The sequence below is a fragment of the Micromonospora sp. NPDC048843 genome, from assembly GCF_040649965.1.
Classification (GTDB): Bacteria; Actinomycetota; Actinomycetes; order Mycobacteriales; family Micromonosporaceae; genus Micromonospora; species Micromonospora hortensis.
The window spans coordinates 1-57,671 of the sequence record NZ_JBEZGJ010000010.1; the positions used below are offsets into that span (position 1 = coordinate 1).

Annotated in this window: 39 protein-coding genes (1 of these 39 running past the window's edge); 23 read left to right on the forward strand and 16 right to left on the reverse strand. The window is 66.0% G+C overall.

What is annotated here, in order from left to right; genetic code table 11:
- Positions 1–837, reverse strand: an 837-nt coding sequence (locus tag AB0C20_RS04320) for a tyrosine-type recombinase/integrase (RefSeq protein ID WP_357567303.1), incomplete at its 3' end; no start/stop codon positions are given.
- An 849-nt stretch (positions 838–1,686) separates the two neighbouring features.
- Here AB0C20_RS04320 and AB0C20_RS04325 point away from each other — a divergent pair.
- Positions 1,687–1,971, forward strand: a complete 285-nt coding sequence (locus AB0C20_RS04325) for a hypothetical protein (RefSeq protein ID WP_357567304.1) — start codon at positions 1,687–1,689, stop codon at positions 1,969–1,971.
- Here the strand turns inward: AB0C20_RS04325 and AB0C20_RS04330 are convergent.
- From AB0C20_RS04330 to AB0C20_RS04340, 3 genes are all read right to left on the reverse strand, one after another.
- On the reverse strand, positions 1,961–2,860 hold the full coding sequence (locus AB0C20_RS04330; RefSeq protein ID WP_357567305.1) for a hypothetical protein: 900 nt from the start codon (positions 2,858–2,860) through the stop codon (positions 1,961–1,963). The two genes, AB0C20_RS04325 and AB0C20_RS04330, sit on opposite strands and share 11 nt — an antisense overlap.
- A 74-nt stretch (positions 2,861–2,934) precedes the next feature.
- The gene (locus AB0C20_RS04335) at positions 2,935–9,279 is read right to left on the reverse strand and encodes an RHS repeat-associated core domain-containing protein (protein ID WP_357567306.1); all 6,345 of its coding nucleotides are present in this window, start codon (positions 9,277–9,279) and stop codon (positions 2,935–2,937) included.
- A gap of 23 nt (positions 9,280–9,302) precedes the next feature.
- On the reverse strand, positions 9,303–15,590 hold the full coding sequence (locus AB0C20_RS04340; protein ID WP_357567307.1) for a carboxypeptidase regulatory-like domain-containing protein: 6,288 nt from the start codon (positions 15,588–15,590) through the stop codon (positions 9,303–9,305).
- 468 nt (positions 15,591–16,058) lie between these two features.
- Here AB0C20_RS04340 and AB0C20_RS04345 point away from each other — a divergent pair, with 468 nt between their 5' ends.
- Entirely contained in the window at positions 16,059–16,235 is a 177-nt protein-coding gene (locus tag AB0C20_RS04345) for a hypothetical protein (RefSeq protein ID WP_357567308.1), read from the forward strand.
- 1,463 nt (positions 16,236–17,698) lie between these two features.
- Here AB0C20_RS04345 and AB0C20_RS04350 read toward each other — a convergent pair.
- Together AB0C20_RS04350 and AB0C20_RS04355 are read right to left on the reverse strand one after the other, a co-directional pair.
- Entirely contained in the window at positions 17,699–18,625 is a 927-nt protein-coding gene (locus AB0C20_RS04350) for a hypothetical protein (protein WP_357567309.1), read from the reverse strand.
- A 341-nt stretch (positions 18,626–18,966) separates the two neighbouring features.
- A complete protein-coding gene (locus AB0C20_RS04355) occupies positions 18,967–19,668 on the reverse strand; it encodes a hypothetical protein (protein WP_357567310.1) in 702 nt (233 codons plus the stop codon).
- A gap of 430 nt (positions 19,669–20,098) precedes the next feature.
- On the opposite strand from AB0C20_RS04355, the gene AB0C20_RS04360 reads away from it, so the two are divergent.
- From AB0C20_RS04360 to AB0C20_RS04370, 3 genes are all read left to right on the forward strand, one after another.
- Positions 20,099–20,989, forward strand: a complete 891-nt coding sequence (locus AB0C20_RS04360) for an alpha/beta hydrolase (RefSeq protein ID WP_357567311.1) — start codon at positions 20,099–20,101, stop codon at positions 20,987–20,989.
- A complete protein-coding gene (locus AB0C20_RS04365; RefSeq protein ID WP_357567312.1) occupies positions 20,982–22,658 on the forward strand; it encodes a tetratricopeptide repeat protein in 1,677 nt (558 codons plus the stop codon). Before AB0C20_RS04360 ends, AB0C20_RS04365 begins: the two co-directional genes overlap by 8 nt.
- A gap of 296 nt (positions 22,659–22,954) precedes the next feature.
- Positions 22,955–23,578 (forward strand): hypothetical protein, encoded by a 624-nt coding sequence (locus AB0C20_RS04370; RefSeq protein ID WP_210819221.1) that lies wholly within the window; start codon positions 22,955–22,957, stop codon positions 23,576–23,578.
- Positions 23,579–24,003: 425 nt separating this feature from the next.
- Here AB0C20_RS04370 and AB0C20_RS04375 read toward each other — a convergent pair whose 3' ends face one another.
- On the reverse strand, positions 24,004–24,138 hold the full coding sequence (locus AB0C20_RS04375) for a hypothetical protein (RefSeq protein ID WP_357567313.1): 135 nt from the start codon (positions 24,136–24,138) through the stop codon (positions 24,004–24,006).
- A gap of 657 nt (positions 24,139–24,795) precedes the next feature.
- On the opposite strand from AB0C20_RS04375, the gene AB0C20_RS04380 reads away from it, so the two are divergent.
- The 11 genes from AB0C20_RS04380 to AB0C20_RS04430 all read left to right on the forward strand — a co-directional run bounded on the left by AB0C20_RS04380 (position 24,796) and on the right by AB0C20_RS04430 (position 33,570).
- Positions 24,796–26,340 carry an ATP-binding protein gene (locus tag AB0C20_RS04380; protein WP_357567314.1) on the forward strand — a complete coding sequence of 515 codons (1,545 nt, stop codon included), beginning with the start codon at positions 24,796–24,798 and terminating at the stop codon, positions 26,338–26,340.
- Between the two features lie 262 nt (positions 26,341–26,602).
- Positions 26,603–27,406 carry a DUF6308 family protein gene (locus tag AB0C20_RS04385; RefSeq protein WP_357567315.1) on the forward strand — a complete coding sequence of 268 codons (804 nt, stop codon included), beginning with the start codon at positions 26,603–26,605 and terminating at the stop codon, positions 27,404–27,406.
- A gap of 425 nt (positions 27,407–27,831) precedes the next feature.
- Positions 27,832–28,116, forward strand: coding sequence for a hypothetical protein (locus AB0C20_RS04390; RefSeq protein ID WP_357567316.1), 285 nt, complete (start codon positions 27,832–27,834; stop codon positions 28,114–28,116).
- Positions 28,117–28,229: 113 nt separating this feature from the next.
- On the forward strand, positions 28,230–29,348 hold the full coding sequence (locus AB0C20_RS04395) for a hypothetical protein (RefSeq protein WP_357567317.1): 1,119 nt from the start codon (positions 28,230–28,232) through the stop codon (positions 29,346–29,348).
- A 98-nt stretch (positions 29,349–29,446) separates the two neighbouring features.
- Positions 29,447–29,788, forward strand: a complete 342-nt coding sequence (locus AB0C20_RS04400; protein WP_357567318.1) for a hypothetical protein — start codon at positions 29,447–29,449, stop codon at positions 29,786–29,788.
- Positions 29,779–30,246: a hypothetical protein gene (locus AB0C20_RS04405; protein ID WP_357567319.1), complete on the forward strand. Its 468-nt coding sequence runs from the start codon at positions 29,779–29,781 to the stop codon at positions 30,244–30,246. Before AB0C20_RS04400 ends, AB0C20_RS04405 begins: the two co-directional genes overlap by 10 nt.
- Positions 30,247–30,936: 690 nt before the next feature.
- Positions 30,937–32,109 carry a hypothetical protein gene (locus tag AB0C20_RS04410; protein WP_357567320.1) on the forward strand — a complete coding sequence of 391 codons (1,173 nt, stop codon included), beginning with the start codon at positions 30,937–30,939 and terminating at the stop codon, positions 32,107–32,109.
- A gap of 173 nt (positions 32,110–32,282) precedes the next feature.
- Complete coding sequence (locus tag AB0C20_RS04415) at positions 32,283–32,693, forward strand: hypothetical protein (protein WP_357567321.1); 411 nt, start codon at positions 32,283–32,285, stop codon at positions 32,691–32,693.
- A gap of 107 nt (positions 32,694–32,800) precedes the next feature.
- Positions 32,801–32,959 (forward strand): hypothetical protein, encoded by a 159-nt coding sequence (locus AB0C20_RS04420; RefSeq protein WP_357567322.1) that lies wholly within the window; start codon positions 32,801–32,803, stop codon positions 32,957–32,959.
- Positions 32,959–33,192, forward strand: a complete 234-nt coding sequence (locus AB0C20_RS04425) for a hypothetical protein (protein ID WP_357567323.1) — start codon at positions 32,959–32,961, stop codon at positions 33,190–33,192. The genes AB0C20_RS04420 and AB0C20_RS04425 overlap by 1 nt, the downstream gene beginning before the upstream one ends.
- A 129-nt stretch (positions 33,193–33,321) precedes the next feature.
- A complete protein-coding gene (locus tag AB0C20_RS04430) occupies positions 33,322–33,570 on the forward strand; it encodes a hypothetical protein (protein WP_357567324.1) in 249 nt (82 codons plus the stop codon).
- A gap of 58 nt (positions 33,571–33,628) precedes the next feature.
- Here AB0C20_RS04430 and AB0C20_RS04435 read toward each other — a convergent pair whose 3' ends face one another.
- On the reverse strand, positions 33,629–34,294 hold the full coding sequence (locus AB0C20_RS04435) for an HNH endonuclease family protein (RefSeq protein WP_357567325.1): 666 nt from the start codon (positions 34,292–34,294) through the stop codon (positions 33,629–33,631).
- 554 nt (positions 34,295–34,848) lie between these two features.
- On the opposite strand from AB0C20_RS04435, the gene AB0C20_RS04440 reads away from it, so the two are divergent.
- Positions 34,849–35,238, forward strand: coding sequence for a hypothetical protein (locus AB0C20_RS04440; RefSeq protein WP_357567326.1), 390 nt, complete (start codon positions 34,849–34,851; stop codon positions 35,236–35,238).
- Here the strand turns inward: AB0C20_RS04440 and AB0C20_RS04445 are convergent.
- Positions 35,235–36,062: a helix-turn-helix transcriptional regulator gene (locus AB0C20_RS04445; protein WP_357567327.1), complete on the reverse strand. Its 828-nt coding sequence runs from the start codon at positions 36,060–36,062 to the stop codon at positions 35,235–35,237. The two genes, AB0C20_RS04440 and AB0C20_RS04445, sit on opposite strands and share 4 nt — an antisense overlap.
- 403 nt (positions 36,063–36,465) lie before the next feature.
- Between AB0C20_RS04445 and AB0C20_RS04450 the strand changes: the two genes are divergently transcribed.
- The 5 genes from AB0C20_RS04450 (at position 36,466) to AB0C20_RS04470 (ending at position 45,390) form a co-directional block, all read left to right on the forward strand.
- Entirely contained in the window at positions 36,466–36,675 is a 210-nt protein-coding gene (locus AB0C20_RS04450) for a DUF397 domain-containing protein (RefSeq protein WP_151496570.1), read from the forward strand.
- A gap of 1,112 nt (positions 36,676–37,787) precedes the next feature.
- Complete coding sequence (locus tag AB0C20_RS04455) at positions 37,788–38,693, forward strand: META domain-containing protein (protein ID WP_357567328.1); 906 nt, start codon at positions 37,788–37,790, stop codon at positions 38,691–38,693.
- 300 nt (positions 38,694–38,993) lie between these two features.
- The gene (locus tag AB0C20_RS04460; RefSeq protein ID WP_357567329.1) at positions 38,994–39,410 is read left to right on the forward strand and encodes a hypothetical protein; all 417 of its coding nucleotides are present in this window, start codon (positions 38,994–38,996) and stop codon (positions 39,408–39,410) included.
- A 179-nt stretch (positions 39,411–39,589) separates the two neighbouring features.
- A complete protein-coding gene (locus tag AB0C20_RS04465; RefSeq protein ID WP_357567330.1) occupies positions 39,590–43,870 on the forward strand; it encodes a hypothetical protein in 4,281 nt (1,426 codons plus the stop codon).
- A complete protein-coding gene (locus tag AB0C20_RS04470) occupies positions 43,870–45,390 on the forward strand; it encodes a hypothetical protein (protein WP_357567331.1) in 1,521 nt (506 codons plus the stop codon). The genes AB0C20_RS04465 and AB0C20_RS04470 overlap by 1 nt, the downstream gene beginning before the upstream one ends.
- Positions 45,391–45,936: 546 nt before the next feature.
- Here AB0C20_RS04470 and AB0C20_RS04475 read toward each other — a convergent pair.
- The 7 genes from AB0C20_RS04475 to fxlM all read right to left on the reverse strand — a co-directional run bounded on the left by AB0C20_RS04475 (position 45,937) and on the right by fxlM (position 56,933).
- Positions 45,937–48,447 carry a DEAD/DEAH box helicase family protein gene (locus tag AB0C20_RS04475; protein ID WP_357567332.1) on the reverse strand — a complete coding sequence of 837 codons (2,511 nt, stop codon included), beginning with the start codon at positions 48,445–48,447 and terminating at the stop codon, positions 45,937–45,939.
- Entirely contained in the window at positions 48,444–50,453 is a 2,010-nt protein-coding gene (locus AB0C20_RS04480; protein ID WP_357567333.1) for a site-specific DNA-methyltransferase, read from the reverse strand. The genes AB0C20_RS04475 and AB0C20_RS04480 overlap by 4 nt, the downstream gene beginning before the upstream one ends.
- A 337-nt stretch (positions 50,454–50,790) precedes the next feature.
- Positions 50,791–51,558: a thiopeptide-type bacteriocin biosynthesis protein gene (locus AB0C20_RS04485; RefSeq protein WP_357567334.1), complete on the reverse strand. Its 768-nt coding sequence runs from the start codon at positions 51,556–51,558 to the stop codon at positions 50,791–50,793.
- A 27-nt stretch (positions 51,559–51,585) separates the two neighbouring features.
- Positions 51,586–52,662, reverse strand: coding sequence for a lanthionine synthetase C family protein (locus AB0C20_RS04490; protein ID WP_357567335.1), 1,077 nt, complete (start codon positions 52,660–52,662; stop codon positions 51,586–51,588).
- Positions 52,659–55,421 carry a lantibiotic dehydratase gene (locus tag AB0C20_RS04495; RefSeq protein ID WP_357567336.1) on the reverse strand — a complete coding sequence of 921 codons (2,763 nt, stop codon included), beginning with the start codon at positions 55,419–55,421 and terminating at the stop codon, positions 52,659–52,661. Before AB0C20_RS04495 ends, AB0C20_RS04490 begins: the two co-directional genes overlap by 4 nt.
- Before the next feature lie 91 nt (positions 55,422–55,512).
- Entirely contained in the window at positions 55,513–55,677 is a 165-nt protein-coding gene (locus AB0C20_RS04500; RefSeq protein ID WP_355033256.1) for an FxLD family lanthipeptide, read from the reverse strand.
- A complete protein-coding gene (gene fxlM / locus AB0C20_RS04505) occupies positions 55,677–56,933 on the reverse strand; it encodes a methyltransferase, FxLD system (RefSeq protein ID WP_357567337.1) in 1,257 nt (418 codons plus the stop codon). The genes AB0C20_RS04500 and fxlM overlap by 1 nt, the downstream gene beginning before the upstream one ends.
- A gap of 329 nt (positions 56,934–57,262) precedes the next feature.
- On the opposite strand from fxlM, the gene AB0C20_RS04510 reads away from it, so the two are divergent.
- Positions 57,263–57,671: the beginning of a helix-turn-helix transcriptional regulator gene (locus tag AB0C20_RS04510; protein ID WP_357567338.1), read on the forward strand. The gene runs 968 nt beyond the window's last position; only the first 409 of its 1,377 coding nucleotides appear in the window; its start codon is at positions 57,263–57,265; its stop codon lies beyond the right edge, outside the window.

The window sequence follows — 57,671 nt, forward strand, 5'->3', positions numbered from 1 at the left end:
GCCGGTATTTCCGCCGGCACGCTTCCACTCGTGGGCGAAGTTGTGCCGCCAGCGGTGGGCGTGCACATTCGCCACACCAGCGGCGAGACCCAACCGCTTCAGGCGAATCTTGATGCCGTTGGCCGCCAACCTCCGGCCGCCGCGGTCGGCGAGCCACAGATCCGGCAGCTCCGAACCCTTGTGTTTGCCGCGCGCCCGGAGGTACCGGCTGATGGCCCGGGCCGTCTTCGGCCCGAACCGCACCCGGCGGTCCTTGGCACCCTTGCCGTGGTAATGCACCGACTCCGTATTCAGGTCGACGTCGTCGAGCAGGAGATTGCCGACCTCCGACAGACGCGCTCCGGTGTTGTAGTACAGGCGGATGATCGCCTCGTCACGCAGGTGCGGGAAGGTCTTGCCCTTGCAGGCGTCGAGGAGCTTCTTCGTGTCCTCGTCCCGGATGATCGGGATCAGCTTCTGTGGTGTCTTGGGCTGTCGGACCCGGTCCATTGGAGCGCGGTCGATGTCCTCCTCAGCCAGCAACCACTTGAAGAATTGCTGTAGACCTTTGTGCTTGTTCAGCGCGGTCGACGCGGACCGGGTCTCGATCATCCACGCCTGGAACGCCTCCGCATGCCCCCGGGTCACCTCGGTGGGGTCCTCCGCGGCGTCGGCGGCATCAGGGTCGGGCGAATGCTCGGCCAGGTAGCGGGCCAACTGCGCGGCGGCGAGGAGGTAGTTGTACCGCGTCGTCTCCGGGTAGTTGCCCGCCCGCAGCGTCCGGTCCCAGTCGCGCAGGTATCCCGCCCAGGTCGAGGACAGGTCGGTCGTGAGCTTGGTGAGGTCCAGTAGAGCCATGTCGGTCACCCGTCGAGTCAAGGGGTCGATAAGCGGCGTGCTCGACCTCGACGAACCACCATGAACACGAAAAAGAGGGTTCCCACAGGCTCTGACCTGTGGAAACCCTCTCGCTGTCGGGACGGCCGGATTCGAACCGACGACCCCTTGTTACCAACAGTAACCGAACCAAGCTTGTCATTGCTTGCCGAAAGTGGTCACTGAGCTGGAGAGACACCGCCAGGGGCTTATCGCCCCTTGTCACCCTTCGTCAACGATTAGGCGGGGTTTTCGGGGAGTAAACGGGGGCCCCACACAGAACCCCGCCTGGTCTGATCGCCCCCCCGATGGCCCCTGCCACCGTGCCGCGCCCGCCTCACAGCATGCGTACTGACTGACCCTGTGCCAGCCCCTCCTCGGCCAGTACAACCGTCACCGGAACCCTCGGGCAGCCGGGCCGCACGCAATGCACCGGCGGCAGGTTGCCACGATCGACGAATGCCAACGCTGCGGAACCGCCGGCTCGAACAGCCTCGGTGGGGCCGATCGACGAAACGCTGACCTATGCGCGCAGGTCAAAGGGCCAGCCCGGCCACCAGGGAAACCCGGACCAGGATTTCAAGCGCGACACATACACGGGCGGGCGACCGGGACCGGAGGGCCCTCTGAGGCGACGCGGTGCTCTGGCCAACGCCAACGAGGGAATCCCGATCCCCGGCATGGATGTGGACGGCAAGGGCCGCGCCACCGACAGCCTGGTCGATTGCTCGGGCGACCACAGATGACAGCGGGGCCAGTGCGACCTTGCCGCTCACACGGGTCAAAGCCTCGCCGACGTCAGTGCGGAGGTCCGACGGAAGAGTCAGGGTGATGCGGTCGACTGACTCGCCGACGCCCCACATCAATGCCGACAGGCCGGACGTGCAGTCGTCAGCGCGCCATTCTGTGGTCGAGGTTGACGAGGACGGCTTCAACCTCGCCGCGGAGCCCGACTTCGCCAAGCTCTTTCCGCTGTACACCTGCAGTGGCGATGACTGTGATGCCTGCGCAGGATTCCAGCCCACACTGCGGACCGCGGCGGCGCTCCGGACGATCGCGCCGGTTCTCGCCGACCAAGCCTTCGACGACATTCGACTGCGGGAACTCAGCCGGTGATTTCCCGTGGGTCGCGTTCGGCCACCACGTTCGGCAGTGTCACCAGAACCGGTGGATCCGCGATCGTCGGGAACCGCCTTTGCGTCATCTCCGGCCGGCCCGCCGGCAGCACCGGCGCGAGGAGCTCGAAGAGGCGGTTCGCCTGCTCCGGGCCGTACTCGTCCCAGGTTTCCGTCGCCTGGAGCCACCAGCCACCCGCAGCGAGCGGCTCCACCTCGACGAACGCGCCCGACGCGCTTAGGCGATCCGCACCGCCGACCCGCTCGGCCATCTCGTCGCTGAGCACGGTCAGCCACCCATAGTTGCGCAGCACCTCAGCGGGACGCTTACGATAGTCAGTCGGGGATCGGCTGAGCGCCACCTCCAGCGGCGTATCCGTCAGCGAACCCCGCACCGCGACGGCAACCGCCAGCGGAGCGGCCAACTCCGCCACCTCGCGGACAGTCGCCAGAAGCGCCCGCTCCCCGCCAGGATCACCGGCCACCGCGTCGTCGATGGTGCTGACGAGATCAACGTAGCCCCCGCCGCTGACCGAACTCACGAGAAAACTCGGCCGGTTCAACCGTCCCTGCTCATCCCAAGTCTTCGCCTCGAACGAGGCCACGTCCGGAAGATCGCCGAGGCGACGCAGCAGTTCGTCCCACGACCCCGGCGAGTAGACCTGGGTCCACTCGCGGGGCTCCCGGTGAAGATCATCGAACACGGCGGTACCCACCGAGGCGTACACCGTACCGGGTGGCGACTCGGGCGAATCAAGGTCACCCGGCGGCATCGCCCGCACGGCGGCGCCGAACGCGCCGTGCAGTCGGTGCGGGCACAGCTCGAACCAGCGCCGGGCCGCCCGGACCACACGCTCGCGCTCCGGGCCCACCGGCACGGTCAACATCACCGTGCAACGCTCCCGTCGTCCACCGGCCATGCTCACTTCCGTTCTCCCGTCTCCTGTTACTCCGCCGCCGCCCGTCAGCGGGCGAGTGCGAAGTCCGCCTGGGTCAGAACCACCGCGGCTGCCCCACCGCTGACGACTGCCCAGCCGCCGAAGGCCACGACAAGACCAATACCACCGGCGATGGCCCATCCCGAGACCGGGTCATCCTTGACGCCGGTGTCCTGTGCCTTCGTGATGTGGCGCTCGGTGTCCCGATCCGAGTCGTCAGTCGCGTCGAAGGCGTCCTCGGTGTTCTTCCGTAGCTGGTGACCTCGCGGAACCTTCTCCTTGAAGTCGTTGGTGCGGTAGTACTCGATGCCGGTCGGGTCTTCTTCGGTCGATCCCGGATCGGAGTAGACGGTCACCACCTGGCTCACCTTCTGGTTGTTGACACCGGAGCTCGGCGTGGGGAACGGTGGGCCCTGGGCGACTCTTTTCGGACCACTGGCGGTCCAGCCCCGAAGAATATGGTTTCGAGCCCATTTCATGCCGTGTTCCATGCTCTTGTTGGCCGTGCTCAAACTCTGTCTCTGCGCCTTGATCTCCCAGACCCAGACCTCTTGTTCGGCACCTTCGCTCTTGATCGCGGCACAGTTCCAGCAGACCAGGTCCGCTCCGGCGGAATTACCGAGATTTGTGGTGATCCAGGCCTTGCCTTCGAACTGCCGTTGCAGGTCGAGGACCCGCAGCGCAATTGCCGTGTCATGTGCCGAGGTGCGGCCCTTACCCACCGTGCTCTCCCCGATTTCTTCCGCCAGACGTGCCGCAGCTTCGGGGTCGCCGCCAACCGGCGGGCCCGGGTTCGACGGAGTCGGTGCGGCGGGGACGCTGCAGTCACGGTTCGGGCAGTCCTCCGGGGGAATCCGGGTGCCGGAGGGGTCGGAGAACGTCACCGGGCTGCTGTTTGCGTAGCTGTATCCGTTCCACTGCTGCGGATCTTTCATATCCTGGATCGGGTCGACCGAGATGAATCGGCCCAGGGTGGGATCGTACTCACGCGAGCCGAGGTGGGTCAGTCCGGTGGCGTCGGCGTCGCCACCGATGAATCCCTTGCCGTTCGGCCAGGTGATGGCGGCTCCTCGCGAACTGCCGAACGGGGTCTGCCGACGCACCTGGGTAGCCTGGGTTACCGGGTTGATCGCCACCTGGCTCGTGCCCTTCGCGTCGGCCGTCAGCCAGGTGAAGCCGGCCGTCACGCGCGAGGCGATTACGTTGCCGGCGAACGAGTAGTAGCGGGTGGCCGTACGGGCGGAGGTGGCCGCCGTGAAGCGGATCTCCATGTTCGGCAGGTAGAGCGTCCTGCCCTTCGCATCCCGGCTAATTAAGCGGTTCCCCTGAGCGTCGTACAGGTATGTGGTGGTGCCCGCGGTGTCGGTGCTGCTGGTCAGCCGTCCCTCGCTGTCCCAGTCCATCGTCTGCGCGCCACCGGCTCCCGGCCGGGTGGTCATCTCACCGGTCTGGTTATAGAAGTAGGCAGCCGTCGTAGCGGCCCCAGCACCGACCGTCGTGGTCGTGGACTGAAGGGCGTGCGGCTGCTTCGCCTTGGCAGCCGGGTACTTGTAATCGGTCGTCCGGGTGGCTCCGGCGGTGCTCTGGTCCATCTCCTTGGTCCGGTTGCCGACCGTGTCGTACTGCCAGGACAGCCAGTACTTCGCGGGACCGCCGAGCGTGCTGACACTCGGCGTGGCCTGGCATTCGTTGCTCGCCGGCGTCCAGGCCTGGCTCATGCGGCGCAGGTAGTCGTACGTGAAGCATTGGGTGTCGGTGCTGCCTGCCGCCGCCACGTCCTTGACCTGCGTGACGTCACCCGCCGCGTTATAGGAGTACTGCACGTCGGAGACGGTGTACGGCGACACGAGCTCTCGGTCGGTGCGGATCCCCGTCAGCCGGCCCGTCTCCAGCTCCCGGCTGAACGTCTGTTTAACGTGGCTGCCGGTTTTCGAGTAGAGGCCGGTGTAGAAGTCGTACTTATCCACCTGCCCGAGTGCGTTGTAGTCGGTGTCCGCCACGTAACTGAATTCGCTTGTGCCGTAGACGGTCGTCATGCGGTTGCCCAGGCCGAGCGTCTCGTCGTACTTGAAGCTGACCGTCTCGGCGGACAGGCCGCCCTTTGCCGGGTAGCTGGAGGCGAGTACCGTGCCGTCGATGCCGTATGTCGTGTCGAAGTGGTAGGTGTCGTTGAGCCCGGTTTCGGTGCTCGGGATGGTGATGTCCTGCCCGGTCGGCTGGTATCGGTCGCTGTAGCCGGTGATCTTGATGGTGTACGCGGCTGTTCCGGAGTAGCGGACACTCTGGGTTAGTTGCCCCTTGGCCACCGTGTCGTACGTCCACCGGGCCCGGGCCTGGGCCTGAATCTTGTCGTCGTACAGCCCGATCTTCCGGCCGAGGACGTCGTACTGGTACGCGAGTACCTTGCCGCGCTGGTCGGTCGTCGTCAGCAGACGATCGGCGTTGTCGTAGGTCGACTTGGTCTCGCCCCGGTCGGGGTCGACGCTGGAGATCTTGCGGCCAAGTAGATCGTAGGTGTACTTCCACTCGTTGCCCAGGTTGTCGGTGATCAGGTCCTGCTGACCCTTGCTGTCGTAGTGGAACGTCGTTTGCTCGTACGCGCCGGTGGGCGTGCCACCCTTGTACTGCCGGACGCTGCGGTCACGCCCCTGCGCGTCGGTGTAGGTCGAGTTGGCGGTACCGCCGAGGGGCGGTGTGACGTCGGTGTGGTCGCCGCCGTACGCGACGGTCGTGCGCCACTTCTCCTTGTTGTAGGGCTGGAAGATGGTGGCGACACCACGGCCGGCCCCGTCATAGACCACCCGGGTCTGGTTGGGTGGATAGGTCCGGTCCGTGGCGGTGACCAGCGTCGTCCCCGGCTCGCCGCTGTTGTAGTAGCGGTCGTAGTCCTTGACCTTTCGGCCTGCGGTGTCGTAGAACGTGTCGGTCAGCAGCCGGCCGCCCGACGGTGACGGCGCCTGCGTCTGCCGGGCACGCAGTAGGCCGTCGTACATCGCGTAGGTGGTGACGTAGTCGCCGTTGACGTTCAGCGACGCGGTCGACACGACGTTCACCGCGTTCGTGCGCATCTGGTACGAGTAGATGATCGACGCGGTCTGCGTGTCCTTGTCCCGGCCGGGCTGCCAGACTTTGACGGTACGGCCGAGACCGTCGTACTCGAAGTCGGTGCGCTTGAGGTTCGGGTCGAGCTGACTGAGCGGCTGGCCCCAGGCCGGATCGACGGTCGCCACGGCGACGTGGTCGAGGGTGTTTGTCACGGTCGTCTGCGTGACCGGACCGTCGGTGACCGGCTGGTAGTCCGTGGTGGTCACCTTGTCGTACGGGTCGTACTGATGCCGGACCCTGCCGTGCTCGTCGTAGTCGGCGCGCGACATCTGTAGATAGCTGGGTGATCCGTTGTTCCAGGCGGACATCCGTTCCGTCTTGGTGATCGCGCCGACGGTCGGCGTGGCACCGAAGACGTGCCCGTCGAAGCTGACCCGCTCGTCGGTGATTACCTGGCTCTCGGACAGCGACGACGGGTTGGCCGCTTGAGCGCAGGTGACCGCGAAGGTCTGCTTCCGGTTGTAGGCGTTCAGCAGCCAGCCATCGGTGTTGCGCGGTTCGAAACTGGTTTTCGTGCACGACTCGTCACCGGTCACTCCTAGATCGCCGGCGTCGTCCACGGCCACGACCATGCCACGGTTGTCGAAGACGTTGCGGGAGCCGCTGACCCGCGTCCCCCGACCGCCGTCGAGCGCGACCCGGTTATACGTGGCCAAAATACTGACGAAACGGGCCTCGACAGTGTCGTTGTTGATGGTTCGGGCGGCGGTCACCGCCGACTGCCACGGCTCGACCACCGTGCGGGAGACCTCGGCCCCGCCCGGCCCGTTATTGACGATGGTCTCCCGGACGGTGCCCGAGAACGCGTCCTCGTCGTTGACCGTCGGCACTCCGGCCCCGGTGATGGTGACGGTCCGTTTGCCGGAGGGCAGCTTGTCGCCGTGCATGCCTTGGAAGTACCGGGTCGTGGTCGAGCTCTGCTCGCCCGGGTCACCGTCGACTACGGTGACGGCACGGTAGCCACGCCAGTCGGACCAGGTTTTGTCCTTCGGGTCAATCAGTCCGTCGTCGTCGTCGTAGTGCCAGGCGGGGTCCTCGTAGGTGTAGTTGTGCACGACGCGGGGGCTGCCATTGGGCGGAACTCCGCCGGTCTGGTCAATTTCGTAGACGGTCTTCACGACGTACTTGTGGAAGTAGTCGATGATCGGGTCCTTGAGCCCTTCCGGAGTCCAACGCACCGGGTAGCACCGAAGCGTGTTCGCCGACGGCTCGGTCGGAACCTTGGTGCCGGCGACGCACTCAGGGTCGGAGTAGTCGACGTTTATCGTGCCACCGGCCTCTGTGCGGATCTTGGTTAGACGCATCCAGTTCATCGCCGGTGAGTCGTCGATGGTGTCGACCCGGTTGCTCAGCTGGACCCAGCTGAGCTCGACGTCCGGCATGGGCTCGAGGTCCGGCTTGGTGGGGGTGCCCTTGGCCAGGCCGACGTGCGAGATCCGTTCGAGCCACATGCCGGCCCGCGTCGTGTCCCCCGGGTCGGGGAAGGAGTGGCTAAGCGTCCAGCGCTCCACATCGCGGTATCCGCTTCCGTTGCGGACCTGGGTGGTCACCGTGGAGAGCCGCTTTTCTGACCAGAACGTCGGCTGGTAGTGCGTACAGGGTGACTTGGTGCACTCCTGGTCCCATGGGGTGTCCGGCCAATGCGCGGCGTCGTGCGTAGAACAAGAGGACAGGCACCGGTTGTCGACGCCGATCGTGATCTGCTGAGGGGAGTTGGCGGTGAAGATGTTGTCCTTACCGCTGATCTGCCGGGTGCCGTAGTTGATGCGCGTCAGGTGACCACCGCGGATGTAGTCAGTGGCGTCCGCGTCGGTGAAGTTGCGGGCGTACTTATTAGTCTCCGTGGCATACCAGTAGGAACCAGTGTTACCCCGCAGGTCAACAATGTAGTCGAGGTTCCACCTCCAGCCTTGCTGGCACCACGAGTCCTTGAATTCGGCGGCGTGGCACTCGTCGTTCGCGTGGTTACCGAAGACCGGAACCGTCCAGGTGGACTGGGTGCGCTGCGATCCGGCCCCGGGCAGCTTGTTCAGGCCGAACCACCACTGGAGGCCCTCCGGAGTGGTGACCAGCCAGTGCTCGCCATCGTTGTCACCGTTGTCCGCGCCGACACGCCGCTCAACCTTGGTGCCATCGTCGTTACGTAGGTGCCAGTACTTGTCGGTGGCGTTGTAGATCAGCTCACCGGAATGACCAGCCAGCGACAGCGTCGCGTTGTCGGTGGCCCAGCAGAGGTCGCTAGTCTCTTTGCTGTTGTTGTGATCACCGTCCATGTCGTCGGCACAGCTGCGGTAACGGCGCTCGATGAAGCCGGGCCACGCCTCGAAGCCTTCGCCGACCCAGGATGGCTGGTTGTTGCTGGCCGCGTGCCGGCCGTCCACCGACTGGGATGAGTAGGAGAGCCCGATCGACGGTGCCGGGCCGCCGAGCGAGGGCGGCGCGTGCATCGGGTAGTCCCACGAGAAGTTGCCCGAGTTGCCACCAGCCGACCAGGTTGAGGCGGCCGACAGCGAGGTAGCCGCGAAACTACCCGCCTTGCCGGACGCGCCTGCCTCCAGGGCGATTAACGTGGTGGCGACGCTCGACGTGACGGTGGCGCTGACCGTTCCCGCCCGCGAATCGTTCTTGCTTGGCAGCGGCGTACCGGTGCATCCGGCCCTGCCGGGGGTGGTCAATGCGCAGGCCGGGAGGCTCACCAGGCGCAGCCGGTTGGCCCAGTCGCCGCCGTAGGCCGCGCGGAAGGCCTGGTAACCGACGCTCACGTCGACCCTGCCCGCGGTGGTCGTGCCGTCGGCGCGGCGTATATCGAGCAGAACGCCGCGCACGCCGGCCTTGTCGGTTGCGGCCCGGTCGTAGACGGACACCCTGACCTTGTTCGGCCCGGCGGCCAGCTTCGCACCCGCAACCGGACGGACGGTCACCGGAAGGGTGCCCGCTTTGGCGGTGAGCAGGGCGGTGCTGGTCAGATCAAATTCCGCGGCACCGGCCGCCGGCCAGTTTGGCGCCGGCTGGGCAGAGGCTGGCTTGCCACCCTGTGGAGCAGCGGCCGGAGTGGACTTCACCTCCTCGACCGGCACGCTGGCGACCGGCTTCACTGGCGGCTTCGGCGCTGCCGTAGAGGTGGCCGGTGGCCTCGGCGTGGCCGCCAGGACCGGCTGGGACATCGACAGCAGGAGCGCCGTGGCGAGTACCGCCGCGACCACCGCCCGCAAACGGCCGAACGGCCGATCACGGCACAGGTATTCGAGGATCTCGTGGTCGTTCACCGGGATCAGCCTCAGTTTCCGGATCAGGCGGTCGGGGCGGTGAGGCGCAGGCCGAGGCCAGGTCGCAGGACGGGAGCTCGGTACGCGTACTGAAGGGCGGCGGTACCGTCCTCGTTCTCGATGCCGATGGTGGCGCCACCACCCAGTTCGAGGAACGTGCCATCGATGTCGTCGTAGGCGAACCGGTAGCCGCTCGCCTCGTCGATGATCAGCTGGAAGGAAACCCGGGTGTTCGGGTCCTCGTAGGACGCCACATTGCGCCATTCGGTGACGAACTGCCGGTTCGGGGCGGTGCCGCGGGTCGCGGTGCGGACGCTGGCCGAGGCGTCGACCACCCAGTCGTGCCAGAAGGGGTAGACCGCGTTGTTCGGCTCTGCCGGGTTGCGGGGTGACGGGATTGGCCAGGCGTCGGACGACGACGTCTCCGGATCCGTGTAGGCAACTAAGCCGTTGGTGTCCACCCACATCGACGTGTACGTCTTGCCATAGTGGGTGACCGGGAAGGGCAGGGTGACCTTGGTGATCGCTTCGTCGCCAGTCAGCGGCAGGACCGCCGTATCGGCGGGTGTCCACCCGACGGGTTCCTCGGTGACGGTGTAGCCGCTGAAGGCAGACGTGGCCGCGAGCCCGAAGTCGGTCACTTGCTCGCTGTTGGTGCCGACGGTGGCCCGGCCGACCGAGGAGCCGCCGCAGGTCCCGGTCTGCGTCGCGATGACCGCGTAGTCCCCGGCCGGCACGTTGTTCAGGCGGTACGTGCCGTCGGCCGGGGTGGTACCGGTGATGCCGCCCGCGCTTACCGTGGCCCCGCTCACCGGGCTGCCCTGGCATGTCACTGTGCCCTTGATCGCGCCGACGCCGGGCTGGCTGGGCACGAACGTCACGCCCTGTCCGCCGCCGAGCAGCGCCTCCTTGAACAGGTACTGAAAGCCGAGCGTGCCGCTCCCGTTCTCGATGCCGACCGTGGCGCTGTTGCCTCGCGCGATCGCGTTCGTCGATGGAATCGACCCGTACGCAAAGGAGATCGTCCCGTCCTCCGAGAAGATCGCCTCGAAGGTGAGACGGACATTCTTGTCGGCGTACAGGTAGACGTTACGGAACTCCACCACCCACTTGCGGTTGGGCGCGGTGCCTGTCGTCGCCGTGGCGATGCTCGCGGCGGCATCCACGCCCAGGTCATCCCAGAACGGGTAGACCGCGGCGTCCGGCAATCCCTCGGCACCGGGCGTGGGCAACTCGTTGTTCGCCGGGCCGATCCAGCCGAAATACAGCGGGTCCTTGAACGCAATAACACCGTTGGAGTTGATCCAGGCCGAGGTGTAGGCCGCGCCGTACAACTTGATCGGGAACGGCGGGTTCTTCTGCCAGGTGGTTTCGTCGCCGGTCCAGTCCTCGGTGACAGTGCCGGGGATGAACGTGGTCGCACCGGAGGTGCACTTGTAACCGAACTCGTCTCCGTCGGTCATCACCGACAGGTCCACGTCCGTGAGGCCGCCGGGGGTATCGACGACGCTTCTGGCGTACCGTCCGGCGCACTGGCTGGTGCCGGTTGCCACCTGCACGGTGTATTCGCCGACTGGGACGTCGCCGAAGGAGTAGTTGCCGCTCGCGTCGGTGACCGTCGTCCGGCCACTCGGGATGAGACTGACCGTTAGGCCCGCGGCGGGTCCCCCGGTCACCGCCACGGTGGCAGTGCCGCTGATGGTGCCCGGAGTGTTCGGGGTGAAGGTGATCGTGCTGGCGGAATCGAGTGCGGCCTCCTGGAACGAGAACAGGCTAGCCACGGTGCCGGACAGGTTTTCGATACCGATGGTCGCAGCGGCGCCCTGCTGAAGCGCGCTACTCAGCGTGCCGTAGTTGAAGGCGATCAACCCGGTGGTCTCGCTGAACACCGCCTCGAACGTGATCCGGTCGGGGCCGCTCGGGCGGAACTTGGCGTTTCGCCACTCGACAACGAACTTGCGGTTGGGCGCGGTACCGATCGTGTCGGTGCGCACACTCGCCGAGGAGTCGATCTCCAGGTCGTCCCAGAATGGGGCGACCACGGCGTTCGGCGCGGCCAGCGTGGGCATCGTCGGGTTCGCCCAGGTGTCGGTGCCGAGCGCGCTACCGAAGGTGAGGAATCCGTTGGTGCTGACGGTGGCCGAGGTGTAGGTCTGGCCGTGGAAAGGGAAGCTGAACGGGAAGGCGACACTGGTCGTAGCGTCGTCTCCAGTCAGAGCCGCCACCACATTGTTCGCCGCGGTAAAGGTGCCGGTCACCTGGGCGCAGGCATACCCCATGCCGCCGTAGTCGAGCGCCCGCTGCAGGTCCCTGACAGTGTTCGCGGTCAGGGCGACGATCGCTTGGGCGACCTGCGGGCAATTCTGGTTCTGGGCCGAGTAGACCGTGTACGTGTCCGCGGTCAACCCGTCGAACCGGTAGGTGCCGTCGGTCGCACTGGTAGCCGTCAAACCAAGCGGGTCGAGCGTCACCTTCGCACCGGAGACCGCGGCACCGGTCATGCTCAGGACCTTGCCGGACAGCGAGAAGGTGGATGGGATGTCCATCTCGGCCGGCGTCACGAACGTCACCGTCCTACCGGGGACCAGCACCGCCTCGCTCGCCGCATAGGTCAGGCCGTCCGCGCCGTTTGGCGCCTCGATCCCGACCACAGCCTTGGCGCCGCGTTCGTTGTCGTTGTCCAGCCCGCTGTAGTTGAACGTCACCTTGCCGTCAGGGGTGAGTACAGCCTCGAAAGACAGCCGTTCACTCGTGGTGCCCTTACGCAGCACGTTGCGCCATTCGATGACGAATGAGGACGTCGTACTGGTGGAATTAACGCTCGACGCGGAATCGACCAACAGGTCGTCCCAGAACGGCGCGACCAGGCCGTCCGGCATCGCGGTCCCAGGCAGCGACTTGCCGTCGCCGGGTCGTGATCCGCCCGGGTCAGTAAACGAGATCACGCCGTTGGTGTCCACCCACGCCGAGCGGTAGGTGTGGCCGTAGAAGGGGAAGGTAAACGGCAGATTCACCGAGGTGATGGCGTCGTCGCCGGTGAGCGCGACGGCGTTGGTGGCCGAGACGAACGTCGCGGTGGCCTCGTCGCAGGTGTAGCCAAGGTCGTCGGTCGGGTCGGTGACGACCAGGTCCTGCCACGTGTCGCCGTTGAGGGTAAACGTGATGGTGAAACGCTTGCCGCACCGGCCACCGACCGTCGCCGTGACGGTCACCTGTCCGTTGGGCACGTTGGTGAACGTGTAGCTGCCGTCGGCGGCGGTTGTGGTGGTGCGTCCGCCCGGTGTGAGCGTGACGGTGGCGCCCGCCATCGGCAGGAAGTCGACGTCATCGAGCACGATGCCGCTGAGCATGCCGCCGCCGGTCACCTGGATCTCGGCGGTACCGATCTGGCTGAGCGCGCCGTTGGCGCCGACCGACCGGGCGTACACCGTGGTGGTGCCGGCCGCAGTCGGGGTTATCGAGCCGTCGGCGGTCGCGCCAGCAGTGGCTGGTGTGGCCGTCTTATCGAGGATCGCCGAGGGGGAGCTGTACTTGTACGAGGTGACGTTGGTATCGCCGCCGGCACTCATCCGCACCGTCGACGCAGTGCCGATCGCCGGTGCGGTCGAGCCCGGGAGCGTCACCGTCGGTGGCAGGGGCGCCGTGAGCAGCGCGAGGTCGGCCGTCGGCACCGCGAACGGGTAGACGGCGACGTCGTCAAGCTGCCCTGTGAAGTAGCCGTCGGCGGCACCGTTGAGCTTGCGCCGGCCAATCGTCACGTCGGTGGTGGCGTTGAACCCACCGGTCAGCGTGGCGGTGGTGGTCTGCGCGACGCCGTTGACGAACAGGGTCAACTTCTTCGTGGACACGTCGAACGTGCCAGCGATGTGAGTCCATTTGCCGGCCGTCGGCGCCGCATTGGACAGGGCTTGGAACTGCGTCGCGTTGGCGACATCCGAGCCGGCCATCGCGAAGCGCCACTTGTTGTCCGTCGGCGAGTAGCCGAGCGTGTACGCCGAGGCCTGCGCTCCGTTCGCCGAGATCACCGAGCGCTGCACGGTGCCGCCGGTGGCGGCGAGCTTGACCCAGGCCGCGACGGTGAAGGTGGAATTGGTGGCCACGTTGGTGGTCGCCTCGGTGTCCGGGTGTGGGAAGTGCACAGCACCGGTCTGGGACGCGTACGCCGTGGTGCCGTTGAGTGACAGCGCCTGACCAACGCCGGAGCGACCCGCAACCCGGGTCGCGCTCCCGGCAAGGGTCTGTGTGTTGCCGTGGTTCGTACCGTCCAGGGCATTACCGCTCGCCTCGTCGAAGTCCCACGACGCAGCGGGCCCCTTCCCACTCCTGACCTTGAACTTGTAGACGGTCGGGGTGGCCGAGAAGCGGCCGGACTTCTCCTTGCTCCATACCTGCAGCGTGTTGACGCCGTCCTTCTTCGGAATCAGGTTGGGGATCTCTCCAGAGAAGTCGGACTTCGCGGCCACCGTCGGGGCCGCGCTTGCCTGCACGCCCGAGTCGAGGGTGTAGGCGTACGCCACAATGTCGGACGGCCGGCTGGAGGGCGCACCGATGATGAATTTGCCGCCCAGGCCGACACCGCCGGCACCGGGCACCGTCGGCGCGTCGGCCGGGTAGCTGGTCGACGTGACCAAGGCCGGCGCAGCGGGCGGATTGAGGTCAGCGATGAACTCGCAGTTGCCGGACCAGTCGCTGTAGTCGGTGCCGTCGTAGGTGCGCGATTTCCAGTAGTAGACAGTGTTATCGGCGAGCTTGCCGGACGGGATCGGCCTGGAAACCGGGGACGGGTTACCGGACGCCTGCGAGACCTTGTTGGTCTCATTGGCGCTGCCACCTGCCGCCCACCAATAGAAGGAGGTGGTCAGGTTTTGCTGGCTGGTGTCCGGGTCGGTTTGCTTGGCGGCGAGGATCGGAGTGCTGGTAAGCACGTAGGGTCGGGACGCTCCGGTGGCGCAGGCCCTGCCGTCGGACATACGGTCCCCGGGGGTGCCGGGCTTGGTGTTGAACGTGATGGCCAGCTTCGGCGACGAGTGGTTGAACCGCTTCCACTGGTTCTTGGTGCCCTCGTCGATCGCCCTGAGGCCGACGGTCATCGTGGTCGACGCGTTCGAGTGCGCCACCATCGAGGTCACCGGGAACTCGACGCTACCCGGGCCCGAGCAGCCGTGCACGGCGCCGACCTTGCGGTTGGCCGCGGTGGTGGCGGTGTACGAGCTGTACCAGGTTGGTTGGTTGTTCCAGGTGGTCTTATCGCTGATCGCGCCGGTCAGCCACAGTTTCGCGTTCGACTTGGGGCTGCACGTCCAAGCTTGCCGCTGCTCGATGCGGAACTTCGCGTCGAGGATGTGCTTGCCCTTGACCTTTGAGATGTCCATCCGAAACAGCGAGCGGATGATGTGGTCGCTGCACCCGGAGCAGTCCTCGGTGCGACCCACTCCCGCGGAGCCGAAATTCTTGCCATCGGTCAGCGCGCTGGAGTTCTTCCAGAACGAGCTGGACTTGTACTTACTCCACACCGAGGTCCAGCTGCTGCCGGAGACACTGCCAGTCCAGGCCGGATCGATGTGGATCGGCAGCTTGGCGTCGGGGTCGGTGAGTAAGCCCTGGTCCGGCACGACGGTCAGGTCCGACTTGCCGAGCGACACCTTCATCGGAGCGCGCCGCGCGCGCTCCTTGACGGCCTTACGCTCGGGTGCGTCCTTCTTGCGCACGGCATCAGCGCCGACTTTGACCTGCGGTGCCTCAGGAGACGACTTGGCAGCTTCTCCGTCAATCGATGAGTCCCACATGAATGGCGCCGGCGAGGTGAAGACCGCCTTGCCCTTGCTGTCGCGGGCGCTGAGCGCGCCGGTCGCGTCGGCCTCGACCTCCACACCCTTGGTTGCAAGGCCAAACGTCAGCGAGGCGAGCTTCGGGTTCCGGGTGGCTTGCCGGGTACGGACAACAAGCTCCTCCGTAAAGCCGACGCTCTGTGCCACGACCTTCAGGTCAACGCCGGGGTATACGTCGCGGTAGGTCGCTGTGTCGCCGGCCAGCACCGGCTTGGGCAGCGTGCCCGGAAATGAGACGGCGAGTTCCTTGGCGCCGTCGCTCAAAGTGGCGAGCGGACCATTACCGCCGGCCGAGAAGGAGAGCGGCAGCGCCGAGGCGCGTGGCACGATGCCGTTGGCGGTGGCCTTGAGGCTGGTGTCGACCGGCACCCAGGTGCTGCCTTTGCGCACCCGCACTGGCTCGACGCCGATTTCGACAGTCTGCGAGCCGTCGGTGTTCGCCCAGGTCTGCGACACCTCGGTGCGATCGGCCAGAATCTCCACTGGTTTGCCGCAGGTCGCGGCTTCGCGCTGAGCAGCCGCTTCGTCGAAGACCTCGGTGCGACAAGCGGGCTTCGGGGCTACAGCAGCGACTCCCGGTGCTGGCACGAACGTCGCGCCGCTGGCTACCAGAACGCTGACCAGGACAAGCCTACTGCTGCTTCGCAGCCTGGAACCCGGACGTCGCCGCATGCTGTTTCCCCCCGAGACACGAAAGAACCTGAACGGATCTTAGGGACGGCTAAACCTTTGATCAACGAGTGTGAGTTAATCGATGATCTCTCGCTTCGCACGGTCCGATGTGGAACGTTCGGGGGTTCGATTGACGTAGCACCGACCTGCCTGCAAGCGGACCAGCCTTGCCCGACTGGCGCAGGGGGACGCGATCCTCGCTGTACCTCGACGCCACCGTCATCGGAACTAACGGGTGTCGGAGACCCGGAGCTGGCCGATGGCAGATCCAGGCGATGAGTGCGCGACCGCAGCATCGCCTTCCAGCCGCGGGCGGGCATCGTCGAGGGCGTCTTCACCGTTGAGCGCGACTGCCGGATTGTCAGCGAAGACCACAGCGCACACACGGTCGCGATGACCGCGTCGCACGCTGGCGTCGCCTTCTCAGGCGCTGCCACCCAACCAGCACCGCCCTGATGCAAGCCCGACCACGCCGGCTAACTTCGGGCGGTGCAACGGCACCTTGCCGCCCTCGTCGCGGGGCACGCAGTCCGCGACCGCGTCTTCGTCACAATGCTGCTGCCCGAGGCCGGCATGCTGCACCGCACGGGTCAGACGCGGCTGCGCGACTTCCGGGCCGTCATCCGTTACGCCTCGAACGCAACCACTGGCAGGTGGGAGATCGCCGACGTGGAGAGCGCCGGTCACAGCTGGGCTGCCGAGGTCGAGCTCCTATGCGCCCGGCCCGCAACCACCGCCATGCTCGACCTTGTTGAGGAGGCCATCCTCGTCGGGGACGACCTGTCCGCGCACCATCGCGACGCCTACGTGGCCCCGGGCGCAGCGTTCATGCGGTCTGCGCCGAGGCTGCGACGGCGTCCGCGGATCTCTTCGCCGAGGCCGCCGCAGTGGTCGCCTGGCTGGCGTGAGTCTCGGCTGCCTTCGCCAAGTTGGCGGCTATGGCTAGGACCGCGTGCCCGCTATGACCCGCTACGCCGTACTCCGATGCACGTTCACCATCGGCGGGTCCTCGCCGCGTTGAGTGGGAACCTCCTGTGGAGACACGGAGCCATTCTGCGCTTAGCTACGACCTCGTCGCGAGCGGGCTCGCTTGTAGTAACCTGCTCGACCGACGCGACCTCCGTCTCAGGGACCAGGTCCCCGTGGGGAACGAGGGAATTGAACCCACGAAGACCTCTTGTCGAGCCTCGTTCAGGACTTGTCATTGCTTGTCAAAAACCCTTGTTACCAACAGTAACCGAACCAAGCTTGTCATTGCTTGACGAAAGTGGTCGCTGAGCTGCGAAGACACCGCCAGGCGCTCATCACTCCTTGTCACCCTTCGTCAACGATTGGGCGGGGTTTTCGGGGGGTAAACGGGGGTGCCACACAGAATCCCGCCAGGTCTGATCGCCCCCGCTGGCCCTGTCACCGTGTGGCGCCTGCCTCACGGCATGGGTGCTGACCGAATCTGTGGCAGCCCTTCCTCGGTCAGCGCGACCGTCAGCGGAACCTCACGTGGCGGTGCGCTTTCGATGCTGTCCCGCAACGACCGGTGGACAGGGCACTCGCACGACGGATGCAGCGGATCTGGACATCGGGCAAGAGCAGCGTTCAGCTGTTGAACTCCGTCAACGGGGACCGGCCACGACCAGTTCATGTCCCATGGCTCCTCCCAGGGTTGGTGGAAGCAGTCATGATCGAAGTGCACGAGAAGCCCGGCCTCGCACAATGGACAGACGGACAGGCTGGTCCAGCGGTAGGTGACCTGGTGCCCGGGAGTACCGTGCGGCACGCCCCAACTGCCGATACGAACAACGGTGCGCTGGTCCACTCGGCAGGCGACGCAGATACGCATGGCTAACCCTCCTCCGCCATCTGGCGACATCCACCGCAGAGATCGACGCAATCACGGACCCCCGGTTGCAGCAGGGCGATGGCTAGGGATCAACGCAGTACTCCGCGGCCGGGGGCGTCCGACGGTTCGCCGAGACCACCCTGCCGATCCACTGGAAAGGACTGAGTTGCATTCCCCGGGGCCTGAGCTGGCAGATCCGGCCGCCTGCCAGCTCGCTCGGGGCCATGCTCTCGATCCTGGGTGGATAGCCGGTCGAGGCGACGATCGCGTAGCCGTCGTTGACGCTCACCACGAGCACGGAGCGTTCCGTCTTCGTGCCGGCATCTTCGAGGTTCATCCGCGTCAGACCGTCCACCACACGTCCGACGGCGACCCGGGACAAGCTGTAGCGGGGCCATCCGGACTCGGCGAGCCCTTCCTCGACGACCAGAGCCGCGAGCACGATGATTGCGACGATCGCGATGCCCTGGCGATGCGGCGCCAGCCGGCGCCGGGCCCAGATCCACCCGAGACTCACCAGGAAGGCGATGAACTGCAACAGCAGGTAGTTCAACGGGACGAAGATCGCGAAGCCGGCGGCGAGGCCGGCCGCCGCCCAGTTGGTGGCACGGAGGGTCCAGCCCAGCCAGCCGCGTTGCCGGGCGAGGTAGACGAGCGACGCCGCGATAGTTGGCAGGAACAGCGGCAGCAGCAGCGCCGTCAGGCCGAGCGGCTTCCCCTCCTGCACGATCGAACGGAGGAGGACGTGCTGACCGGTCAACGACAGCAGGAGCAGCACCAGCAGCAGCGGGAGCGCCGTCAGCACGGCCGGCATCAGGTCGTCGGCCACGCTCGCCCGATCCGGGGCGTAGCTGACGGTACTGCTGCTGACACTGCTCCTGTTGCTGATGCTGCTATCGACGTACACGTCGCCGGTGGCGTGGACGTGCATCGTCCTGGGCGCGTCGCCGCCCGCCTGAGCCGTGGAGCCGGCTCGGCGTCGCCTGCGCCGTGGCCTGGGAGCTGGCATCACGCGAAGGTACCGAGCTTCGCCGGCAAAGTTCCTGTCTTTGTCGTCCTTATGATCCAGGCCGGCCGGAACCGCCAGTCGACCGAACCGGTGAATCGGCGAGGGATACCTCCTTGGTCATACCGATCACTGGGCCAGCCGTTCGACCTTAGGGTGCGAGGGCCGAGAGCCGGTCCCGCCGGGCGAGGAAAACCCGTGCCGAGGTACATGCAGATCAGGCAGCGCATGGGCGAGTCGAACGCGGCCCTGGAGGCGGGTCCTGCCCCCGTTCACGGAACTGCGGACCCACGTCTAGCGGGGCAGAGGTGGTGAAACGGACGTCGGAGGCTTGGCGGCGCGGTTCAAGGCTGGTCCTCGTACTCCACTGCCGGCTCCCCCTGTGGGAAAGGCTCTCGCGTTCGCACTGGATCGCCGTTGTCTGTCCGCTGCCATTCCCGGCCGTTGAAATCGAAAAAGCGCAACGTCAGGGAGATGTCCGACAGGAAGTTATCGATCCCCATACTGGTCAGCGGTGTCGGAGGAAGCAGCGCGCCGGGCAGTTCGAACATCCCTGACCCCCCGCAGCTATCGTGCGGTTCAAGGATCTCCGCCACGAAGATCACCCAGATGTGACGCGCGCGCGGGCACCGAGCCACCGCCACGACACGGCGCGCTGGCTCTGGACCGTAATTGGTCACCTGGAAGTCAATCGAGAGGCGCGCGCCTCCACTCGCACTGCGCCACATCGTCCCGAACAACGATTTGTATTGGACCGCGCGGGCTCCGACCTGCTCAGCCTCGACGCGAGCCTCCCTGCTTTGCTGCCGCTCGTGCACCAGCAACCAGCTCGCCGCCACCGCCGCCCCAGCGCCAGCGAGCACGCCGGCCAAGCTCCCCCACCCCTGCATCCAGTCGGTTATCTTCGGCGGCTCCGTACCGGGCGGTGGCTCGTACGTCACGGAAAGGCGAACGGCAATTACCGAAAGTACGGTGACCAGGCATGCAGCCAAGATGGTCAGCAGCCAGGGCACCCATGACTTACGTTTCGGCTCCACCGACAGCACACTACCGACCTTGATCAATGATCCGACCAGCATCGACGCAGCAGTGCCGGTGCACTCTGGGCTGCGGCGAGCGCCGAAAGTCCTGTATGGAGATCGGGCCTTCGGGCCTTCGGGCCTTCGGGCCTTCGGGCTGTCTCGTAACTAGTTGAAGGAGGTTGCCCTGCGCCGGGTTGGCGATCCCCAGGTCAGGGCGATGTTGCGCAGGTGCGCGATGGCGGAAGCGGTGTCGGTCAACGTGCGGGCGGCGCCCGCCTGGCCGGTGTCCTGGCGTGCAAGATGGTGGGCTCGCCGGCCGGTCCCGAGGCGGAGCCCTCAATGGCCACGTAGATCCCGGCTGGCGACCCGCCCCTCACCCTGCCGGCCTCCCGGGCCGGTAGTATTCCGGCACGTTGCGTGAACGGGCATCCAACTGCGTGCTACGGAGACGTCATTGATCGACGCGGACCTGGTGCTCATCCACGGTTTCTGGTCGTCGCCCGCCACCTGGGACCAGGTGGCCGAGCGGGTGCAGGCCGACCTGGATCTGCGGGGCCTGCGCGTCCACCGGTTCCGGTACGAGTCGCCGAAGCTGCCGATGCCGTTCGCTGCCACCCGGATTCCTGACTACAACGACGTGGCGCAGTCCTTACGGAGCTACCTCGCGGCGACGGTGTCCAGACGCGACACCGCGATCGTCACACACAGCCAGGGCGGCCTCATCCTGCAGCGGTTCCTCGCCTGGATGCTGAATGAGGGATATGGGCAGGAACTCGCGTCGGTCAAGCTGGTCCTGATGCTCGCCTGCCCCAACGAGGGCTCAGAGTTCAGCCGGTCCATTCGGAAGATGGCCGGCTTCGGCCGCCACGCACAGGCCCGCGACCTGCAGGTCCTCAGCTCGGACGTGACCGACGCGCGCCGCACGGTGCTGCGGCAGGTCGTCTACGCCGACACCGTGTCCGCTCGGGAGTGCCGGATTCCCTTCCGGGTCTACGCCGGGCGCAGCGACCGAATCGTCACCCGCGCCTCGGCGCAGAGCGTCTTCCCGGAGGCCGAAACCCTACCGGGAGACCATTCCTCCATCCTGCACGCAGCGCAGGCCGACAACCTGACGTTTCCCACCCTGAAACGGCACCTCGTCGAGACCTTCGGCCAACGTCCCGCCATCATCGTCGCCGGCAATGGCGCGGTAGCCCCGCCGTCCCCCGACTCCACCGAGCCAGTAAACGGGGAGAACGTGGTGGTGCGATGGAACCCCGACTCTCGTACGGTCGACTTCATCACCACACCGGACGTCGCGCTGTCATGGATCAGGGAACTGCGCGAGGAGCAGCCGGATGAGTAGCGAAGAAAACTACCAGCGGCGAGTGCCGTTCCGCGAGGCCCAGCAAGCGTGGGATGACTTCAGCCGTACAGGGCGCGGCGAGGACCTCGACAAGATCGTTACCATGCTCCGTAACACGTTGGTGCACCTACCACCCGGCACGCCGGAGTGGAACGCCGCCTTCACGAATCTGGGCGCCGCGCTGCTGCGTCGTTACGAGCTTGCCGGGCACGCCGATGACGTCGAGGAGGCGGCTCGGGCGTTGAGAGCCGCAGTCGACGGACTACCGGAGGGCGACCGGCGGCGGTTGCCAGCGTTGACAAATTTGGGTGCTGTCCACCTTCGCCGTTACGAGCTTGCTGGCCAAGCCCACGATCTAGAGCAGGCGATCCAGGTGCTCGGCGCCGCCGTCGAGCAGCTAACGGAGACCAACCATGACATCGCAGCATTGACGAACCTCGGCACCGCACTGCTGCTCCGCTTTAACCAGTCGGATCACGAAGAGGACGTCGATCGGGCAATGGCGGTGCTGCGGACCGCAGTGGGCCGTCTCCGACCCAATCAGCCGGAATATCTGACGGCCATGTCCAACCTCGGCGACGCACTACGGGCGAAGTACGAGCGAACGCCTCGACGGCTCATCGACGAGGACGACGGGCAGCTGCGCTCGCTGAACATGGAGGCGGTGCACATTTACCGCGAGGTGCTGAACCGACGTCGGCGGCTCCTCGGTGATGATCACAGACAGACTCTCGCCTCGATGAATAACCTCGCGGTCGTACTGCAGAACCAGGGCGATCTCGAGGCCGCCGAGCGCCTGCACCGGGAAACCTACGAACGTGCAGGCCGGGTGCTCGGCCCGGAACATCCCACGACGCTTTCTTCAATGAACAACCTCGCCGGCGTGCTGCAGGACCTCGGCAACCTCGACGGCGCACAGCGTCTTTACGAGCAGACGCTCGCGGTCCGCACCCGGCTATACGGGCCGGATCATCCAAACACGTTGGCGTCGATGCACAACCTCGCGGGTATCTTCCGGAGCACTGGCGACCTCACCGTGGCCCGGCGCATGTACGAACAGGTGGTGGCGGAGTCGCGGCGCCTTCTCGGGCGACAGCATCCGAGCACCCTGGTGTCAATGACCAACCTGGCCGGAGTGCGACGTGAGCTCGGCGATGTGGCTGGGGCGCGGGAGCTATACCAGCAGGCGCTGGAGGTCTCCGAGCTTGTCCTCGGCGCCGAGCATCCACGATGCCGGAGCATTCTCGCTGAGCTTGCTGCGTTGTGGCCACCGGGTGAGCCGGCCCAGTACGGCACTTCGCCCGTGGAGACGGAGGTAGCGCTGACGGTGCTTGGCGGCGATTCTGGCGAGGTTCGGTCACTTGCAAGCTGGATTGAGAAGGAGCCGGCGCTGCGTGGCACACTGCGCCTCACCGAGCCGGCACTCGACCCGGGCGCCATGGGCTCGCTCTCTGACACGATCGCGGTCGCGTTTGCTTCCGCGTCGGTTTCCCCGTTCGTCCGGGTGCTCGTGTCGTGGATCCGAGCCCGCCCACGCCGCGCGCGGGTGGTGATTACGGCGCCGGACGGCAAACGGATCGAACTCTCAACGAGCGCATTGAACAACATGACCCCGATCGCCGAACAGCATCTCGTCGAAAGCTTGACGACGACGCTACGCGGATCTTGAGGAAGCGCTCAGTAAGGTTTCCAGAAGTTGCCCAGGCGGTCTGCGTGGGAACGAGGAGACTTGAACCCAGAAGAACCTCTTGTCGAGCCTCGTTCAGGGCTTGTCATTGCTTGTCAAAACCCCTGCCTTCGGCAGGGTCCGGCGCCGGCTCCCGTTATCTGGACGGGGAGCCGGCGTCGACGGCGGCCCGTGCGGGCAGTTGGCCGACGAATGCACCCGCTTCTACCAGGAGATGGCGAGCACTGGCCGCTATCGTGAACCACCCTGCATCCAGGTCTCGGACGGAAGGACTCTCGATGGCAAAGGCGGCCCGGAAAAGCACCAAGGCCCGCGGGATCCGCGCCCTCACTCGTGAGCAGCGGACCGCTGTTCTCAAGCGGGCCGGCCGGGTCCTCGCCGAGTACAACGGTGGGAAGCCGCAGTGCATCGAGAGGGTGGCGGTGCTTGAGCGCGCAGCCGGCCTGCTTGGCATCAAGGCCGAGCCCGTACCGGTCGCGGTCGCGGTTCAGGGGCCGATTGGAGCCTGCATGCTGGGTGAGGCGGTGGAGGGTGTGATCCCGCTGCTGCCCGGCGGGGCGGTTCGGCGGGCGTCGAGCACCGAGCTATGGAACGGCGCCGGGCACCTCTTTCTCTTCGCGTCGCAGGAGGGAATCATGCTGGATCCCACGCTGGACCAGGTAGGCCCCGTCACCGGGTGTCCTCGGGGTTGCCTGATCATGCCGATCACCGCCGACCACCTCTACGCCGACGATGTGCCCTTCGAGATCGCTGGGGGCGTCCAGGTCCTGTATCGGGTCGTCCGAAGCGACTCAAGCTGGAGAACGGCGTACAACGCTATGTATGCAAACCTGGGGAAGGACGGACGGTTGCTCGCGCGACGGGCGCTCGAACTCGAAGGCTTCGACGAGGAACTTGTCTGAAGCCGAGCGGTTGGAGGGACTCGCCGCATTATGCCGGCAGCGGATGACCCGGGCCGAGGAGGAGCTGGCCCTGGCAATCGAACCCGTGGGCAGCGGCGAGCAGTCTGGGCGATGGCCGGGACCGGCCGGGCCGACGCGGAGTCGATGCGCCGGCTCGTCGACGAACTGCGCGCGGCACCGGTACAGTCGCGGGGCCGGTCAAGTCTCCTGAAACGCCGAGGCCGGAGCGGGAGCCGTTCCGGCCTCGGTAAGACGATCCGCGGCTCTACCAGTTGAGCACTACGCCCCCAGGCGTGGAGACGACGGGACTCGAACCCGCAACCGACCGGATTGATCAGGGGCACCCGAGGTGCCAAACCAACCATACCAGAACTCAATCAAATCGGTCAATCAAGACAGCGATAAGCGACCCCTGCCAGGCCGCTCTACACTTCCTGAGCCAACCGGGTTGGATCGTAGAAGGTGATCGCCTTCTCGCGCTCGGAGCAGCGGACGAATTCCTCGATCCAACCTTCGGCCCAGTCGTAGTCGTGCAGCGAAGCGCGATAGACGACCTGCACGGCTCCACGCTGGGCTGGGCTGCGGTTCGACGGATCAAACGAGTACGACGGCGTACCCGTCTTCCCCTGCCTGAGCGACCGGAGAGTCTCGGTAGGGCTTGCTTCATCTTGAGGCGCCCAACCTTGTCGCGGCAGTAGCGAAACGGCCTACCTCGATGTCCGCGTCCGCTGCAAGTGTGGATTCTGGTCAGCTCTAACCTCACCGCGAGCTGAACTGTCGTACCCCGCGCGTAGCTTTCCAGCCATGGGCTACGGGACCCAACCCAGCCACCGCTGTTCCCGCTCGCAGTGGGGCGGGGGAAACGTTTTGCGCGGGGACACTGCTGCGGGATGCCCATTCGCACCTGGTGCCGTTGCTGCACCCGGATCGGAATTGGGCGTGGACCTGGCCACCTTGAATGGCGGGCAGCGGTAGCCAGCTGTGGTGGAAGTGTCCAGAAGGCGACGATCATGAGTGGCCCGCCGTGGTGCCGAACATGAAGGGACCAATCGGACACCCGTTCGAGTAACGTTGACGTTCCGCTATAACCAGTTTGAGCCGGAACACCAGCCCGACCTACGGTTTCGAGGCAACGAATCAACGACAGCAGCCCTGAGCGGGCCCTCTTCCTGCGAGACCGCAAAGCAAATCGAAGATCAAGATAGGAACTCCGCTTGATGGATTCCGTGCCGAACGACGGCGCTGTTGACGATGAGCGCTTGCACTACCTGCTGGGGCTGCAGACCGAGTTGCCGTCTCTGGACTACAAGCACAAGTACGACCTCGGGACGGCCGGCAAGTCAAGGTTCGACTTCGTCAAGGACTGCGCGGCCATGCTCAGCCGCCCACACGGCGGGTACCTCGTCGTCGGAGTCGACGACCGAGGCCACCCGGTCGCCTCTGGCCTGCGCGCCGCGGACTTCGACTCCAGCCGGCTACGCGACATGCTCGCCAAGCACCTCGAAGGCAGCATTGACGTGCGCAGCGCCGTCCATGAGGTCGACAAAATTCCAATCGCGCTGATCTACCTCGCACGACGAACCGACGGACTGTTTCCGATCGTCAAGTCGGACTTCACCTACACCGAGCCGGGCGGCACCCAGAAGACCGCCCTACGGGCCGGCGACGTGTACGTCCGCGACGGAACCAGCACCCGCCGCTGGAGATCGGCTGACCTCGCGTCACTTCTGACCCCGTACGTCGAAGCCGCTCGCCGCGAGGAACGCGCCCGAGTAGACGACATCGTGGCAGCAGTCCGGCAGCAGTACCGCGGCCTAGAGGCCGCGCTCGGTCCAGCCACCGCACTAACGTGGCAACTCGGCCAAGACGACTTCGACACCGCCGTCATCGAGCTGTCCCGCCGACAGGATCAGGCACCGATCCGGCTCCTCGGCTTCGACATTGCTCGGGATGGCTGTGCGTTGCTCGACGACCCCAGCGACGACGGACCGGGCCGGCTGCAAGATCTCCTGGACCGGGCCGTATCCGCGCTCGCCTACGGCATCGTCCTCGATGACAGGAACCTGGCCGAACGACTCACCCGCGCACTACATCAGATCTACACCCATGGGCTGATCATGGATCAACCCCGTAACGATGCCGCCGCCACCATCCAACTCACCATCGTGGCGCGCGTACTGGCGACCATCGCGCTCGCCGTGCGCGTCGAGGCATGGTGGGCAGTCCGGCCCCTCACGCTGCAACCAGTCGGCACCGAGCCTGGCGCGTACGAGCGGGCTTCCTGGCTCCGACACGCGGTCGTATGGAACTCTCGGTGGAACACTGTCCCCACCAACGCTGACGGGCAGCCCATCCCCGGGATTCTGATCGCTCAAGCCCGCGAGATCATCAGCCGAGTCCCGGCACTGCGCCGCGACGTCGCCGCACCAGTCGACGCTTTCGTAGTCGGCGAAACACCACAACGAGGCGACACCCTGTTGGACTCGCTCTGCCAGGCCGACCTGTTGTGGTGCCTCGTCGCGTTCCTACACGGCGGCAAGCACGGCACCCGCGACTTCTACACCACTTTCGCGGCCCTGTACGAGCATCGTGTCCAGCCGATGGTTCGTCGACTGCTAATCGATGATCCCGTCGTCGCGGGCGTGTTCCCGGACACCACACCCGCTGACCTACGAGAAGCCCTCGCCAACGTCCTGGAAATGGCAAGCAGTGAGGGAGCCCGATTCGGGCACTTCGACTTCGGCCTACGTGACAAAGCCTGACGGATTTGGCCCAGGCCGAAGGCGTCGCCTGGTTCAGGCTCTCGCGGCACCACGTCGCGGTCCGCCACGAACTCGCGGTATGCCGCCGGGCCACGGCGAAGCGCCATATTGCCGGATGACGCGCTCACCCTGCCCTGAGCGGAGCCGACCGGCGCGCCTCCAGGCCGGAGTGACGACTGGCTAACCGGCATCTACCTCTCAACGACTTGCCGCGGCAGGGCCGTCCGTCGATCTTTAGGAGACCAGCCCGTACGGTGTCGCTGTGACTACTGACCTCTCCGAGATGGTCATCGACCCGGCAGCGGCAGGATTTGACGGTGACGTGCTGGCTCCGGTGCCCGTGACGGATGCAGCCCGACGAGTGCTCGCCTTCTGCACCGAGCCGCGCAGCGGATGGGTCACCTACCATCTCGCCGCCCGCAGCACCCAGACCTCCGGCCTGTTCGATCAGGTCACCACCTGGTCACTGCTCTACGTCAACGCGCTCGCCGGCCGAGTGGACATCGAAGACGTGGCCGGATTCTCCCGTGACCGCCGGCGCGACTTCGCAGCCCGAGTCGCCGCCGTACCGGAGGACACCGACCTGCACACGATGGACGACGACGGCGTAGCCGCGGTTGTCAACCTGTGCCACTTCGGGTACCACGGTGTCTGGGGACCCAAGATCACCAAGATGGGTGCCCTATATCGGCCCCACGCGGTTCCCGTGCTCGACGGACACGTTGCGGAGGTGTTCGGCTTCAACCGCGAGGGATTCTCGAACAAGGCGCGCCAGCACGACCTGGGCCGCCGCGAGCGCATCGACAAGGTCGTTCGGGCCTTGGCGATCTGGATTCGAATCCACCGCGCCGAGATAGCGGCCCTGCGAGATGCCGTGACACCAACCGTATCCGAGATCCACGACCTACCAGACCTTCAGTTGATCGACATCGTCTTGTGGACATCGCAGGACGACACGCCGACATACCGGCGGCCCGGCCAAGGTGAACGATGGATCGACCGGCCAGTCGGCCAGCATGTCACAGCTGAGGAGTTACGGCCTGAACCGATCCCCCCAGCCAAATAGTCACTCACTGGTATGAAAGGCGAGCCTTGGTCAAGGTCCATCCGTGAGGCGCGGCTGCAGATCGCATGCAAGAGGTGATCATGGGCTCGTCGTTCGTCCGACAACGGCGGAGTCTCGTCCACCCGGCCAGGCCCTCGCAGAACGACAATAGTTTCCGGCCGGCTAACCCCTGGTGTCGTCGGGCGACTGACCGGATCCAGCAGTGGCCGCGGCCTCGAGCACGCGAACGCTTGATTTTTCGTCGATCCGCTGGCTGCCGAAGGGGCCGGCCGACGGCGGGGTCCCCGCGCGCACGGGTGATTGTTCCGACATTGAGGCATGCCTGAGCCATATTCGGCTCCACCGGGTATTCCGGGCCTTCGCTCAGTACCGGACGACGCACGGCCGGCTACCACCGCCTGTACCCGTGCGGCAGAATTCGGCTAGTGAAGTTCAACTTTGACGTCGGTGTCCAGGAGCGGCACGAGGTGACGTTCTCGTTCAGCAAGTTCTGGGGAGGCTTGTCGATCCTGGTAGACGGCCAGCCTGTCCGCCAGGAGCTGCGGGTCCTGTCGGTCGAGTTAGTCAAGCGGTACGAGTTTGTGGTCGGCCAGGAGGAACGTCACTCGGTGCTCATCGAGAAGGAGCGCAAGCTTCTCTTCGCCGGCTTCAGGCCGCAGCAGATCAGGGCCTATGTCGACGGGGATCTGGTCGCCGAGCACACTGCCTGAGCGGGCCACGCGCCTCCAAACGCCGCCCCCACAGAAGGTGGCAGGTGTAGCACGATGTGTGAGCCGATGTCGGTCGCGGGGGCCGTCGGTCGGCGTACACGGGGGCCTGTGTCATGGGTTTTGCAGTCGATGTGGCCGCGTTACGCGGCCTTCCACCGTTGTTCGACCGGCTCGGGGATGACGCCCGCGCCGGGTTGACCTACGTCGAATCGAACACTGTTTTGGAGTACGGGCCGGGTTTCATCAACCGGATCAGCGGCAAGCACGAGAACGCCATGCTGGCCATCCGAGACCTTGTCGAGGACGTCGCGAAGTACACGGCGGCCGACACCGGCGCAACGTTGCGGCAGTCGCTCGACTACTACGAACGGACCGACGCCGCGGCCGCTGAGCGATTGGACCAGGCCTTCCGGCGTGACTGGGCGCTGGACCGCTCCGAGTACGCGGGCTTCTACCGGGACACCGCCTTACCGGCGCCGTTCGCCGACCGGACCGACCCGCAGCAACTCCTGCGCGCTGTACCTGACTACGACAAGGACGACGCGTTCCAGTTCGAGCCGCAACTGTGGGACATGGCCAGCCCCACGTCAGTAGCCCGGGACGTGATCTGGGGTGCCACCTGGCTTGCCGCCAAGCTGGGCATTTGTGACCGCGCCTACGACCCGTACGAGTCGCTGCTGAAGCCGGTCGCCGGTGACTGGGCCGGGGTGCGGGGCTGTGCGGACGTGTTTGGCAACCTCGCCGCTGCCTTGGCGGGCATGGCAGACAACGTGCGGTGGGGTGCCCTCAGCTCCGAGCAGCATTGGCAGGGCAAGGCCGCGACCGCCTTTCAGGCGCATCTGGTCGACTCGGCACGCAAGCTCGACACCGCCGGGGCACCGTTGCTCGCGCTCGCTGCCGAGTACCGCAGGACGGCCGAGGCGATGTTCGAGATCGGCAAGGTCCTTGGATCGCTGCTGTCTGACCTCGTCGACGCCGCCATGATCTTCACGGTGACCGCCAGCACGGCCGTCGCCACGTCGGAGACCGTCATCGGCGGCGTCGTGTTCGGAGCGGCGGCGTTGTACGAGGGTTACAAGATGTGGGACATCTTCAAGGAGGCACTAGACCTGGTGGGCCGCGCTGACTCGCTGACCAGCGCCTTCACCGCAGCCGTCGGCAACTTCGGTATGGCGGCCACCGCCCAGGAGCTGCCGGTACTCGCACCAGCACCCAACGGGATGCCCCACTGATCACGCCTGAGGAAAGGATGATCCGCGTGAACGACACCCCGCACTCCCGACCAGCGGATGTCCTCGCCGCCGTCGACCGCACACCGTACGGTTCTGTCGTGCGCGACGAGGCCTTACGGCGGCAAATGGTCTACGAATCGTTGATCTCCGGAGTCGACCCCGTCGGCCGGGAGATCGGGCAGCAGTTGCGCGACGGCAGCCTCAATCCTCGGGATCTGCTCGCCGCCAGCGACTACCAGGACTTCTTCCGCCAAGCCCGCACCCAGGCGGAACGACTCGACTTGGACGCCCTGGCCACCGCCGCCCGTGCCGTCGCGACAGACGACACCTCATCAACCCCCGATGAACCCGCGGCCGCGTCCGACAGCGCACATTCCAGCTCGGACTGGAGTTGGACGAACGACGGCGACGATCCGTACAGGGAGGGCCCATGGCGGTAAGAGCGCGGTCGGAGCGGACCACCCGCCTGTTGGGCCGAGGGCTCGTTGCTCTCGGATGTGTGATCGTCGCTCTGTGTTTGGCCCTCATGGGTTACGCCCGCACCGGGGCTGCCGGCACCGGCCACACCTGGGACGGCACCGGTCCGGTGTACCTCACCAGCGCCGTCCGCGGCGGCACGCACACCTGCACCATCACCCCGACGAGCGGCGACGAGCGGACCGTCGACGTGCCGTCCTGGCCCAGCCGAGGCCCGCACATCGACGGTCGCCGAATCGACCCGTGGTTCTCCGGACCGGCCCCGGTCTCCTGCACGGACAACGTGACATTCACGCAGGGGTGGGCCGTACCGTTGTATCCGCTGGTCGAGCAGTGGCTGGTGCTCCTGGCCGGAATTGTGCTGACCCTGGTGGGACTGGACCGGCTTGGCCTGTTCCGCCACACCTCCCGTTACCCGTAACGAACGGCACTGCCGCCCACGCACTAGGAGCCGCCACCGAGGTCAAAGCTTGCTCGGGTGTCGAAAGTTCGAGGTTTAAGCACGCCTGCCGCAGCAGTCCCCATGTTTCCAACCGCCGATCTGCCCGCAGAACGGGGGCGACCTCGAAGGAGGACGGTCGCCCGAGCCGGAGCGAGGAAAATCGGCAGTCCTGATATCCAGTGCCCAGCTCAAGAAGCCCTGCTCCCCGCGTACGTGCAGATCGCCATCGGTCAGGGTTTACGCGGTGCGCTGCTTCTGTCGGCTGCGCCGAGCGAGCAGGCCCGGCCCCGGTCAGGATGGTGACCATGCCAACCAGCCACTGAACGTCCTACAAGAGCTGATTTCGGCTGACATAAAGCGGGGCGACCCTCGGCCGATGCTCGCCGACGAGGTTTCGCGCTGGCCACCCAGGCGCTCGAAGCGGCCCTGATCCCGAAGGCATTGTGCCGAGCGCCATCCACGGGCCGGAACAGCCTGGCCAGTCCGTGCGCAGGCTACAACCTCAGCGAAATCCACTCACCTAGCTCTCAAGATTGACGGGAGCCGATACTCTCAGTAGGCGGCACGTAACTCCTAGACTCCGCCGGCAGCACGCCAGGACCACCGCCAGGGGGACCCGTGAACCGACCAGTCTGGGCACACCTCGACCCGCTCACGTACAACGACGGCGTGTTCTACGTGCCGGCCGCGGTCGAGTTGCAGCCGCGAATCACGCTCTGGGGCCATCCTGACCAACCCAATCTGCGCGAGCGGATCGCCAACGACCGCCCCCACGGCATCAGCGGCGAAAAACTACTCTGCCTGCTCTGCATGCGCTACCAGGCCCAAAGAGGACTCCCCCGCGCACCGGTGTGGCTGACCTTCGTCGAAGGGCGGCACGGCCCAATGTTCCGACACGAAGATGGCCGCTCCCCGCACCCGGAACACCAGCCCGAGACCGATACCCACAAGGCGCTCAAAGAGCGCAAGGCCCGCACGTGGGAATCCGTCGGCGGCACCGTAAAGGTCGAGGTGTGGCGGCCACGCGCCCGCCGCCGACCAGACGTCCTGGCCATCGGCCCGGTCCTGACGGTGGCCGGGGAGGTCCAGCACTCCAAGGAAACCCCTCGGACCATCCAGGCCCGGCAACGAGCGCTCCGCAAGGCCGGAGACCGGGTGGTGTGGACCACCGACCGCGGCGCCGACGACATCGCGTTCCTGCACTCGGTGCCACACCTGTCCGTACCGGCCCTCGACGACCACCGCATGTACCTATCCGAGACCCGGCTGGAAATCGGCGCAGGCGCCATCACGTTCGAAACGCAACGGTGCGGCTGGGCGGACCTCTGGACCGGCACCACCCGGTGCCCGGTCACCCGCAAGGTCATGCCGTACGGCCGCCTACACCTATACCCAACGCTCAACCCACACAGCTACAGCCGGCAGAAGGCCGCAACAACTGCCATATTCCCCTGCGGTCCACGCCCTCACCTGGACCACCTACTCGAGGGCATCCTGCACGGGACGTGGCTGCCCTACCGGCACCGCGACCGCGTCAGCTGGATCCCCGCCGACGCACACACCACGGTCACCACCGAACGGGGCGGGACCATCGAGTTGGCCGAAACCGCAAGCGACTCCCCCCGCGACGAGACAGCCGAACGTGCCTGCGACCGGCGATACGGTCCGGGCGTCGCGCAGGCAGAAGCGCCCGAGGTGGAAAGCCTGCCCTTGTGCTGCGGTAAGAGGCCGCCCGGACGCGCCGGTCAGCCCCTGGTTCTCGCCTGCCAGCTCTGCAGCAACTCCCCTACCTATTGGCGCGGAGACGAGATCGACGGGACGCGGTCCAGCGCCCACCTGTGATCGAGGCCGCCCGGACCGGGAAGGGCTGGGATGAGTGGCCTGGGCTGCGAGTCCGCACCCCTGCAGACCTTTCGATCGCTGAATGTCGTACGCCGCCGCTACCTACTCGCGTCATGCGGTGGTCGAAGTTCGCCGGAGCCAACGGTCGATACACCCCCAGGTGCGAGGACGGGGTGTGCGCCCTCACCGGTAACCGGGCGACGTCCAAGCTTGAGGCCGACATCTTCACCCTCTTGGACTACGTCCTCGGTCCGGGAATCCAGGACTTCCAGGTGCAACTCGGCAACCGCCAGCGCCGCATCGACATGCTGTTCCCACTGACCGACACCAGCGCGTTGATCGTTGAATATGACGGCGCTCATTGGCACCTGTCCCGAGAAGCGACGGACTGGGAGAAGAGTCGAGCAATGTCTGCCGGCTGGGACCAGTACCGGAACAACATCGTGGTCCGGATACGCGAGCATCCTCTAGACCCACTCGAGTACCTCGACGTCTGCGTTCCACGCCGCCCCAGCCCGCTGATCTGCACCCGGCGGATGATCCCTGAAGATCGTGATGATCATTCTGTTATCCACAGGCGATGAGTTATCCACAAATGGCGCCGCTGCGGGTTGAGCGGCTGAACTGCGCCTGCTGAAGTACCTCCGCAGGGGCGACGCGACGTCCCATCGACTGGTGAGGGAGAACAGCCATGACTCTGGGTGGACGCAGCCGATCACGAAACAGGCACTGGCAGATGGCACCAGTCGACCTTGCCGGTCTTACTGGCCTCGTCGGCGGGATGGCGGCTCTCATCGCGGCCGTCGCGGCGCTGCTGACGGCTGCAGCCGCGCTGCTGGTGAATCGCTGATGCCCGCGGTCGAGGCATGGCTGCTCGGCGGACCGGCCGACGGCCGCATCACCCCAATCGAGGTCGACGAGGACGGGTTCCTTCCGCAGGTCATCATCCTGCCGCAGAGCGGCGCCTATCTCGGCGCCCGCGAACACCCCAGCCCACCCGCGCAGTATCGCTATGTTCGTTGCGACGGCGAGGACGACCCGCCAACCTTCCAGTACGACGGGCCGCTCCCCCACGACGAGTGACGTCAGCGCGGGTAGCCAGCACGCCGAAGGGTGCGGCCGTTTCGGACCACAGAACGGTCGGCACAGCCCGATCCGGGTCAACCGGCTACCCCGCGCCGACCGCAATTCGAACGTTTGTACGATGCGCTGGTGGAGGACGTGGCGGGGCGCTGGTGGAACGGGATCTGGGGGCGTCTGGGCCGTCGGGATGTGTGGTTGACCCGGGAGGTCAGGTGGAAGGTCACCGCCCGTGCCGGAGATAGCGAAAGCGGCCGGGTGCTGCGGTGGGAGTTCGACACCGAGGACGAGGCTCTCGCCATGGTCAAGCGCCTTCTCGCCGCTGATGCGGGCGGCCAGTGGCGCAAGCAGCCCGACCGCCCGCCGCCTCAGCAGGCGTAGGGCCCGGCTTGCGGTCTGCGACCCCGAGGGGTGCGAACCGCAAGGCCGGGGATCGTGGTCAGGAGGCGCAGGTGTTGAGCATGCTCTGCAAGGCGGACTTCTCCGAGGACTGCAGGGTCAGGCCCCAGCTGTACTTAACGGTGATCCACATCCTGCTGTAGGTGCACCGGTACGACGACAGCGGCGGCTGCCAGGTGGAGGGGTCCTGGTCGCCCTTGGACTGGTTGACGTTGTCCGTCACCGCGATCAACTGTGGGCGGGTGAGGTCGTTGGCGAAGCTCTGCCGGCGGCTCGTCGTCCAGGAGTTCGCGCCGGAACGCCACGCCTCAGCGAGGGGGACGACGTGGTCGATGTCGACGTCGGAGGCCGCCGTCCACGTGGCGCCGTCGTAGGGGCTGTACCAGCGGCCGGAGGTGGCGGCGCAGGCGCTGTCGACGACGACGGAGGTGCCGTCGCGTTTGAGGACCTGCTCGCGGGTGTTGCAGCTTCCGCTGATCGTGATCCAGTGCGGGAACAGGTCACGGGAGTAGCCGCTGGTTGAGCCTTGGGTTGCCACGGTCAGGGCGTTGAGCTGCGACTGCGCGTTCGCCTTCGACGGGATCCCTGGAGGTGTGGCCATTGCCGGCTGCGCGTTGACACCGACCAGACCGGCGGCAGCGAGGACGGCTGCGGCGACGTAGCGCACGGCGCGCGGGAAGTGGACAGGGGCTTGGGATATCGGCATGGCGGCCTCCTCGACGTTGGTGGATGGCAACCGTCCCTGACCATCATGGCCATCAATGGTCTCGCTTGTGAAGTGGTGGCGAACCGGCCACGAAAGCCTCAGAACCGAGACCTAGCCCATCGAAAGCCGCCATCGACACTACGAGACGACGGCGGGGGTGCGGCTCCTACTTGGCTGGAAGTCTTCTGCCGGCCGTCGCCAGCACCGGCCAGACGCAGCAGAACCAGTGCCTCCCGGCAGCAGGTGCTCGCATGTTCGACAGCGGCATCGGTCGAACTGCTCGCCTGTGAGTGAGGGCTACCAGCAGGCCGATGGGCACCGGCGGCTGGGGGCGGGAGAGTGAGTTGCGCGTTCGCATGCCGGCAAGGGGGGATTCGGGTGCCCCGCAAGATCACCGGCAGCAACGGGGGCAACACTCCGCGTGTCGCGGCTTCTCCACGGTCCCGGCGGCGTAAATTGCATACGTCCGATCGCCCAGGGCAGGTTGGGAGTTGCGGACGGCAAGTGCATACCGCACCTTGCTAACCCCTTATAGACATAGGAGGAGCGCACTCATGGTGCGTTCACAGGAAGTAGCGACGGGCCACGAGCTGGTTGTGGACCTCGCGCCTTCGGCACAGGTCGTGACCGTCGTCGAGACGGACGGAGCCGGTTCGGCCGGGTGGTGCACCTACTCGGTCGGCGCCCGCGGACGGCGTGGGTCGCTGGGCGCCGTCGTGGCCGTGGCGGTGTTTGCCGGCACGCAAGTCGATGACCTGAAAGTGGCTGGTCTGGTAGGACTGCTGGCCGTCATGGCCGAGTGGGTGGCGGCGCACCAGCCCGTCTTCGTCACGCAGGTTCGCGTATCCGCCGCGCTGGGCGGGAGGCGGCTCAACCAGGGCGACCCGGGTATCGACAGTTCGCGGGTTGACGTGCCCAATCCCCGGCACTCTCGGGAAAGCTAGGCGGGTGCCTGCTCCCGCAGAGAGGCACCGATGGTCTCGAGTAGGCGCCGAGCGTCGTCGCCCGCCGCCGCCTGGCGGTACAGATCCTCGAAGGAGCTCTTATAGCCGGCGACCACCGCGTGGTCCTCGACGAGTGCGACGTCGTCCGGCAGGTTGTCGAGGTAGACCACGTCTGGATCTACCTCTGACTCGAACTCGTGTAAGGAGAACGGGCCGACAAGGACGGAGTTGGCGGCCGTGTCCCGGCGGAGCACCACGAGGTCGAGCTCCGGCAGTCGGGACAGCACCTGTTCGATCTGTTCGAGCATGAGGTCGGTGTTCTCCACGGACTTGAGGGCACGTTCGTCGAGGACGATCCGCACCTCACATCGCCTCGACTGGGCGAAGACCCGACTTTGACGTGCCATGCGCAACTGCGCCCGAGCGTCTGCCGCCAGATTGTCGACGCGGTATTGCGGTCCTGTGGTCACCACCAGCCGGGCGTAACGCTCCGTCTGGAGCAAGCCCGGCACAAGGAAGGGATGGTATTGGCTGATGCGCCACGAGTCGTCCTCGTAGCCCAAAAAGTCCATATAGGACGGTGATACGAAGTCTCGATACTCTGCGGCCCAGTGACGCCGGCGTGCCAACCTTGCTAAATCGAGCAGGTCGCGCACTTGATCAGCGTTGCGCACCTGGTAAAAGTCGAGCAGGGCTCGCAGGTCGTTGACGGAGATGCTGACCGACCCGTTCTCGATCCGTGTCACCTTTGACAGCGACCAGTCCATCTCTTGGCGTACGCCCTCCAGCGAGAGCCCGCGCTCGAGGCGCAGTTGGCGAAGCACGAGGCGCAGGCGCCTTCGATTCGTGGTAGGCCCTTGCCCGCCCGTCGTCACGTCTACGCCCTCCAGTCGGCAACTGCAAAAGGCAAAATGAATGAGGAAATTTGCCTAGAGCAATTCTCTTTAGGCTGTCGGCTTGCCGCTGAGGGAAATAAGCTATCAGACCAGCCCTTCGGACGCCGAATCGGGTGAAAGAGCCAGACATTCATGGCCGAACTGGTCATGGCCCTGCTACCGTACTTACATAGCGCGACATAACCGAAGACGGTCAGTAAAGCTCTCCTCGCGCCCGAGACTCGGCTCGGCACGCCCGGAGAGGCGACTTCTGCATAATCCGTCATCAGCACCGCGCTTTCATTAGTCAAAACCGCCGATAACAAACCGTCGAATCCAGGAGAATCGGAAAATGGAAGAAGACCGTAACTCCCACCCCATCTGGACCCGTCGAAGCTCCAGGTGCCAGAACGACCACTGCGTCGACGTATCTCGTTACCCCACGACGGTTGAGGTGTGCAACTCGGCCGCCGCCCACACGCTTCTTTCGTTCTCAAACGATTCCTGGCGAAATTTCCTCCACGCCCTCGGAAACAACACGCTTCAACTGCCGAACACGTAACCGACTAAGTCCAGAATTCGTCACGATCGACGCCACGAATACCTTTCAGCCTCGGCAATTTGTCGGGAAGCCGACACCTGCCGTGCTGGAGCTCGGGCGGCACCACCGTGCTGCACCTGCCTTCCCAGCCTGCACCTACTGCGTATCGGTAGCGGGCCCGGGAAGCCGAGGCACACCCGCCCACCCTGTCTCGTTCTGCTGGTGGGACTCTACGAAACCCCAAGCCGTGGGTACAGGCGACACGGCGAGCCCTCAGCGCCTCGCTCACTCAGGCGCCGCCTCCACGCAATCGACGGGTTGACAGCTCGCTTGCGTATTCTTTCCATTAGAAAAGGCGCTTCACGCATGTCGATACCGAATGTCTTACCCCTTGGAGCGTGCTTGCGTAGATGCCATAACTCCCGCCTAAAACGGTGGAACCTGCCTGCTCGGCGCCAGGGCGGTCACCCGCCCTAACCAAGAGAGCGGTGATGAAAGGCGGCCGGCACGACGGATGACCCCCTCTGCTGTGCGGCGGCCACGATGACCTGACAGGTGACCGCCGAGATCAGCCCGGCGACGGTCGCGGGCGGCCAGGCCGAATGTTCGATTCGTCGAACGCCTGCCCTCGATATACGGGGCGATCCCGTAGCCGAGGGACCGGGAGCCAGTGTCCGTGCCGGGTGTCCTGCTCAACACCGCCGTACGCTAGACGAGGTCACCGCGCGGATTGTTCGATGCCGCTAGCGGCGTGCTGGCCTTGGCATCCTTCGGTGCGGGCCAGTCGGGGCCGCTGCCTGACCGCGTTCTCGGTGCCGACCTAGAGGTAAAGGCCCGCTTCCGCGTCAACCTGAGCCCCTCTGGCCGTCTCCGACGACTTGATGGTGACTGGCTTTGCCTCCCACCATTCGCGGAAGATCAGCGTTCTGGGGGGCGGCATGTCTTTAAGACACTGTGGCAGTGCCGCACGGCCGTCATTCGAGGGGCAGCCTGTGTGGGGGGTCGCGGTCCGACGAGATCCCGGGCGCATCCAACGCTCCTACCAGCCGTTGACAGAAGAAGTGCAACTGTCGTTCGCCGAGTGCCGCCCAGCTCCGGCCCGACGGTGCCTGGAGGAGCCGGGAGACCGCAGGATGAGAAGCCAAAAGGCGCGTCAGGGCCGCCTCGCGACGTTGGTAGTGATGGGCGTGCTGCTCAGCGCATGCGCGAGGCAGGGCCATCCGGAGGCAGCAGCCACAAAGCCGCCGGCCATGGGCACCACGGGGGCCGCAGTGTCGATGGCGCCGGAGATGCTGATCGGCTCCTGGACGCTCGTGGACGTCGCCGACACCGGCGCGGGCAAAATCCTGCACCTCGCAGCCAGTGAACTGCACCTGATCGGAAGCCACTGCGGCACCCTGGGCGGATCCTGGCGGGCCAACGATGAAGGTGTGTTCCTCGCCGACGTCTGGTCGGCTTCCACGGTCGTCGTCGAAAACACGCCGGGCTGCGAGAAGGCTAGTCAAGAGACACCCGGGTGGCTGCGGAGCGTGACCGCATACCAGTTCGACGGGGCGGGATTGCCCGTACTCCTGGACGGACGAGGGCAAGCGGTCGCCCGGCTGATCCCCGGGGCGACACCTACCCCCGAGCCCGACAAGGCCGACTCCGTGCTGGAGCCGCCGATGGTCACCGACGAAGCGCGACGGGCCCTGACACCGGCCGTCGCACTACCGGCGACGCTCGTCCCCGCCGATCAGCGCCAGTTGATAGGCCGTTGGGCGCCCAAGAGCGGACACAAGGCGGCCTACCTGGAGTTCACGGCCGACGGCGAGTGGCACGGATCCGACGGCTGCAACGACGAAAACGGTCGGTGGATCACCGCTGCCGGCGGCACCCTGCTTACCACCGCAAGAGCAGCCACGCTGGCGTTCTGCGCCGACAGCGTGCCGATCGAACAATGGGTCACGACGGCCAGACGAGCTGGGTTCGACGGAAAAGTCCTCGTGCTTCTGAACGTCCACGGCTCCGAGACAGGCCGGCTATCCCCCACGAGCTGAACACCGTCCTGCAACCGCCGTTGCCACGGCTTCACGGGCCGCTCGCCATGGTGCCGATTCACCGCGCGCCTGGACCAGCTACTCCAGCGGCGAGCACGGCATAGCGGCGATCGCACCAGACCCGACGGCGCCGACCACGCGGTCGTCACGGCCTCAGCGTCGCTCGGCCTCGTTGTAGGTAGCTGACACCATCGGTGGTGGCCACTGCAATGAGACGGAGGGCCCATGAATTGGGAGATGGGGTTATCCACTGCTACCGGCGTTCTTGTGACGCTGCTGGGTGTGGCCGTCGGCGGCTGAATGAGCAATCGCAGCCAGAGCCGAGCTTGGTCCCGCTCGGTGCTAACCGACACCTCCGCGGCCCTGTTACAGGAGCAGGCCACGACCTACATGGGGCTCGTGCGTTGGCGGTCCAAGGAGCTTGAGCGCGTTGACTGGGCGGGATGGAACGCAGCTCTCGCTCGGGTGCAGTTGGTGGGGCCGCCGAGCATCGTGGAAGCGGCCCTCAAGCTGGACGCGGCCTTCTGGAGCATCGGCACTGGCATCCGGGAGAACGTCGACGAGGTCGGTTGGTGTCAGTTGCGCGATGAGGTTGAGTTGCGGCGCCTTGAGTTCGTCAACGCCGCCCGGCGGCAGCTTTCGCCGTCGGCCGCTTCGTTACATCGCCTCGTCGGCAAGCCAGATCGGGCGAACCATCCCGACCAGCAGCGTCCATAAGGGTCACTATGGTGTCATCGGGGCGAGTGTCGAGCCGTCCGGGCAGCTCGGCCCGATCGGCGATAATTCAATAGCCCTAACAGGGGACCACCGATAGGCCTGTCCGAAGTGGCCGAACAATGCGTTACTCTGAGCTGCTGTGCGTACCGCGCCGATCGTGAAGGACTACACTCACCACCGTGGACCTCAATCTCGTTCGGCGCTGGCATCCGGTTCACTCCGCCTTGATCGTGCACTTGACCGGCGGTCGTTCGACCGAGGGGACCTTGGCGGCCATAGATGGCGAGAGCCTGGTTCTGCTGACCCCCAATGGGCCGACGTTATTGCTGGCCAGCGCCATCGAGTATGTGGAGCGTGGTAGCACCGGCACGTCGGTACCCACCGCGCCTCCCGCACCTCCGGCGGCCGCCGCTACGCTCGCATTCACATTCTCCCCCGCCTGGCATGAGCTGGCCAAACAGTTCATTCCGCCGACGGCACCGCCCCGCTTTTCCCCACTCATTCTGCGCCGCGATCCAGAACTGATCTTGAGCGATTCCCAGGCGACCGCGGTTGACCGGGAAATGACGCGGGCGGCCAATCAGCATGCTCACACACTGAAGATCCAGGACCCTCAACGGATCAGCCAGACGATCCGGGTGCTGACCGAACTGGCGGACGAATGGGAATATCCACCCGCGCTACATGCGGCCGCCCTGCTGCTGCTGGGCGACGGGACGGCGTCACCCGTCGTGGCCGTCCAGGCCGAGCAGTGGCTGGAGCAGGCGGTCTACCTCGGCGGCGCATATGCCTGGGACCTCGCAGTGCTCTACGTGCGGACCGAACGGACGGCTCGGGCACTCGACGTACTCGCGCAGGCGCTGGCCGAGGAGCCGCCAGACAACGTCGCCGACCGGATGCTGCGGCTGTTCCTCGACCTCGTGATCGAGCATGGCGATCCAGCTGTCGCCGTAGACCCCCTGCGAGCTCTCGGCGACGCCGGACGGCAGACGGCCATCCATGCGGGCCTCTACTTGATCTTCAGGCTGCGGGCGGAGCAGGCGCCCGCCGTGGACGCGCTGGTGACCGGGAGTGCGACGGCACCCAATGACCTCGAACGCGTGCTGGCCGCGCTCAGCCCTCCGGTGTCCGACGCCGCGCCGGCGGGGCACCCCACTCCCCGTCCGCCGTCGGTCCCACCCGCCCCGGCGCCGCAGCCGAGCCGGCCGATGGCCACGGCCGGCCAAGTCCTCGACAGCGCCTTGCTCACACAGGCCGTGCAACGCCAGTTCCCGCACGGCGATTCCGCCCAGGCTGCCGAGATCGCCCGCAAGCGGCGGCCCGTCGCGGTCCCGGCGCCCAGGCCCCTGCCGCCGCCGCCGAAGACCCCACCCCGGCCCGCCACCTCGCTGTACGCCCAGGCGCAGCACGCCGAGACTAAATTGAAAAACTACGCCCGGGCCGAGGATCTGTACCGGCGCGCGATTGAGGCACGGGACAACACCGAGCGTTCGGTGCGAAGCCTGGCCTGGCTGCTGCACGGTCGCAAGCGCAGTGAGGAGGCACTGTCGCTGCTGCAAAGCGCGTCGGCCGCCGAGCGTCAGAGCCTGCCGCACCAGAACATCTTGAGCACGATCTTCGGTGATCTCGGCCAATGGGCGGAGAGCGCCGAAGTGCTGCAGCGCGCCCTGGCCCGGCGGCATCCGCAGAACATCCAGATCGGGTTGCTCAAACGGCTAATCCGGGCACACCAGCAATCCCGCGACTACGCGAAGGCCAAGAACGCAGCGAGCCGGCTGCTCACCATCGATCCGGGCCGGGCCGATTTCCGGGACATCGTCGCCGAGCTGGACAAGGTCGAGCGGACCGGCATGTTCAACCGGCTCGACGAGTTGCTCACCGACAGCGACTGGAAGCCGGACCAGTCCCGGCTGGTCAGCCCGCTGCTGGCGCTGAACCTGACGAACTGCGACTTCAAGGGGATCAATCCGGCGAAGGTGCAGAGCAACCGGCTGGCGGAGAAGGACGTCGCGGAGCTGGAGACTCTCATCAACCGGCTCGGCGTGCACCGCTCGGCGGACCGAGCGGCTTACAACCTCTCGGCGGCCCGCATCCTGCAAGAGCTCGGGCTCACCGAGGATGACCGGTTCCGCAAGTCACTGCGCTTTTTCGCCGCCGCGATGGGAGATCTCTGCGCGGCCGAGCGACGACCGGCCGACGTGACCCGGGCGTACTACGCCGAGGCGATCATCCTCTGCCACGGCTGGGACACCACGGCTGACGTGAAGCTCCGCCAGTTCGTCCTGTCGTACCACCCGAAGCAGCAGACCTCGAACGATCCGCCACACTTCGAGAAGTCCCTGACCTCGGTCCTGGAGGTCAAGGCCATACGACGCTCCGTGCTGATTGGGCTACTCTCGGTCGCCAACTATTCCGAGGTGGCGAGCCGGGAGATATCCAACCGCACCTTCACCCATAAGGAGCTGCGCGGCATTCTGTTCGAGGAGATCTGCCTTTACCTCGCCGAGCCGGTACGTGCCGGCGCCAACGACCATGCGTACGCGGAGGCGTGGCAGGACGCGCTGCGCGCGTATCGGCAGGACTTCGACGGGCAACGCCAGTCGCTGCTGCTGCTGCTGAACCGCCCCGACCCCCTCGTCACCCTAAACGAGGACGAGGAGGAGCTGGCGCGGATCCGGAGCCGGATCGTGACCACGCAGACCGACCGCGCCCGGCTGACGAGCGCGGCGACCATCCTGAGCAGCTTGCGCAACTACCTCGACCAGTCGTCCTATCTGGAGCAGGAGCGGCTGGAGCTGATGAACCGCACGGAGTTGCACAAGCTGTCCGACGAGATCAAGGCCTATCCGACCCCGGTCAGCCTCGAGTACCTGGTGCCGCTACTCAAGCACTGGGAAACGGCACTCGGCAAGCACTTCACCGACGTACGCCGGGCGGCCGAGCCCACCGAGCTCGTAGTCGCCCTGATCCTGCCGAGCTATGTGCCCAACGCCTCTTCGATCTCGGTGCAGCTGTCGGTGACCAACGCCGCGCGTCGCAGCCCTGCGGGGAACGTCACCCTGCGGGTGCTGAACAACCCGGAGGACTACCAGCCGGTGGGCGAGCCGATCCCGGTCGCGCACACCCTACGCGACACGCAGAGCGAGAGTTGTAACCTCCCGCTGGTCGTCACTGAACGCGCAATCGCTGACAAAGTGCTCACCCTTAAATACGTGCTGGAGTTCGACGTGCGCTCGGGCGAGCGCGTGGTAACTGATCCCGAGGCGCTGACCTTGCGGCTCTTTGAGTCGGCCGAGTTCCACACGATCTTCAACCCGTTCTCCGAGGGTGCGCCGGTCGAGGACGAGCATATGTTCTACGGCCGCGAGCCCCTACTCGACAGCCTGGTCGAGGCGTTGGAGCACAGCGAGGCCAAGAGCGTCGTCTTCTACGGCCAGAAGCGGGCAGGCAAGTCGACGGTGCTCATCCACCTGGAGAAACGACTGCGGCCGCCGATGCTCGCCGCCCGGCTCAGCCTGCTCGACCTGGCTACCCAGCTCAACCATTCCACGCTGCTCTACAAAATTGCCCGGGCTTTCTATTCGCGGCTGGAGGATCTCTGCGACGCGGGCTACCCGCAGCTCGACATACCGGAGCCGCGGCTAGCCGAGTTCGCCGTCAGCGGCGCCCCGCAGATCCACTTCGACGAGTACATGAGCCGTCTGCGCCAGCAGATGCGCCGCACGAAGCCGTACGAGCAGTGGCGCCTGATTCTGCTGTTGGACGAGTTCACCATGCTCTACGCCGCGATCGAGCAGGGAGAACTGCCGCGGGGCTTCATGAAGTCCTGGAAGGCAATGCTGGAACGCAAGCTGTTCAGCAGCGTGGTCGTCGGCAACGACCTGATGCCGACGTTCCTGGCCGCCTATCCCAACGAGTTCCAGGTGGCCCGCCAGGAGCGGCTCTCCTACCTGGATCGCAAGGAGGCTGAACGGCTGATCATCGAGCCGGTGTCCCTACCCGACGGCGACAGCCGGTATAAGGGCGACTCGGTCGCCCGAATCCTCGACCTGACCGCCCGCAACCCGTACTACGTTCAGCTGTTCTGCAACCGCCTGATCGAGCGGATGAATGCGGAGCGGCAGCCACTGATCGGCCCGGCGGATGTGGACAACGTCGCCGAGGCGCTCGTGCACGGCGACAAGTCGCTGACCCTCGAGCAGTTCGACAACCTGCTGACTCCCGGCGACGCCGAGGTGAGCGCACTTTCCGCGGAGTCGGCCATGGACGTGCTGAAAGGCTGCCTGACCGGCCACCGGCGCGCCCTCTACCTCGACGGACGGCGCGCCGCCGACATTCAGCAGGGGCCGCAAGTGCTAGAGGACCTGGTGCGCCGCGACGTTATCGAACACGAGTCCGAGGAGCGCTACAGGATCAAGGTGGGCTTGTTTGCGGAATGGCTCTGGGCGCGGAGGGCGTGATGGAACCGAGCGAGAACCCCTACGCCGCGGTCGGCGGCATCGTCTTCGGCGCGGCGCACGTCGGCCGGGCCGACAAGGTGGCTGTTGTGCAGCATAGAGTGCTGCTGTCACCGGCCGGGCCGGGCGCGACTGCCATTGTCGGGCCGCCGCGGATCGGCAAGTCGAGCCTGGCCTACCACGCCTTCATGCGGCCGGAGACCAAGCAAAACCATCCGATGCTGCTCCCGGTATGGATCAACGTCCGGATCCATCCGGACGCCGGCCGGCTGTTCCGAAAGTTCGCCGAAGACCTGTGGCTGCTGCTGGAGGACGAACCGACGGCCGAGCTCGACGGGCCGCTACGTCGCCGCTACGAACGGGTCGTCGACTACACCCGGGACTGGGTGGAGCTGCAGGGCGACCTTCAGCAGTTCCTCAAATCGCTCAAGGCACAGGGTTGGCAGCCGGTGCTGATTCTCGACGAGTTCGACGCGGCGCGGGAGGTCTTTCAGCCCGGCGCGTTCCAGTGTCTGCGAGAGCTGGCTTACTACCCCGAGTGGAAGATCGGGCTGGTCACCACCTCCCGCCGGGAGCTGCGCGACATCGTCAACCGCGCGGATCCGGTGGAGTCCACCTTTCCCGGTATCTTCCGCACCGTCGAGCTGCTGTGCTTCGACGAGGCCGAGCTACACGAGCTCGTCGGCCTCGAGCCGGGCAGAGCGCAAGACCTGGAGACGCCGGCGGTGATCAGCCGCCTCGTCGAGCTGACTGGCGGCCATCCGTACCTCGCCAGCATCGTGCTCGACCGATTCTGCGGAGGGCCGCAGTCAGGCAGCGCGTCGGACCGGATCGAGGCAGCCGCTGTCGCGGCCCGCACCGACTTCCACCGCTACTACCGCGACCTGGAGGACCTGCTGCGCTCCGACGGGCGGATGCAGGCACTGCTCGAGATCCTGTACGGACCCCAGGTCACCGCCACCCAGGACGACGCCGAGCGACTGCTGCGCGAGGGCCTGATTCGCGTCGCCGACAACTCGTACCGCTCTTTCTCCGATCATTTCGGCGACTACCTACGCTTGGTCGGGCGGCGCTCGGACTTCTGGCAGAGTTGGCTGGAGACCGAGAACGCCCTGCGCGAGGTGGTCGAGACGACGCTGGTCGGCATGCACGGCACGGACTGGGTCCCGGGCGTCCGGCGTACTCGGCCGAAGCTCGCTGACATGCTGGACAAATGTGCCGAGATGCAGCAGCGTGAGCAGCGCGCCTTCGGCGACTGGGCGTCCACTCGGCTGCTCGACTTCACCTACCCCCAGAACCTCTACGAGTTGATGGCCGCACACTGGGACGTTTTCGGCAAGTTGCTTGGCCACGACAAGCGCTACTGGAGCGACCGTTTCCAGCTGCTCTCGAAGGTCCGCAACCCGATGGCTCACAACCGGATGCTTGCTGTAGTGACCCCTGCGGAGCGTGACCTCTTCGCGTCGTACTGTGCGGAGATACTCGGAATACTGGCGGCGTCGGACGCACCCAGTCCGGCGTGACGCACCGATGACGGGGTAGCCCATGGTTGTAACGGCTAGCCCACCCCGCTGATCGCCTCGGTCGGGCGTTCTGTCCGATGTTCTTCTTGTGGATCGGACTTTTGGTGCAGTCCGAAGGCGGCCCGTCCATGCCAGCCTGCGCGAGTGACGTGGTAGACGGTCACTCCTGCACGCGAGGTCTCCCTGAAAGAGGGTCGCACGACGCTGATAAGAGTTGACAACCTACGCTCCGCGACCATCACCACCCCGGCTTGTCTCTATTCGTCACGATTGATTTCTGAACTGCGCGAACTCGTCTGCCCACTAATCAACGTTTGTCGCCAGTCGTCAGTCATTAGCATGGGTCTTCGGCGGGGCAAGGGCGGGAACCGAACGGGGTCGCAGCAACCGCGGACTACCAACCGGCCAGCGCCGCAGCTGCGGCGTTTTGTGGCCAGACCGACCGCACGGGTCGCTGTCGCCGCTACCCCGCGAGATGAACTCCCCAGCTTTGATGAAATCTGAGGCGGAGTCAGGCTCATTGTGAGCTTGTTGTTTGGGCGTTACTTACCGCGCGCCGAAGGCCTTCATCTGGTTCCAGTCAAGTCCGGCATCGTTGACGTCATCTTCGGTCAGGAGGATGTAGTGCCACTTGCCGTCAACCTTGCCGCTGTTGTTGACCGTGTTGGCCCAGGTCTTGGCGGCCTTCGCCTTGGCACGGACGTCTTCGGCGTGGGCTTCTTTGTTCATCTTGGTCTCAACGAGCCAGCATGTTCGTTGACCGTCGATCTCCTCGATTGCGACGAGGTCGGGGTTGTACTCCCGGCCCTCCTGCGTCCACGTGATCGGCAAGTCTTTGATGTGGAGACGTGCCCACACGATGACGCTGGGGGCCTCGTCGAGTGCTTGGGCGGCCTTGTACTCAGGTGAAGTATCGAACCAGGCGTACTCGTAGAGGCACTTTGTCCAACCGTTGTAGGCAACGGACTTCGAGTGCGGCTCGGAATGCCCGCCAAGGTGTTCCTTAGTGGTCTGGCGCTCTTTCTGCAACCTCTGGAACTTCACCTCATCAGAGAACACAATGCCCTGGTTGGCGACTTTCCTCAGTTGGTCCGTAACCAGGTTGGTGAGCCTGCGGGCCGCGCGCTCCCAGAACGCGGACAGGTATCTTTGGGCGCCACTTCCCATACCGTCGATGAGCAGATCAGCGAGACGTTGTGCCGCGCGCGCCTCTCCTGCTTCTGGGCGGACGCTGGGGGCGCGCATGATGGCTTTCACGAGACCACCACGAGAGGTTTCGAGGGGGATGTCAAGGGCAAGGGCTTCTACCCTCGCCTCGGCTTGTACGCCGCGGATCGTGCCGCCTTCATCAGGCCGCAGCAGTGTCCGACGCAATTCGGTATCAGCCTCGGTCGCGAGTGCCTTGCCGAGCGCGGCGAAGGGGGCGTCGTCATGGATCTGATTGAGGGAGATCACCGCATTGGAAGGGACCTTCTGCGTGTACGGAATAGCAATCTCCGCGCGGTCCAGGAGCGGGTAGTGCTTCCGTACCTTGGACTCGGTCTCCTCTGCCGCGTCCTTGGCCTTGCCGAGCAGGTTCTCTAGGTCGACGATTCCACCCGCAGGCGCAAGCTCGGCCGGGAATGAGCCGGACGTCGGCGCACCGGCCTGCTCGGCGCCGTGCCTTGTGTCGCCGGCAGCGGTATCACCTGGGGAGATGACGTTGGCCTCTTCGTCCAGGACTTTCCTGCGAGCGACAAGCTTGCCCTCTGCGGTGCGGCGGATCTCGGCGAGTACAGCGTGGTCAATGAACTTCTCGTTGAGCGCTTGCCGCTTGGCCAGCAGGGCCTCGTACCGCTCGTGGGCGAGCACCTCGACAGTGTCGAGCATTTCGACTCCGGTGTACTCCCCAAACGGGAGGCGCATACCCCGTCCGAGGGTCTGCTCGGTCAGCACCGAGGACACGCTGGCGCGCATGGAGGCAATGACGTAGACGTTCTTGACGTCCCAGCCTTCCTTCAGCATGCCAACGCTGATGATGATCCGCACGGGTGACTGCGGGGCTTCTACATCCTCCAGCGCGGCCAGGGCCTCTTCCTTCTCGTCACCCTTCAGGTTCGAGTGGACGAGCAGCGTGCGGCCGATCCAGGCACCGTTGTCGAACGAATCACTGTCAAACAACTCCTGGTAACGGTCGGCTTCGGCGGTTTCTTGCGCGATGACAAGCATGACTGGGTTGATGCGCGGAATGCCTTCTTCGTCGCACCGTGCGTGGGCGAGGCGCTCCTTGTAGCGGAGCAGGGTAACTCCGTCGAGGAGTTTGGTGTGGTCGTCGTTCCGGTCGTCCTTGCGTGCGACGAGGACGGGCGTCTTGACGAGTTGGTCTTTGATCGCGCGAGCCAAGGGGTAGCGGTAGATAACGAGGTTCTCATCCGCCTTCGCCGGGGTTGCCGTCAGGCCGACGACGAGCTCAGGTCGCAGGTCGGTGATGGTCTTCGAGAACGCTGGGCCGCGGTAGCAATGGTGCTCGTCCGCGAGGATGACCAGGTCGTCGATGCTGCTGAGCCAGTTGAATAGGGAGCCAGAGAGCCACTCCTGGTATTCATGAGTGGCGCGCCCTTCACCGGTCTTCGAAGTGAGGGCTTGGACAGTGAAGATAAACAGTTTTGTCCGGCTGCTGTCTTCCATCACCTTGCGCGTTGCCGGGCTTTGAAAGTTGTCGGCCGTGATGACGAAGGGCTCAGATTCCATCGAGCCAGTCAGGGACTTGCGGTGGCCCGGGCTGAAGTTCTTGATGCTCTTGTCCCGGATCGTGCGGCCCGGAGCGAGGAGCAGGAAGTTGCGAGCGGGTGTCTCAAGCCCGGCAAAGTACTCGATAAGGCCGGCCATTACATAGGTCTTGCCGACCCCCGTGGCGGAGTCGACGACGCAATCGAAGGGAGCGGCCTTCGCATCGACATCAAAGTGCATTGAAGTCATCGCGGCGACACTCTCGACCGCTGCCCGGTTGGGTTCGCGCAGTTCGAGTCGGTGGGCAATCTCGGCGAGGAGGTCGTCGTTGATGTAAATGCCGCTCACGAGTCGGCTCCCTCCGGTTCCTGAGTGCGACGGTTAAACGGAGAGGTGTTGGCAGCCCGTCGCCGGTAGGTGTCGAGCACGGCCTCTGGGATCTTTGTCAGCCGTGATCCCTTCCGCGACTTGCGGAGCGCCTCTTCGGCGTCTAGGTCGATTTGGGTCGCCCAGACTTCAACGATTTCGTTCTCGGGGAGTTGGTCAAGAATCGCCTCCACCGTGCCGTGCCCTACCAGGCCGTCCAGGATTACGTAGCGCACCCGACCACGCTTGCCGGCGAAGATCCCGTCAGGTCGATAACGAACGCCGAGCTGGGCGCACATTGCCTGCGCGAGGTCGCCTTGGGTGGCCCACTCAGCGAGAACGACGATGTCGGCAATGCTCTCAAACATCGAGGGGCCGATTTCGTAGTGCGAGAATCCGCCACCACCGTGCCAGATGGTTGCGGTCTGGTTCCTAGTCTTTGTGGCGTCCCGAAGTGCCTTGACAGCTTCCCTATCGAGGTCGACACCTTTCACGACCTTGGTGAGGAGGCGGTTGAATTCCTGCGCCTCGTCTGGCGTCATATCTGCCGGTAGGTCTGCGTCTGCGACACGCTGGGTCAACGTCGTGACCCCACCTGGCTCCTCGCCTCTAACTACCCGTGCTAGCCGTGGTTTCGTGTAGGTAGCGACCGTGGCCGAGAGTAGCTCGACGGTCACCCACCGGCGCCCCATCTTGTGTGCAACCGCCGCGGTCGTTCCAGAGCCGCCGTAACAATCGAGCACGATGTCGCCGGGGTTTGAGCCGATGTGGATAACCCGCTGAAGCAGTTCCTCTGGCTTCGGGGTGGCAAAGGCGTGGAGGTCCGGGAACAAGTCGCGCACCTGGTTCTTGCCGCGCAGCGAGCCACCGACGTCCGATGCGAACCATAGTGTTTCCGGGACGCGCCCCTCGTCCGCCAGGTGCTTCTTACGCTGGATGCGTTCCTTGTAGAGATCAAGAAAGACCAAATCAGGCCAGTTTCCCGCCTCGTGCCTCGCGCGTGCAGCTTTAGCTGCGTCTTCCAACGGCTCCGCAAGCATGATGGCCGGGACACCTTGCTTTACTTTATCGGGGGTGGTGCCGCAAATGATGGCTCGGCGATCCTCGTCACCGATTTCGCGCAATTCATACTTGGCGTACTCGTTCATCTGCTCAAGGAACCAAGACTGCGCCTTCCCCCAGCATCGACCGGGGGTGGGGTACATTAGCCCGCCGGTGACCGGGTGCTGGATGCCATAAACCATCGGGTGGTTGGTGGCAGCCTTGCCCGCCGTTGCGTCGCCGTCGCGCCAAGGCACCGGGTCGCCATCTCGGGAGCGGTAGCGGGATGTATTCGAGGATGCGAGCCGCTTCATTCGGTTCGGGGCCCAGCGATCTGTCTTGCGGTACACCAACAGGCTGTCATGCGAGGCCGAGAAGCCCGTGGTGTCGTTTCGCGGCGATGTGGCCTTCTGCCACACGACCTCTGCAAGGAAGTTTTCAGCGCCGAGTTCTTCGTCCAGTACAGAGCGGCAGCGGTGCACCTCGGCGTCGTCAAGATGCACCCAGACCGATCCATCGTCAGACAGGAGCGGTTTGATCTGCCTCAACCGGTCGCGAAGCATCGTGAGCCAGATCGAATGCTCGATGTTGTCGTCGTAGTTGGTGAACGCCTGCCCTGTGTTGAACGGAGGATCGATGTACACCAACTTCACCTTGCCAAGGTAGCGCTCCGCGTACTCGGGGACCTTGTTCAGAATGTCCAGAGCATGCATGGCGTCACCCGAAATGAGGAGGTTTTCGGTGGTGGGCTCGGGTAGCCCACCAGGCCGATCCTCGCGGGGCTGCGCTTCGACGCGCTCCACCTCATGCAAAAGCCGAACCTCTGAAACGCGATAGTCGGCGCGATCGACAAACGTGTAGTCGTACTTGCCATCCCCCGTAGATAGGAGCGCCTTGTCCTTGTTCGTCCAGGTAAGTTCGAGCCCCCCGGTGTACCCCGCCGTCATGCAAAGTCCTGTCTGTTACGTCTTCAGTAACCTGGCACCAAGCTTGCCCGAACAGGAGCGATGATCGAAACCTGCGGTGGGCCGTTGGGCCTGGTCCTCAAGCGGCACGCCGCCCCAAGGATGATCTCAACCTGTGCGACATTCCGATCAGGCCCGGCGTTGACGCCCCGGCTTGGGCGGCACGCCGTGCTCAAGATAGTCCAGGAAGGGTCCACGCCCAACCCCCAACCAGCACGGCGCTCCGTGGTACCGAACACTCCGACGATGGCGTTCCTTCAGCGGTGGACCACGCACGCGAGCGCGGCGAGCAGGGGCGTTTGCCAGCAGGCCCCTCGCGTTAGGTAGAGAAGTCGTCGAAGATTGCCCCTTTGGCGGCGCGGGCGAGGGTGGCTTGGGTGCTCGCGCGGACTCCGAGGCGATTCAAATGAAAGATGACGTGCAGCGCGGTGATTCCGCGGATTCCTCGTGTGAGCTTGCCCGACTCACGGAGGGTGCGCAATGCCTTCCCGGCGTCTTCGAAGGCGCTCCGCCAGTCGTTGACGATGCCGCCTGCGCGAGGTGAGCCGAGCAACAGATGGCGGACGTCGGCGGTGAGGTCAGTCCACGCTCGAAGGTCCTGGGTGGGTGCTGGGCTTTCCAACGCACGGCGCTGGTCAGCGATCTTGGCCCAGACGTCGCCTTGCTCGTTGATGTCGAGGCCGGCGGCGCGCATGAGCGCGGTGCACAGGATGAGTGCGTGTTCCCGTCGGTCGTCGGGGTTGTCGCTGAGGTAGTCCAGGAGGTGGTGGCTGTCGTGGTGGAACAGGGTGTGGGCGGCGTTCATGCTGGCGGATCCACCGAAGGCATGGGTTTCTGGTTCGTAGGTGTCGGTGGACCAGTTCACGCTGTCGGTGAGGAGTAGGTGCACTGGATCGTTGGTGGTCGTGGCGGGTAGGTAGCGGATCCGCCATGGGCCTTTGCGGATGAACCACCACGAGGTGATGAGGCCCTCGGCTTCGGCAGCGGGTAGCAGGCGGGTGAGGTGTTCGACGGCTTGCATTTCCCGTTGCCTGGGGTCTGGGCCGGGGTAAGCGATGTTGACCTGCTTCCAGGAGTTCTGTTCCATGAGTGCCGTCCGGTCGATGTTGGCGGGTTAGCAGAGCAGTAGGCAGGCGTCCCATGAGGTCTTCGTGGTTCCGGTCGCGGCCAGGGCGGCGCCGGATGTCCCGTCGAGGAAGCCTGCGGGTTCGCTGGCCGCACCTGGCTCCTGCTGGTGGAGACGCCGCAGTGGCGCGAGGGGTATGGGTGTGAGGGTGTCGGCGGCGATGCGGCGGGCTGTTGTGAGGAGTCCGGCGGTTCCGTGGCACAGGCTGCGGTCGGTGAGTTGACGGATCTGGGTCGGGTCGTTCAGGCAGGCGGTAAGCGCGCTCTCGGCGAGGCGTTGACGTGTGGTGTCGCCGAGGGCGAGCGCTGTGAGTTGCTGAGCGCGGGCGATGCCGGGGGTGCCGTAGCACCAGGACGGCCGGAGCGGTCCGCGTTGGCTCGGGTCGCCGCGACGGAGGTCGTCGAGGGTGATGGTTTGGGGCCACCATGGGCCGTTGGTGGTGTGGCGTTGCCAGGTGTCTAGCCATTGGCAGATGCGGTTGATTGCCTGGGTCTGTCCGTCGACGGTGACGCCGTCGCGGAGGGTGAGCGCTAGGAGTGCGAGTGGCCCGGTGATGCCGTGGGCGATGCCGTGGTTGCTGTGGCCTCCGGCTGGTCCTGACTCGGTGCGGTTGGGGCCGTGTGGGCACCACCAGCCGGGAAGTTCGGCGATAGGTTCGGTGAGTCGTACGAGGTAGGTCAGTACCTCGCGGAGGAGGTGGAGGTCGCCGATGCGTCGCAGGACGACGCCGAGGCCGGTGAGGCCTCGGATGAGGTCATATTCGGCGTACGCGGGCTGTTGGCGTTGGTCGATCCGGCGGTGAGCGGTGTGCAGCCGGCGGCGGGTCACCGTGGCGGTCCCGGCTGCGGCGACGGCTTGGGCCCAGGTGAGCGCGGGCCGGTCGGACGCGGCGAGGACGAATGCGAGCGCTGGTACGCCGTGGTAGAGGCTGGCGTTGTCGGTGGCGCTGACGCCGTCGGCGGTTGCCTGCTGGAGCGCGGCGTAGGCCGCGTTCCACCTGCCGGTTTCGAGGTGCCAGAGGGCGATACCAGCTGCCCCGTCGGCGAGTGACTGTCCTGCGGTCATGGCGTGCCGCGGATGAGGGTGGTGTGGGCCGCGGCGCGGGCGAGGCGCAGACAGTGCCGTTCGGATGCGAGGTCGACGCCGATCATGCGGGCGTGGTGCAGGTGGAGCAGGTCGGCCAGCACTTGGTCCGGGTCGAGGCCGTCTCGGTCGACGAGTGCCCGGTAGGCGGTCAGCGCCGTGGTAAGCGCCGCTGCCAGGTCGTCGTCTCGGTGCGGTCGGCGGGCCTGGTTGAGCTGGGTGGGATCCAGGCGTGGGCCACTGCGGTGCGGGACGTGTTCGGTTATCCAGCGCGCGCCGTCGCCGGTGAAGCCGTCGGCGATGGTGATCATGCCGCTGGCTGTGGTGGTGTGCCGGTCGCCGGTCAGGTTCGCGAGGACGGCGCGGGAGTCGGCGGCGAACACGGCTTCTGCTGCGGCGAGGGTGGGCCCGGTGCCGTGGCGTGTCTCGGGTCGGTAGGTGGCCAGGCTGTAGTCAGCCAGGAGGCCCTGCTCGTCGAGCCGCTGAGCCCATGCGGCAACGTCGCGGGCAACGGTGGTGAACTGGTTGGCGTCGCGTAGTGGGATGCGCAGCCGCAGGTGGGGTTCTGGATCGGGGTAGCGCAGGAACCACCAGTCAGGCGGCAACACCTGGGGGCGTTTCGACAGGTCGGCGAGGATGTGCTCGGTTCGGCCGGTGAGGCGGGCGTCCAGCCAGAGCGATTGGCCGGGGCGGTGCTGCTCGGTGCTGGCGGGCCGCGCCGGTCGAGGAGGCAGGTCGTCGTGCGGCGGGGTGCGGGTCAGGGTGAGTAGGAGTTCGGCGGGTCTGCCGTCAATCCAGCCGGCCCGTCCCGGCGCCTCGGTGAGTGTGGCGTGTCTGTGCCGGTCGAGGTGGCTGCGTAGCAGCGCCAGGTGGGCGGTGTCGTCCAGGTCGAGGCGTAGCCGTGTGTCACCGCTGCCAAGGAGTACGTCTGCTGGTAGCCGGTGCTGGTCACGGTGCCGCTGCCAGGCCACCCGCCACTGGTGCCAACTCGCACGCCCGGATAGTTTTCCCGCGGTGATGATCCAGCGGGCCGGGTGCAGGATCGAACGGCCCCGCCGTATCCGTGGCAGGAACGGCAGGCTGTGGCAGCGGCCCCAGTCGAACGGGACGCACGGTGCCGTCCACGCGATGGGGATCTCCGTCAGGAACCGGATGAGCGGCTGCTGCAGCGTCGGCAGAAGCAGGCAATTGAGCAGCACGGGTTCGACCGGTCGGCCTGTCGTGCGCGATACGAGCCAGAGCCGCTGGCCATCGCCTGCGACGGCCAGGTCCGCGAGCGTCCATCGCGGGTCGGGGTGGAAGTCGCCGACCGGCAGGACGGGCAGCAGCTCGGGGGCTCGGGCGAGAGCGGCCAGCCGGCTGCCCAGTGGAGGGCCGGAGATCTGCACGGCGTCCGCGCCTGGCAGGGCCGTTGGCAGGTGGGTGTAGACGTCCGTGAACAGCGCGAGTTCCGACGGGGTGAGCAGGTGTAGAAAACGGCCTGCTGCGGCGCCTGCGTGGCGGGCGCCGCTGACGACCGTGAGCGTGAAGTCGCCTCGGTCGAGGTCCCCGAGCGTGGCTGCGGCAAGGGTGAACTGAAGTTCGGTGTGCGGGACCGGAGGCCGGTCGTCGTCACCGCGCAACTGGTCGATCAGTTCGGCGTCGAGCACCACCTCAACGCAGTCCTGCAGGGCCGCGCGCTGGGCGAGTTCCGCGAGGAGGACATCGCGGGCGGTCAGTCCCGTCGGGTCGCGGCGCGGCGAGCCGCGGTAGCCGGCGGGGAAGCCCAGGACGCGTAGGACGTCACGCAGCGGTACGGCCGCGCCTGGTCCCCAGCGTTCGATGAACGCGGCGTGGTAGGCGGCCCAGCCCGGTAGGCGCGGTGCCACGCTGACGAGCACTGCTGCGGCCTCGCAAGCCTCGCGGACCACGGCCGATGGCAGCGTTACGGAGCAGTCGACGCGTAGGTCAACCTGGACACGCTCGCCGGGGTCAGGCAGGCCGATGTGCTGCCTGAGGTAGGCGACTGGGTCGGTCACCGTTACCGGTGGGCGGAGCTCGGACACGAGGACGCCTGCGGCAACGAGTGCGGCAAGGAGCCGCTCGGCGCCGTCTGGCAGGTTCATGTTGGTCCGCTCGACCATCCGGGCAGTCAAGTCGGCGAACGCGATTGGTGAGCTGGCGAGCTGCACCGCCAGTCGTATCGGGTCGGTGAGGTCGATTTCCACGTCGCTGATCCGGTCACCGTCGCTGTGGCCGCAGGGCACCACCCACGTACTGCCACGCGGATAACCGATCGGGTTCGTGACGACCCTGACCGTGCGGAGCACGTGCAGGTTCCGTTCCGCCTGGGCTGTGTGCCCGGCGATGAACCGGCCATCCGAGCACCTCATCTCCCAATGCACCGCACCCCAGCGGACCGCGGCGCGGGGCCCAAGCTGCACGGGAGCGACTCCGGCGAATCGACCGAACGGCGTCGCGCGCGTCGTCCACCTCAGGAGGTACCGGACTGTCGCCTCCACCACGCGGCGCAGTCTCGGCCCGGTCACGGCTTCGTCGGCGAGTACGCGGGCGATCTGGTCGGTCAGCTGTGGCGCAGCGTGGGTAACGGCAGCGGCGAACCCTGGTAGCGCCCAGGCCTGCTGTAGCCACTCCCGCCATTGGTCTGGCTGCTCGACGGTCAGGTCGGGCCACTTCAGCAGTTCGAGTTCAGAGGGGTAGGACGCGGCCCTGATCAGGGCTGCACCCGTCGCTTGGAACATCGCGCGCTCCCGGAACCGGCGGGGCAAAGGAGAAGGATGTGAGGGTGGGGCCCGACCTCGTGAGGTCGGACCCCACCGCGCGGTGACACTGTTACTTACCGCCGCCGGAGCAGGCGTTCGAACCGGTGTTGCCCGAGCCGCAGCCGTCGTCCGTGGCAGTCGCGTACGCGCTCAACGCCGGGCCAGCGTCGACCAACCGGAGGTTGAGCTCGCCCTCCACGTGCTCCTGGCCGACCTCGTACTCGTCGAACTCCATCAGGACTCCCTTCCCTCAGTGGTGAAGGCCAGGACGATGCGGCTGTGCCGCTTGTCCACGGCCGTCCCGGCCGGCAAGTCGCCGTCGGGGGTCTGCGCGGGCACGACGTACAGCGCTGGCGCGGGACAGCCGGCGCTCACCCAAGCCCGCATGTGCTCGACCAATCGCCCCGCTGCCGCAGCCGCCGCGGAAGTGTCAGGGCCGTGGGCATACGCGCCCAAATCGAACGCGTCGCCGGTCCACCGCAGCTCCGACCGGTAGGCGAACGTGCCGTCGTCGTGCAGGACAGCAGGAGTCCCGAACCGCCACGACGGCGCGACGACGCCGGACGAGATGGCGGCGTCCTGTGCGGTCAGCACCACGAACTCCTGTCCTGCGGCGGCGATGCGGGTCGCGAGCCACAGGTCCAAGTCCGCCAGCACGGTGGGAGGCGGCAGGCTTACTCCGGCCCATGCCTCCTGCCGGGGCGTCTCGAGTAGGCCGTCGAGGCTCCGGGAGGGAATCTGCTGGCCCTCATCGAGGCGTAGATGGACGCCGTCGGCAACGTCGACGTACTGCACGTCGTACGCCCCGTCGCCCTGCACCGGCACGAACCCGCACTGCCGCTCACTCACGCTGACCAGGCCGACACCGGCACGGCGCAGCGCCCACGATCGCGTCATCCCGAACGTGCGCAGCGGCACCACCAGGACACCGTCGTCGGTGAGCTGCTCGCGCCATGCCGGCGGGATGTCCCACGCTCCTGCGGTGACGATGATGAGGTCGTACCGGCGGCCAGGCTCCGCAGGATGTTCGGCGTCGGCGCACACGACCTTGACGTCGTCGTAGCCTGCGGCCTTTAGACATGCGACTGCCCGGTCCGTCACGTCTGGGTCGATGTCCACCGTGGTCACGGAACCGGCCGCGCCGACGAGTTCCCGCAGCAGCGAGGCGTTGTAGCCGCCGCTACCGATCTCCAGCACGTGACGGCCGCGGAGACCGCCCAACGCGTCGGCCGCCTGGCCGAGCATCTCCGCGATGAGGAACGGCGCCGATACCGAGCTGATGTTCTCCTCACCGCGCCGCTTCGTAATGACCGCCCTGTTCTCGTACGCCTCCTGCAGGGGAAGGCCGGGCGTGAACAGCTCGCGAGGCACCTTCCGCATTGCGGCTTCCACCTCAGTCCGCAACGTCAGACCCTTCGCCGCATGGTCATCGGCCAACTGATCGACCATTGCACGGCGCAAAGCCGCGCTGTCTATGGTGCTGACGCTCATGGGCTGCTCCCTCCGGTAGGTACAGACCGCCAAAGCTCCGGCGGCGCTCCTGCTTCCAACGATCGACCGGCGCTTTGCCACCGGGTGTGGAGCTGATGGGTGGCCAGCTCCCTGGCTCTCACATTCACTCTTCGAGGCCCTCGGAGGTAATGCCTGGCATGCGGACGAATCCGATGTCCGCATGCCAGGCATCCACGAGGCGGGTGGGTAATGAACCTCTCCTAGGCATGCTTGGTTGCATCGCACCGAAGGGTGCGTGACCCTAGTTTGGCGGTGTCCGCGCTGCTGGCCGCCGTCTGATTTGGAGCGACGACCCGAGGAGGCAGTGCATGGGTCAGGCCCCCCGGGATCTCCAGCCATCCCTGTCCGAGCGCCACTTCTTCGGTGCCGAACTTCGCCAACTGCGTGAGCGGGCCGGTCTGTCTCAGGCACGCTTGGGTGCAATGATCCGATTTAGCGCTGATCTGGTTCGCCGGGTCGAGACAGCGGATCGGTTTCCCTCCCGGGAGTTCGTTGAGGCCTGCGATAAGGCGTTAGAAGCCAGCGGGTCCTTGATGCGGCTGCTGCCGCTGCTTGAAGCGAGCCGCAACAACGTGCGCGAGCCACCCACCGGCCACCTTGGTGTAGCCAACATGTTGCCCACCTACTCGGAGCAACCATCAGGGACGCCTGGCATGCTCGTGCGGGTTCCGTTCCAACCCGGGGTCCTTGATCGTGCCGCTCTGGACTGGTTAAACA

Coding starts and splice junctions, on each gene's coding strand:
- AB0C20_RS04325 (WP_357567304.1), top strand. CDS start 1,687: ATGCGGTCGACTGACTCGCCGACGCCCCACATCAATGCCGACAGGCCG.
- AB0C20_RS04350 (WP_357567309.1), bottom strand. CDS start 18,625: ATGCCAGCTCCCAGGCCACGGCGCAGGCGACGCCGAGCCGGCTCCACG.
- AB0C20_RS04365 (WP_357567312.1), top strand. CDS start 20,982: ATGAGTAGCGAAGAAAACTACCAGCGGCGAGTGCCGTTCCGCGAGGCC.
- AB0C20_RS04370 (WP_210819221.1), top strand. CDS start 22,955: ATGGCAAAGGCGGCCCGGAAAAGCACCAAGGCCCGCGGGATCCGCGCC.
- AB0C20_RS04380 (WP_357567314.1), top strand. CDS start 24,796: ATGGATTCCGTGCCGAACGACGGCGCTGTTGACGATGAGCGCTTGCAC.
- AB0C20_RS04395 (WP_357567317.1), top strand. CDS start 28,230: ATGGGTTTTGCAGTCGATGTGGCCGCGTTACGCGGCCTTCCACCGTTG.
- AB0C20_RS04405 (WP_357567319.1), top strand. CDS start 29,779: ATGGCGGTAAGAGCGCGGTCGGAGCGGACCACCCGCCTGTTGGGCCGA.
- AB0C20_RS04420 (WP_357567322.1), top strand. CDS start 32,801: ATGACTCTGGGTGGACGCAGCCGATCACGAAACAGGCACTGGCAGATG.
- AB0C20_RS04425 (WP_357567323.1), top strand. CDS start 32,959: ATGCCCGCGGTCGAGGCATGGCTGCTCGGCGGACCGGCCGACGGCCGC.
- AB0C20_RS04435 (WP_357567325.1), bottom strand. CDS start 34,294: ATGCCGATATCCCAAGCCCCTGTCCACTTCCCGCGCGCCGTGCGCTAC.
- AB0C20_RS04440 (WP_357567326.1), top strand. CDS start 34,849: ATGGTGCGTTCACAGGAAGTAGCGACGGGCCACGAGCTGGTTGTGGAC.
- AB0C20_RS04450 (WP_151496570.1), top strand. CDS start 36,466: ATGGAAGAAGACCGTAACTCCCACCCCATCTGGACCCGTCGAAGCTCC.
- AB0C20_RS04455 (WP_357567328.1), top strand. CDS start 37,788: ATGAGAAGCCAAAAGGCGCGTCAGGGCCGCCTCGCGACGTTGGTAGTG.
- AB0C20_RS04460 (WP_357567329.1), top strand. CDS start 38,994: ATGAGCAATCGCAGCCAGAGCCGAGCTTGGTCCCGCTCGGTGCTAACC.
- AB0C20_RS04470 (WP_357567331.1), top strand. CDS start 43,870: ATGGAACCGAGCGAGAACCCCTACGCCGCGGTCGGCGGCATCGTCTTC.
- AB0C20_RS04480 (WP_357567333.1), bottom strand. CDS start 50,453: ATGACGGCGGGGTACACCGGGGGGCTCGAACTTACCTGGACGAACAAG.
- AB0C20_RS04485 (WP_357567334.1), bottom strand. CDS start 51,558: ATGGAACAGAACTCCTGGAAGCAGGTCAACATCGCTTACCCCGGCCCA.
- AB0C20_RS04490 (WP_357567335.1), bottom strand. CDS start 52,662: ATGACCGCAGGACAGTCACTCGCCGACGGGGCAGCTGGTATCGCCCTC.
- AB0C20_RS04495 (WP_357567336.1), bottom strand. CDS start 55,421: ATGTTCCAAGCGACGGGTGCAGCCCTGATCAGGGCCGCGTCCTACCCC.
- AB0C20_RS04500 (WP_355033256.1), bottom strand. CDS start 55,677: ATGGAGTTCGACGAGTACGAGGTCGGCCAGGAGCACGTGGAGGGCGAG.
- fxlM (WP_357567337.1), bottom strand. CDS start 56,933: ATGAGCGTCAGCACCATAGACAGCGCGGCTTTGCGCCGTGCAATGGTC.